54 protein-coding genes, 1 pseudogene and 1 riboswitch (1 of these 56 running past the window's edge) are annotated in these 57,671 nt (G+C 47.9%); of the genes and pseudogenes, 33 read left to right on the forward strand and 22 right to left on the reverse strand.

Translation table 11 applies throughout. The annotated features are described in order from the left end of the window. Positions 1-262: 262 nt before the first annotated feature. From WC647_14760 to WC647_14770, 3 genes are all read left to right on the forward strand, one after another. Positions 263-3,385: a sigma 54-interacting transcriptional regulator gene (locus tag WC647_14760; GenBank protein MFA6223568.1), complete on the forward strand. Its 3,123-nt coding sequence runs from the start codon at positions 263-265 to the stop codon at positions 3,383-3,385. An 886-nt stretch (positions 3,386-4,271) separates the two neighbouring features. Further along, a complete protein-coding gene (locus tag WC647_14765; GenBank protein MFA6223569.1) occupies positions 4,272-5,948 on the forward strand; it encodes an AarF/UbiB family protein in 1,677 nt (558 codons plus the stop codon). Between the two features lie 118 nt (positions 5,949-6,066). Next, the gene (locus WC647_14770) at positions 6,067-6,270 is read left to right on the forward strand and encodes a hypothetical protein (protein ID MFA6223570.1); all 204 of its coding nucleotides are present in this window, start codon (positions 6,067-6,069) and stop codon (positions 6,268-6,270) included. A gap of 166 nt (positions 6,271-6,436) precedes the next feature. Here the strand turns inward: WC647_14770 and WC647_14775 are convergent, their stop codons facing one another. Both WC647_14775 and WC647_14780 read right to left on the reverse strand, forming a co-directional pair. Continuing rightward, a complete protein-coding gene (locus WC647_14775; protein MFA6223571.1) occupies positions 6,437-7,177 on the reverse strand; it encodes an HAD family hydrolase in 741 nt (246 codons plus the stop codon). Then, positions 7,174-8,046 (reverse strand): aminoglycoside phosphotransferase family protein, encoded by an 873-nt coding sequence (locus WC647_14780; protein ID MFA6223572.1) that lies wholly within the window; start codon positions 8,044-8,046, stop codon positions 7,174-7,176. Before WC647_14780 ends, WC647_14775 begins: the two co-directional genes overlap by 4 nt. On the opposite strand from WC647_14780, the gene WC647_14785 reads away from it, so the two are divergent. Further along, positions 7,993-8,322, forward strand: coding sequence for a hypothetical protein (locus tag WC647_14785; GenBank protein ID MFA6223573.1), 330 nt, complete (start codon positions 7,993-7,995; stop codon positions 8,320-8,322). The genes WC647_14780 and WC647_14785 overlap by 54 nt on opposite strands. A 377-nt stretch (positions 8,323-8,699) precedes the next feature. Then, complete coding sequence (locus WC647_14790) at positions 8,700-8,930, forward strand: hypothetical protein (GenBank protein ID MFA6223574.1); 231 nt, start codon at positions 8,700-8,702, stop codon at positions 8,928-8,930. A gap of 57 nt (positions 8,931-8,987) precedes the next feature. On the opposite strand, the gene WC647_14795 is transcribed toward WC647_14790, so the two are convergent. After that, positions 8,988-9,245: a hypothetical protein gene (locus tag WC647_14795; protein ID MFA6223575.1), complete on the reverse strand. Its 258-nt coding sequence runs from the start codon at positions 9,243-9,245 to the stop codon at positions 8,988-8,990. Between the two features lie 322 nt (positions 9,246-9,567). Here WC647_14795 and WC647_14800 point away from each other — a divergent pair, with 322 nt between their 5' ends. From WC647_14800 to WC647_14820, 5 genes are all read left to right on the forward strand, one after another. Next, entirely contained in the window at positions 9,568-9,759 is a 192-nt protein-coding gene (locus tag WC647_14800; GenBank protein ID MFA6223576.1) for a helix-turn-helix domain-containing protein, read from the forward strand. Between the two features lie 191 nt (positions 9,760-9,950). Further along, positions 9,951-12,251 carry an FAD-containing oxidoreductase gene (locus tag WC647_14805; GenBank protein MFA6223577.1) on the forward strand — a complete coding sequence of 767 codons (2,301 nt, stop codon included), beginning with the start codon at positions 9,951-9,953 and terminating at the stop codon, positions 12,249-12,251. A 38-nt stretch (positions 12,252-12,289) separates the two neighbouring features. After that, positions 12,290-12,622 carry an arsenosugar biosynthesis-associated peroxidase-like protein gene (locus tag WC647_14810; protein MFA6223578.1) on the forward strand — a complete coding sequence of 111 codons (333 nt, stop codon included), beginning with the start codon at positions 12,290-12,292 and terminating at the stop codon, positions 12,620-12,622. Between the two features lie 15 nt (positions 12,623-12,637). After that, complete coding sequence (gene arsS / locus WC647_14815) at positions 12,638-13,633, forward strand: arsenosugar biosynthesis radical SAM (seleno)protein ArsS (protein MFA6223579.1); 996 nt, start codon at positions 12,638-12,640, stop codon at positions 13,631-13,633. 152 nt (positions 13,634-13,785) lie between these two features. Then, entirely contained in the window at positions 13,786-14,046 is a 261-nt protein-coding gene (locus WC647_14820; GenBank protein ID MFA6223580.1) for a hypothetical protein, read from the forward strand. Positions 14,047-14,068: 22 nt separating this feature from the next. Here the strand turns inward: WC647_14820 and WC647_14825 are convergent, their stop codons facing one another. After that, a complete protein-coding gene (locus tag WC647_14825) occupies positions 14,069-15,178 on the reverse strand; it encodes an ATP-binding cassette domain-containing protein (protein ID MFA6223581.1) in 1,110 nt (369 codons plus the stop codon). Between the two features lie 50 nt (positions 15,179-15,228). On the opposite strand from WC647_14825, the gene WC647_14830 reads away from it, so the two are divergent. Further along, positions 15,229-15,402 (forward strand): hypothetical protein, encoded by a 174-nt coding sequence (locus WC647_14830; GenBank protein ID MFA6223582.1) that lies wholly within the window; start codon positions 15,229-15,231, stop codon positions 15,400-15,402. On the opposite strand, the gene WC647_14835 is transcribed toward WC647_14830, so the two are convergent. Together WC647_14835 and modA are read right to left on the reverse strand one after the other, a co-directional pair. After that, on the reverse strand, positions 15,399-15,947 hold the full coding sequence (locus WC647_14835) for an ABC transporter permease subunit (protein ID MFA6223583.1): 549 nt from the start codon (positions 15,945-15,947) through the stop codon (positions 15,399-15,401). The two genes, WC647_14830 and WC647_14835, sit on opposite strands and share 4 nt — an antisense overlap. Further along, positions 15,944-16,813 (reverse strand): molybdate ABC transporter substrate-binding protein, encoded by an 870-nt coding sequence (modA, locus tag WC647_14840; protein MFA6223584.1) that lies wholly within the window; start codon positions 16,811-16,813, stop codon positions 15,944-15,946. Before modA ends, WC647_14835 begins: the two co-directional genes overlap by 4 nt. 422 nt (positions 16,814-17,235) lie before the next feature. After that, positions 17,236-17,297, forward strand: a riboswitch (Fluoride riboswitch). A 105-nt stretch (positions 17,298-17,402) separates the two neighbouring features. Between modA and WC647_14845 the strand changes: the two genes are divergently transcribed. From WC647_14845 to WC647_14865, 5 genes and pseudogenes are all read left to right on the forward strand, one after another. Further along, positions 17,403-18,596 carry a cation:proton antiporter gene (locus WC647_14845; GenBank protein MFA6223585.1) on the forward strand — a complete coding sequence of 398 codons (1,194 nt, stop codon included), beginning with the start codon at positions 17,403-17,405 and terminating at the stop codon, positions 18,594-18,596. A gap of 5 nt (positions 18,597-18,601) precedes the next feature. Further along, positions 18,602-19,021: a universal stress protein gene (locus tag WC647_14850; GenBank protein ID MFA6223586.1), complete on the forward strand. Its 420-nt coding sequence runs from the start codon at positions 18,602-18,604 to the stop codon at positions 19,019-19,021. Between the two features lie 89 nt (positions 19,022-19,110). Next, the gene (locus tag WC647_14855) at positions 19,111-20,322 is read left to right on the forward strand and encodes an MFS transporter (GenBank protein ID MFA6223587.1); all 1,212 of its coding nucleotides are present in this window, start codon (positions 19,111-19,113) and stop codon (positions 20,320-20,322) included. Positions 20,323-20,404: 82 nt separating this feature from the next. Continuing rightward, positions 20,405-20,566, forward strand: a pseudogene (locus tag WC647_14860) (carboxymuconolactone decarboxylase family protein). Between the two features lie 35 nt (positions 20,567-20,601). Then, positions 20,602-20,916, forward strand: a complete 315-nt coding sequence (locus WC647_14865; protein MFA6223588.1) for a hypothetical protein — start codon at positions 20,602-20,604, stop codon at positions 20,914-20,916. Positions 20,917-21,008: 92 nt separating this feature from the next. Here WC647_14865 and WC647_14870 read toward each other — a convergent pair whose 3' ends face one another. The 12 genes from WC647_14870 to WC647_14925 form a co-directional block, all read right to left on the reverse strand. Beyond that, entirely contained in the window at positions 21,009-22,751 is a 1,743-nt protein-coding gene (locus WC647_14870; GenBank protein ID MFA6223589.1) for an ABC transporter ATP-binding protein, read from the reverse strand. A 38-nt stretch (positions 22,752-22,789) separates the two neighbouring features. Further along, the gene (locus WC647_14875; protein ID MFA6223590.1) at positions 22,790-23,329 is read right to left on the reverse strand and encodes a DUF6790 family protein; all 540 of its coding nucleotides are present in this window, start codon (positions 23,327-23,329) and stop codon (positions 22,790-22,792) included. Positions 23,330-23,756: 427 nt separating this feature from the next. Beyond that, the gene (locus WC647_14880) at positions 23,757-25,160 is read right to left on the reverse strand and encodes a cytochrome B6 (protein MFA6223591.1); all 1,404 of its coding nucleotides are present in this window, start codon (positions 25,158-25,160) and stop codon (positions 23,757-23,759) included. Between the two features lie 461 nt (positions 25,161-25,621). Further along, the gene (locus WC647_14885; GenBank protein MFA6223592.1) at positions 25,622-26,086 is read right to left on the reverse strand and encodes a transcriptional repressor; all 465 of its coding nucleotides are present in this window, start codon (positions 26,084-26,086) and stop codon (positions 25,622-25,624) included. Positions 26,087-26,273: 187 nt separating this feature from the next. Beyond that, on the reverse strand, positions 26,274-27,635 hold the full coding sequence (gene dnaB / locus WC647_14890) for a replicative DNA helicase (GenBank protein MFA6223593.1): 1,362 nt from the start codon (positions 27,633-27,635) through the stop codon (positions 26,274-26,276). A 7-nt stretch (positions 27,636-27,642) separates the two neighbouring features. Next, positions 27,643-28,116: a 50S ribosomal protein L9 gene (gene rplI, locus WC647_14895; GenBank protein MFA6223594.1), complete on the reverse strand. Its 474-nt coding sequence runs from the start codon at positions 28,114-28,116 to the stop codon at positions 27,643-27,645. A 22-nt stretch (positions 28,117-28,138) separates the two neighbouring features. Further along, the gene (gene rpsR, locus WC647_14900) at positions 28,139-28,384 is read right to left on the reverse strand and encodes a 30S ribosomal protein S18 (GenBank protein MFA6223595.1); all 246 of its coding nucleotides are present in this window, start codon (positions 28,382-28,384) and stop codon (positions 28,139-28,141) included. After that, positions 28,381-28,911: a 30S ribosomal protein S6 gene (gene rpsF, locus WC647_14905; protein ID MFA6223596.1), complete on the reverse strand. Its 531-nt coding sequence runs from the start codon at positions 28,909-28,911 to the stop codon at positions 28,381-28,383. Before rpsF ends, rpsR begins: the two co-directional genes overlap by 4 nt. A gap of 183 nt (positions 28,912-29,094) precedes the next feature. Next, positions 29,095-29,382 (reverse strand): hypothetical protein, encoded by a 288-nt coding sequence (locus WC647_14910; GenBank protein MFA6223597.1) that lies wholly within the window; start codon positions 29,380-29,382, stop codon positions 29,095-29,097. Positions 29,383-29,528: 146 nt separating this feature from the next. Next, a complete protein-coding gene (gene atpE, locus WC647_14915) occupies positions 29,529-29,876 on the reverse strand; it encodes an ATP synthase F0 subunit C (protein MFA6223598.1) in 348 nt (115 codons plus the stop codon). A 30-nt stretch (positions 29,877-29,906) separates the two neighbouring features. After that, positions 29,907-30,629, reverse strand: a complete 723-nt coding sequence (gene atpB / locus WC647_14920) for a F0F1 ATP synthase subunit A (protein MFA6223599.1) — start codon at positions 30,627-30,629, stop codon at positions 29,907-29,909. 3 nt (positions 30,630-30,632) lie between these two features. Then, entirely contained in the window at positions 30,633-31,016 is a 384-nt protein-coding gene (locus tag WC647_14925) for an ATP synthase subunit I (protein MFA6223600.1), read from the reverse strand. Positions 31,017-31,537: 521 nt separating this feature from the next. On the opposite strand from WC647_14925, the gene WC647_14930 reads away from it, so the two are divergent. From WC647_14930 to WC647_14985, 12 genes are all read left to right on the forward strand, one after another. Next, positions 31,538-34,795, forward strand: a complete 3,258-nt coding sequence (locus tag WC647_14930) for an efflux RND transporter permease subunit (GenBank protein ID MFA6223601.1) — start codon at positions 31,538-31,540, stop codon at positions 34,793-34,795. A gap of 128 nt (positions 34,796-34,923) precedes the next feature. Continuing rightward, positions 34,924-35,445 carry a ferritin gene (locus WC647_14935; protein ID MFA6223602.1) on the forward strand — a complete coding sequence of 174 codons (522 nt, stop codon included), beginning with the start codon at positions 34,924-34,926 and terminating at the stop codon, positions 35,443-35,445. Between the two features lie 93 nt (positions 35,446-35,538). Next, the gene (locus WC647_14940; GenBank protein ID MFA6223603.1) at positions 35,539-36,069 is read left to right on the forward strand and encodes a ferritin family protein; all 531 of its coding nucleotides are present in this window, start codon (positions 35,539-35,541) and stop codon (positions 36,067-36,069) included. A gap of 96 nt (positions 36,070-36,165) precedes the next feature. After that, positions 36,166-36,735 (forward strand): class I SAM-dependent methyltransferase, encoded by a 570-nt coding sequence (locus tag WC647_14945; protein ID MFA6223604.1) that lies wholly within the window; start codon positions 36,166-36,168, stop codon positions 36,733-36,735. A gap of 12 nt (positions 36,736-36,747) precedes the next feature. Next, positions 36,748-37,254, forward strand: a complete 507-nt coding sequence (hoxE, locus tag WC647_14950) for a bidirectional hydrogenase complex protein HoxE (protein ID MFA6223605.1) — start codon at positions 36,748-36,750, stop codon at positions 37,252-37,254. Continuing rightward, complete coding sequence (nuoF, locus tag WC647_14955; protein ID MFA6223606.1) at positions 37,244-38,881, forward strand: NADH-quinone oxidoreductase subunit NuoF; 1,638 nt, start codon at positions 37,244-37,246, stop codon at positions 38,879-38,881. Before hoxE ends, nuoF begins: the two co-directional genes overlap by 11 nt. Beyond that, positions 38,878-39,642 (forward strand): bidirectional hydrogenase complex protein HoxU, encoded by a 765-nt coding sequence (hoxU, locus tag WC647_14960; protein ID MFA6223607.1) that lies wholly within the window; start codon positions 38,878-38,880, stop codon positions 39,640-39,642. Before nuoF ends, hoxU begins: the two co-directional genes overlap by 4 nt. Next, positions 39,639-40,172, forward strand: a complete 534-nt coding sequence (locus WC647_14965) for an NADP oxidoreductase (protein ID MFA6223608.1) — start codon at positions 39,639-39,641, stop codon at positions 40,170-40,172. The genes hoxU and WC647_14965 overlap by 4 nt, the downstream gene beginning before the upstream one ends. A gap of 19 nt (positions 40,173-40,191) precedes the next feature. After that, positions 40,192-41,613 (forward strand): Ni/Fe hydrogenase subunit alpha, encoded by a 1,422-nt coding sequence (locus WC647_14970; GenBank protein MFA6223609.1) that lies wholly within the window; start codon positions 40,192-40,194, stop codon positions 41,611-41,613. Positions 41,614-41,644: 31 nt separating this feature from the next. Continuing rightward, complete coding sequence (locus WC647_14975; protein ID MFA6223610.1) at positions 41,645-42,637, forward strand: SUMF1/EgtB/PvdO family nonheme iron enzyme; 993 nt, start codon at positions 41,645-41,647, stop codon at positions 42,635-42,637. Between the two features lie 51 nt (positions 42,638-42,688). After that, positions 42,689-43,051, forward strand: a complete 363-nt coding sequence (locus tag WC647_14980; GenBank protein ID MFA6223611.1) for a hypothetical protein — start codon at positions 42,689-42,691, stop codon at positions 43,049-43,051. After that, positions 43,048-45,216 carry a hypothetical protein gene (locus WC647_14985; GenBank protein ID MFA6223612.1) on the forward strand — a complete coding sequence of 723 codons (2,169 nt, stop codon included), beginning with the start codon at positions 43,048-43,050 and terminating at the stop codon, positions 45,214-45,216. Before WC647_14980 ends, WC647_14985 begins: the two co-directional genes overlap by 4 nt. 2 nt (positions 45,217-45,218) lie before the next feature. On the opposite strand, the gene eno is transcribed toward WC647_14985, so the two are convergent. Beyond that, on the reverse strand, positions 45,219-46,496 hold the full coding sequence (eno, locus tag WC647_14990) for a phosphopyruvate hydratase (GenBank protein MFA6223613.1): 1,278 nt from the start codon (positions 46,494-46,496) through the stop codon (positions 45,219-45,221). A 157-nt stretch (positions 46,497-46,653) separates the two neighbouring features. On the opposite strand from eno, the gene galE reads away from it, so the two are divergent. The 5 genes from galE to WC647_15015 all read left to right on the forward strand — a co-directional run bounded on the left by galE (position 46,654) and on the right by WC647_15015 (position 54,931). Further along, entirely contained in the window at positions 46,654-47,646 is a 993-nt protein-coding gene (gene galE, locus WC647_14995) for a UDP-glucose 4-epimerase GalE (GenBank protein ID MFA6223614.1), read from the forward strand. 36 nt (positions 47,647-47,682) lie between these two features. Next, positions 47,683-48,687 (forward strand): NAD-dependent epimerase/dehydratase family protein, encoded by a 1,005-nt coding sequence (locus WC647_15000; protein ID MFA6223615.1) that lies wholly within the window; start codon positions 47,683-47,685, stop codon positions 48,685-48,687. An 89-nt stretch (positions 48,688-48,776) separates the two neighbouring features. Further along, positions 48,777-50,879 (forward strand): acetate--CoA ligase family protein, encoded by a 2,103-nt coding sequence (locus WC647_15005; GenBank protein ID MFA6223616.1) that lies wholly within the window; start codon positions 48,777-48,779, stop codon positions 50,877-50,879. Between the two features lie 75 nt (positions 50,880-50,954). Then, positions 50,955-53,918, forward strand: coding sequence for a phosphoribosylformylglycinamidine synthase subunit PurS (locus tag WC647_15010; GenBank protein MFA6223617.1), 2,964 nt, complete (start codon positions 50,955-50,957; stop codon positions 53,916-53,918). 119 nt (positions 53,919-54,037) lie between these two features. Further along, positions 54,038-54,931, forward strand: coding sequence for a DMT family transporter (locus tag WC647_15015; protein ID MFA6223618.1), 894 nt, complete (start codon positions 54,038-54,040; stop codon positions 54,929-54,931). A 36-nt stretch (positions 54,932-54,967) separates the two neighbouring features. On the opposite strand, the gene WC647_15020 is transcribed toward WC647_15015, so the two are convergent. The 3 genes from WC647_15020 to pgl all read right to left on the reverse strand — a co-directional run. Next, entirely contained in the window at positions 54,968-55,309 is a 342-nt protein-coding gene (locus WC647_15020) for a DMT family protein (GenBank protein MFA6223619.1), read from the reverse strand. 44 nt (positions 55,310-55,353) lie between these two features. Continuing rightward, positions 55,354-56,949 (reverse strand): MFS transporter, encoded by a 1,596-nt coding sequence (locus WC647_15025; protein MFA6223620.1) that lies wholly within the window; start codon positions 56,947-56,949, stop codon positions 55,354-55,356. Between the two features lie 122 nt (positions 56,950-57,071). Further along, positions 57,072-57,671: the 3' portion of a 6-phosphogluconolactonase gene (gene pgl, locus WC647_15030; protein MFA6223621.1), read on the reverse strand. It continues 93 nt past the right edge of the window; 600 of the gene's 693 nt are visible here — the last part of the coding sequence; its start codon lies off the right edge, out of view; it ends in the stop codon at positions 57,072-57,074.

Below are 57,671 nucleotides of genomic sequence, written 5' to 3' on the forward strand. Positions count from 1 at the left end.
GCGCCAACCTCTAAAGAAAGCTGATAAACTTCCTTGAACTCAACGCCATATTTAAAACATCTTTGAAAAAATCGCGACAATAAAATCAAACTCAAGCTATTTTATCCCCCCGTAACTGAATGGTTACGTTTTGACATGGTTTATGGTTGACTAACATCTCCAACTCGTAGCATAATTTAGGAAATGCTAAGAAGCGCTAAAACCAACAATTCATAAAGTTGACCTCACAGCCAACCAGAGAACGTGGGGACGGGGAACAACAATGCCTATGGGGACTATTAATCTTTCAAACGAAGAATTAGCGATACTTTGCAGGTTTATGGGCTTTCCTGATTTTTTCTCTGTGGATTGGTTAACCGTATCTCATGATCTACTCCCTTCAAGATTAATTTCAGTAATCTCATTTCTTGAAAAGCGGCGATGGATTTCCGTGAACTCGGAGCGACTTTACGAGTGGACACCAAAATTCCCACGAGAAGAAATCTTAAATGAAATTCCGGCGCTGGAAATGTCTAGATATTACCGTGAAGCATTAAACACACTCATAGAACATTTGCCCAAATGTGGAGAAAGCTCGTTGAGGCTTGCCAAACAATGCCTATTAGCAGGAATTCAGAAAACCGATGTCGATATAATTTTTGAAGCGGCCATATTTCATGAAAGAAGTCACAACATCCGCTCAGCCATTGAACTGTATGATCACCTGTTATGCTTCGCTAGAGACCTCATTTTCGATAAGAAGGACGAGAACTCCTCTGACCTGTGTCAGATATTTATCAAGTCAGTCGAACGGCGTGCGTCCCTTTCTCTGTTTCACCCCAATCTTAAAAAGGTCTATCATTTTCTCGGTCTAGCTTTAGATCTCGCCGTAAGCATCGGGGATGTCCGATCAGAGGCAGCGTTACAACTATTGATTGGTCAAAACTGCTGGATGTCGTTTCAATATGATAATGCCTTGAACCATTTTCATCTCGGTTGGATGATTATCAATAAAATAGACGACGACGAATTGCGTAAGAGAGGCCTTAAGTTACAGGGATTATCGTATTGGATTCGTGGTGAGTTGTCAAAAGCGATACAAGCTTATGAAGCTTCGTTGGGAGAACTGGAATTAGTGGCAGTCGAAGATTTTTCCCTTCTTACCGCTCTCAGCTTAACCCTCTGTTACAGCCAATTAGGCATGCCTCAGCGAGGACTGGGTCTTTCCGAAACCATTTACAATCAAGCCATGAAAAACGAAAACTGGCCAATTGCAGCCTACGCCTTGATTACCACAGGAACAATTCTTCTTCAAATCGAACAGAGAAAAAACAGCTACAACTACTTTTCGATGGCCCTGGAATTATCAGCCAGGGAAGGGATCCCTATGGTAGAGGTTATTGCCGGCCTTGGTCTATCAGATCTTGAATGTTTGGAAGGTAATTTCGACAAGGCAGCGGAATATTTCAAAGTCCTTTGGAAAATTCCCAAATCGAGTTGGTATCACGCACTCAACATTTCACACACTTATGAAGCGGGCTTCCTGTTATACAGGAAGGGGATCTCACCGGTTGAGCTAAACCCCGTAATACATTATCTCAGTGAGATTACTAAGGAGCAAACAAGCCCACTTGCCTATGGAATAGTCCGTAGGATGCAGATCAAACATTTGGAGGAAGACAAATCACCAAAAGAGAAATTGATGGCTCTTTTAGAACTTGAGAATTACGTCGAACAAATGGGACCAACTTTAGATCTGGCCAAAATAAGGATAGACATTGCCAGGATCTATCTCCAGATTAATAACTGGCAGCAGGCTGAAAATTATGGCAAAAAGGCGTGGGAATTTCTTAAACCTATCGGAAGAGGGGCCTTTCCGTCAGACCTGGAACATCTGATTCCGCACGAGAATGAACCCAGTGAGGATTTATTTTTCGACTTTCTCACAGAAATGAGTGTGGCGTTGGCGAACCAAGAGAATTTAGAACAGCTCTTGGCAAATATTATAACTTCCATATCAAGGCTGACGGGAGCCGAGCGGACCGCCATTTTCATAAAAAACAGGATTTCTCATACAATTGATTTAGCAGCTTCAAGAAATCTCATTAAAGAAAATATCATCGATGAGAGTTTCAGGGAAGCCATGGAAATTATTGAATCTACTATAGATACCGCTGATAGCCAAACGACCTGGTATGAAATAAACAAATGTGAAGCCCACACTCCTCGCCGTGCAATCGTTATCCCTCTTATGATAGGCCACAAGGCCATTGGAGTCCTTTACCAAGACAGCCGTTTCTTCTCGTTTGACACAAACTCTTGCAGAATAAAAATGTTGTCACCTTTAGCTTCTCTGGTTGCAATATGCATGGATCGCTTCCACGCCTATGAGAAGATTGACAATCTCAACAAAAGACTCGCTTTGGGAAATAGGCATTCCAAAAGCGAAAAAGAAGAGGTTCAGCCCTTAGAAGAAATCTTAGGGGACAGCGATTCTATTATTAAACTCCACGGTCTTATACGTAAAGTTGCGCCTACTCAATCAACTGTTCTCATTTATGGGGAGACGGGTGTAGGTAAAGAGCTTGTAGCCAGAGCGATACACCGCGAGAGTTTAGTGAGAAAAGGCCCGTTTATAAGAGTCAATTGCGCTGCCCTTCCAGATACTTTGATAGATAGCGAACTTTTCGGCCATGAAAAAGGTTCCTTTACTGGAGCGATCAGGACTAAGCCGGGACGGTTCGAACTGGCAAACAAGGGTACTATTTTCCTGGATGAAGTCTCTGAGTTACCGCTCTCAACCCAGCGCAGATTACTTCGAATATTGCAAGAGAAGGAATTTCAAAGAGTCGGGGGAACAGCTACGCTTCATTCTGACTTTCGCCTTGTAGCCGCAACGAATAAGAACCTCAAAGAGGAGATTGATCAGAAAAGATTTAGGGCAGACCTTTTTTTTCGCATCAATGTTTTCCCAATAAACGTAATACCATTGAGGGAAAGGAAAAAGGACGTACCCCTACTTGCGGAACATTTTCTGAAACATTTTTGCGCTAAGTACAACAAGAGTTACCCGGGGATTAGTGACTCTGAAATGGAAAAATTAGAGGCTTATTCATGGCCGGGAAACATAAGAGAACTCTCAAATGTAATAGAACAATCGGTCATTTTAGGTGAGTCTCAAATAGGTTTCCCAGATCAGGGAATTTATGAAGACCTAAAGACTCAGGATAATTTACTGATGGATATGAAAGAGATGGAAAGGGCCCATATAACCAAAGCACTAAAAAGGGCCAACGGAAAGATCGGTGGGCGGAACGGCGCATCGACCATTTTGGGCCTCAAAAGGACGACCCTAATCCATAGAATGAAAAAACTCGGGATCGCGGTACAAAAGAACCCATCGTAGTCCGCAGAACACCATATGGAGCCGCTTTCCCAAGTTCGGAAATCATGACATCATGAACGAACGCCTCTTCTGTTCAGGCTTTCCCTTGGACCGAAGTTTTCGTCCAGAGTTCTTGAATCTCCCGACCAATTCCTTTTTCTTTGTGTCTGCTGATATGACGGGTTGCTTCTCGTCCAGATACGCCTTGGCTTTCAAGTTGATGCGCTCAAATTGAGCATTACGGTCCGGATGTGATGTCCCTTCTATGGTCTTCTTGTTTGCCTAAAGACTGTACCCCATTTCGTGGAGAAAAGCTCGGCAACCATACTGCGATTTGTCCTGTGGCCCATATTTTGGAGTTCATCCGTTAATTTTCTGACACTCTTCCACGTCCATTTTAATGGCGACTCTGGATCGCCACAGGTGGATGGTTTTATGAGTAAGTTCCAAACCCCCTTTAAGCGTGGGGGTCTTTTTCTACTGTCTTCTTTCGGCCCGCACCCTTTCTGTGAAATCGCCCTGTGAGAAGAATTTCAGGTTGCTTCAGTTCTTTAATGCCCTCAGCGATTGCTCGAAGCGAAACGCCTGCCTCGCGATTGACTTCCGATTATACCGACATATCCGAAACATTCGGCTTCTGCGGCCACCGACAGGCGTCTTACCGGTTCATCTACAATTGCAACTAGAAGATCGAATCCTTTCTTGATATAAGAGCACTCATACGCACGGTCTATAGTAAAAATACCATAAGTTGTAACACTTACTTGATGACATTCACTAAGTGGGATTTAACCCTCGGTTTTGGCTACAATTCAGCGCCTGTTGATTTTTGTCATAACTCGCATTTTAATGAATTATTTACGAATCTTGGCTTTCTAACCAAAATTATGACTTAACGAGGTTTGCGATGGTTCTTCCCATAAAGACAGCTCATCTCAAGCGATATAGAGACATTGCCTTGCTACTGGTGAGATACGGCTTCTACGATATCGCGAGGAAAACCGGTCTCGACAAGATGCTTGAAAAAAGCCAACGCGAGGCATCCAGAGTAACATTGGAAGGGGAAGAACTGGCCAGGGACCTTGAGACCTTGGGGCCGACTTTCGTGAAGCTGGGACAATTTCTTTCTACCAGACCCGATATACTTCCTCGAGAATACGTTGACGCTTTAGGGCGTCTTCAAAGCGAGGTCAAAGGTTTCCCTTTCGAGCAGGCTCAGGAGACTGTAAAGGCCGAGTTGGGAACAGAAGTTTCAGTGGCGTTCAAGGAATTTGACCCAGAACCCATTGCAGCCGCTTCCATCGGTCAGGTCCATCGCGCTCTGACTCTCGACGGCCGGACCGTGGTCGTCAAGGTGCAAAGGCCAAACATCCGGGAAACTGTTATGACTGACCTGGAAGTAATTGGCGCTATCGCCGGGTTTGTCCAAAAAAATACCGAGATCGGTGAGTTGTATGGTGTCGATGACATGTTTCAGGAATTCAATAGCAGCATGTTGCGCGAACTCGACTACTTGCAGGAAATGAGAAATTTGATCACCCTTAGGAAAAACCTTCAGGAATTTAATAACATCGTGGTCCCCATTCCAATTGAAGCGCTTACTACCCAACGAATTCTGACAATGGGTTTCATAGAGGGTACAAAGATAACGCTATTGTCCGATTCCATCCAACCCAGCCTTGACCGGACTCTGTTACTGGAAGACACCTTTCGGGCATATTTGAAACAAATCCTGGTTGACGGCTTCTTTCACGCGGATCCCCATCCTGGCAATCTTGTGCTTACGAAGGATGGCCGAATCGGGATACTGGATCTGGGAATGGTGGCTCGGATTACGCCCGGGATGAGGGAAAAGCTGATACGATTTCTGGTTGCCATGAGCAACGGTGAACCTGAAGATGCGGCTCGCATCGCCGCTTCAATTGGCGAGAAGATGGACAACTTCGACGCATCCAAGTACTATCGTCGTACGGTTGAACTCATTTTCCGATACGGTAATACAACTCTGGGACAAATTCAGATGGGGAAGTTGATTCTTGAGTTCACGAGTGTGGCCAGGGAATGCGGAATAAGGGTCCCAAAGGATCTTGCTATGCTCGGCAAGACAATTCTGCAACTGGACCAGGTCGCCGCGGCCCTGGACCCTGACTTCGACCCCAATTCCAGCTTACGTAAATATGCTGGACAGATTATGCTTCAGTATCTAACCGGCCGTGTCACTGTTGGCAATGTTATTTCGGGAATTTGGGAATTTAAGGATTCGATTAGCAACCTGCCCAAGTCTTTAAGCTCCGTGCTGGAGCAAATGGCCATTAACAGGTTCCAGGTAAAAGTTGACCTGCTTGATGAAAACAGATTTGTAGGTGGAATGCAAAAAATTGCCAACAGAATCACTTTAGGATTATTGTTGGCGTCCCTAATCATCGGAGCCGGATTAATGGCGCGGCTACCTACCACTTTTCAGATTCTGGGCTATCCTGCCATAGCAATCATATTTTTTCTTATAGCTTCGGCGGGAGCCGTCATCCTGATACTACACATTTTAATTTACGACGAAAAACCCAAAAAACTGAAAAAGAAATGAACAGTTTGACAATAGAACCGATAGCTAAAAAATATCCACCCGATTTTGACAACCATTCTGACAAAACTCATAGTGATTTCTAGAACCATGATCGAATGGTTCCTGTTGGATAGAATCCATGCATGAGAAATCAGAAAACGATCCTTTCTGGAGTTGGCACGCCGATGTGTTTCATGTGGAAAGGCGCAAGCTCGTATTGATAACAAACGACACGACTTTGTTAGCAATGTTCGTCCCTGCCCTCAGAAAAAAAGATTTTGAATCATTTCATAGCGTGATTGGGGAACATCTGTTCAAGAATTTACTGTATGAATATTTATGAATTAAGCCATGATTTGAATAGAGTCACATTCAGCGCACCAAACCGGAGGCGCCCAATTGATGTGTTCAAAGAAAAATTAAATGATCCGGCTAAGTGACGGCCTATAAGCGCAGCCGATTGTCTCATTCCTGTCGCCACATCAAGTTAAAGGAGGATTTCATAGCTTCTATCGCCCTTCGAAGAAGGCTATGGCCCTCTGAAGTTCCGAGAACTCGTAGATAATGTAATCCGGCTCAACCCCTTCCGCAGTTTTCCGTCCCTGATTGGAGGAAAAGAATACCGTTTTGATTCCCAATTGTTTAGCCCCGTAAATATCGCGGTACATGTCGTTTCCTACAAAGATGACGTTCTCAGGTCGCAGGTCGAGCACGCTCAAGGCTGCCTTGAATATCCGTTTGTCCGGCTTTCTGAAACCCAAGTCGCCGGAGACGATGATGGGATGGAAGTAGGCGTCAATGCGAACCGCCCTCATTTCCCACAGCGCCCAAGCGCTTTGGGCGTCGGAAAGGGCCGCCAGTTTGAAACGTTGGAACAGTTCATCCAGAACGTTCTGCACTTCAGGATAAAGCTGCAATCGGAAACGAGATAACCCCCGGAACATTTCCGCTAAAAAAAGAGGCGTCCAACGCAGTTTATCAGGAGGCAAGACACTGGACGCTTCCGGCCTACGCCGGAGGAATTCCCTCCACACCTCCACGGCGTCGAACTCAGGGAAGGCTTCGGCGCTTGCCCTTTTCTGTTCGTTCATTATACGGAAATATTCGTCTCGCGCCTCCCACCGGTGGACATATATCCCCTGGTACGTAAGGAAATGGCTAATGCCTCGATAGATTTCCTCGGCGCCTTCATCAGTATGGATATCGATAAGTGTGCCGTTGACGTCGAAAAGGATTCCCTTAATCTTCATGGCAGTGCCCTCAGAATCTGTTTGGCCTCATTTACGAGGCGCCGGCGGTAGTCCTGGTTAATCCAGGTATTTCGAGCGATCCTTAGCAGGGTGATCCCCATATAAAACGGTGTACGCCGGGTGATGGCCCTGAAGGCGCTCATTCTATCGGGAAAGTGGCAACAATATTCCCAGAGAAAATGCCCGATGAAGGGTTCCGCCGCGTGATGGTCCCCCGTGCCCTGTAAGAAGAAATGCTTTAGTTCGCCGCAAAGCCTACCAAGATCGAACGAGCGGTCGGCCCATTGCATACGCTCCAGGTCAATGGCCATGATGTTGTCGCCCCTGCCTATCAGGAAGTTGGACGGGGTGACGTCGCCGTGGACCAGAACCGCCCGGTCTTCCCACATGCATCCCCGGTAGCGCCATGCCTCGCGCAGGTGGTACAGTTCGCCGGAATGTTCGTGTCCCATGCCCCACTTGACGATGAGCGAATTGAGCAACCGCCCCATATAGGCATAGCTGTGGTCGAAGTTGACAGGCCAATCGCCCGCCGTAAGGTTGTGCATAGACGCCAGGAAATGCGCCAGGGCGGAGAGTTTGCGATACAGTCGGTCACGCCTGGCCAAGTGAATGGCGTCGTTTATAACTTCGCCCAGAAGACCCCCATCCAGGTATTCCACAATCAGAGCGGCGCCTATGGCCGGGATAAACCCCAGGGGTTTGACCACACAATGCGGGGGCGTATCAAAGCCCAGGGAGCGGAGGAATAGGAGGTTGTTGTATTCCGTTTCCCCCGTTTGGGAAGGGTACGAACTTGGATTACGTTTAACGGGATGAAATTTCCCTATCACTCGGGCGCCGCTGTGTTCCTCCTCGTAAAGGTACACGTGACGGGAGTTGGGCGGTTGGAATACACGGAAGACGGCATGATGTGGGGAAACGCCCAATTGAGGAATGATCTTATCCCGCATATAAGCGTAAAGGGGATCGTCTTGGGCGAGATGTCCGAGATACCTGCCGATCATCGTGAAGCTCCGGACTTGCAAAAAATCTTAGCCAACCATACCGCCTATGATGAAGGCGCTGCGGCGCGGGAATGTCCAATCACAACACTATGGCACAGAAGCCCAAACGAACAAAGAGAAAGCATCCCAATTACATAGCTGTTACTCAAGATCCAGGAATCTGTGAAGGAACTCACAAAAAGCTCAATTTTTGCGCCTAACCGCCTGGAAGTTGGATTTGCCCCTTATGAGTCAGCAAACCTACACTTTTTCCCCTTTATCGGGGAGCCTTTCAAGAGGCGGCTGTAACGGTCTATCGTGTGGCGGTTCGGGAGACCGGGCATTCTAAGATAGCTTAACCGACTTAACCTGTTACCATATTATGATATAAATTTAGATACATAGGATAATAATATGTATCTATTTATATTATTTATGAATATGTTTCATTTATAAATCAGCGGAACATCTTTAGTGTTTCGTTGTCACTACTCAACAATGAGAAAAAATCCTGACGGAGAAAGAAGGTATTGCAGATGAAACGCATCAAACAGCTTATTATCGCAGCCCACACCCTTCTGAAAACGAATGTTGATGTCGAAGCCTTCAGGAGTTGGAAAAAGAGTTCTATAGCGGCGCTTGTTGCTTTGTTGGGTCCTTCACATTACTACACCGAGAATTTTTTGAGATTCACAAAGGAAAAGAACCGTCGGGGCCTGCTGGCTGGAGCGGGGATACTGACAGCGGTCGAGGAACAATTCGCTTAGAACCTGAATTGACACAATAGACAAATGTTGGGGCGGCGTCACTGATTCTGACTGGAATTATTCAAATTTCTCGTCACTCACACCCTCGAGTTCCATGAGCCTCCGCTCTTGCTCCTTGAGCGATTCTTCCAGTTGTCTGAGTCGGTTCCTGAAATATACTAAAGCCGACCCGACAAGTCCCACAAACAGTAGGCAAACAACAAAGATGTTGTCAATCTTGTCCGCGAAGAGCGCCGATAAGAGCGGAGCCATCACCAGATACGTAAAAATTACCCCTTTCAGTTCGTCAAGCTGTTGGCTCGGAAGGTCTTTCATGACCATAACCTCAAAGGGTTTCCAATTTGAGTTTACTGATCCGCCATCTTGGTGATTCGGACCTTGCTCAGCTTTTCCAGACTCTTCCGCCTCCATTTCATTGAGAATCTTTTCCGCATCCTGTCTGAAGTCCGGATTAGGCCCCGGAGTGAACCAGCGAACCGTTGTCGGGCTGCTGAAAAAGCATGTATTTGCAGATCTCTGAGCCTATCTCACGGCGCCATACCCGGTCAAGCACAATATTCCGCAAGGCGCCTAGCCATTGACTCTTACTAACTGAAGATTTATTTCGTACCATATGGTCGGTACTATAGAAGGAAAAATGGGAGCTACGTCAAAAGGTGAAAAGACTCGTGCCGGAGTGCTTGAAGCCGCTAGGCGCCTGATTAATCAAAAGGGGTTTCGCAGCACGAGTATCAACGACATCATTCAGACCACCGGCGTCAAGAAGGGCAATCCGTACTTCCATTTCGGCAGCAGGGAAGAATTCGGCATGGCGAGGCTGCGCTGGTAACCTCAGGGCGTATGAAACTATACAGACAAGCGCACACGATGTAATCGGTCATGAGGGGTTTGTATTCGCGAAAAGCGCATATAAATCCAATTACGGAAGTCAGATTGCCGGCAGTGTGGACGGACCATTAAAGCCAGCGCAGTGAGTCGCGATCAATGTAAATGGCTCGGGCTGTTACGAAAGGGAACAGGATGGATCCCATAGCCGAACAATCGGGAGAGCGCTCAAGGGGAAACCTGATGAGCGGCTTCGCCCGAATAGTCGTCATCCTAATCATAGCAGTTGTTTTATTGTCGTCTCTGCTGCTCCTGCCAGTCAAGCAGTATCTGATCTCCGTCCTGGAGTGGACACAGGGTTTTGGTATTTGGGCCCCCCTATTTGTGGCTGGATTCTACATCCTGGCAGCCGTCTTGTTCTTGCCTGGTTCGGTAATCACACTCGGCGCAGGTTTCCTGTTCGGGGTCCCAATTGGTTTTATCACGGTTTTGATTGGGGCAAACCTTGGAGCGTGGGCTGCGTTTCTCGTGGGTCGAAGCATTGCCAGAAATTGGGTAGAACAAAAAGTAAAGGGAAATCCAAAATTTGCCGCCATAGACCAAGCATTGGGTCGAGAAGGGTTCAAAATTGTTCTGCTGCTGCGATTGAGTCCGGTGTTTCCTTTCGATCTCCTCAACTATGCGCTCGGAATTACGAAAGTCTCTTTCAGAGATTATGCGCTGGCATCACTGATAGGAATGCTTCCCGGTACTCTAATGTACGTTTATTTCGGCTCAGCGGCAAGGTCTCTCACAGAAGTGGCTGCCGGCAAAGTCGAGGGAGGCATCGCAGGCCAAGTGTTCTTTTGGTTTGGATTGGCCGTTACAATCGCAGTAGCATTGTTTGTCACGAGGCTTGCCCGCAGGAGCCTGAAAGAAGCAGAGGCATCGGTCGTGGATGACCCAAGAAAATCCCAAGCTCTAACTCCACCTTTTTTCGAGGAGAAAGTCGAAGTTCTCCCTGATGACGCACACAACCGAGAACTCATATCTAACGTACATCCGGCAAGTTGGCTTAATCCCCAACCCGCAGATCGCTATAACCTGGTAGTCATTGGAGCGGGCACGGCAGGGCTCGTTACCGCAGCAGGCGCTGCCGGACTCGGCGCAAGAGTAGCCCTTGTGGAGCGCAACCTTTTGGGAGGCGATTGTCTCAATTACGGTTGTGTGCCTTCTAAGGCCTTGATTCGATCATCCAGAGCGTACGCGGAAATCCGGGACTCTCATAATTTAGGAATTGCAGTTCCAGGAGAAGCGGCAGTTGATTTTTCCCTGGTGATGGAGCGCCTGAGAAAACTCAGGGCTAAGATCAGTCATCATGATTCTGCACAGCGGTTCAAAGATCTGGGCGTGGATGTTTTCCTCGGACACGCAAGATTTACCGGCCCGAAGACAATAGAGGTTGATCGCAAGACCTTGCGGTTCAACAAAGCGGTCATAGCTACCGGCGCTCGGGCTGTCCGCCCAGGAATCAAGGGTCTGGCCGAGGCCGGGTTTCTTACGAATGAGACGGTGTTTTCCCTCACCATAAGACCTGCGCAACTTGCCGTGATAGGGGCCGGCCCCATAGGATGCGAAATGGCGCAGGCATTCCAGAGGTTGGGCAGTCAGGTGATCCTTTTCCACAAGAATGACCACATACTCGACCGTGAGGACAGAGACGCTGCGGAAATTATCCAAAGCAGATTCATAAGAGAAGGGGTACGGTTGCTTCTAAAAAGTGATCTGAAAGAGGTCCAGGTTGTAAATGGAGAGAAGATAATACATTTTGAGGTGGGCGGAGTGCGGAACTTCATTGTGGTGGACGAAATTCTCGTAGGCGCCGGCCGGGCGCCGAATGTTGAGTATCTCAATTTGGAATCCGCAGGAGTTCAATATGATACTCGCAGGGGAGTTTTCGTCGATGACTACTTACGGACCACAAACCCTGCAATATTTGCCGCCGGTGACATCTCAATGAACTACAAGTTTACCCACACGGCGGATGCCGCTGCTCGCATCGTCATCCAGAACGCCCTTTTCAAGGGATCAAAGAAGCTTAGCGCTCTCACCGTACCGTGGTGCACGTACACCGATCCCGAAATCGCACATGTCGGGATGTATGAGAAAGACGCGGCGAAACAGGGCATAGAGGTCGACACGTTCGTAAGGCCTCTGGCTGAAGTTGACAGGGCTATCCTTGACGGGGAGGACCAAGGGTTCGTCAAGGTTCACGTGAAGAGGGGAACGGACAAGATCCTCGGAGCGACAATTGTAGCGTCTCATGCAGGCGAAATGATAAGCGAACTCACGCTTGCCATGGTGGGCAAGGTGGGGCTCGGAACAATTTCCGGCGTCATCCATCCATACCCGACGCAAGCCGAAGCGATCAAGCAGGTTGCGGACGCGTACAATCGCACCCGTTTGACACCGTTTATCAAGAAGCTCTTCAAGAAATGGCTTTCTTGGACTCGTTAAGTCGTGATTCCACGTTCGATATTTTCCGGAGGAGACACATGGATACCTACTATGATCCCAAAGACCTGCCGAAATTCGCTGACATCGGCGAAGAAGCCCCCGAGCTAGCAAAGAAGTTCTTCGATTACTACGGAGCGGTGTTTGCTGAAGGGGAGCTTACTGAGAGAGAGAAGGCTCTAATCGCATTGGCCGTGGCCCATGCCGTCCAGTGTCCATACTGTATTGACGCTTATACTCAGACCTGTTTGGAAAGGGGGGCCAGTCTCGGTGAAATGACTGAGGCTGTTCACGTAACGACGGCGATCAGAGGAGGAGCCTCCCTCGTTCACGCAACCCAGATGAGAAAGATCGCCAAGAAGCTTTCCATGTGAGCCAGGGAGGGCGTTATGGTTCCGGAACTGACGTCAGCGGATACATTGTCAGACGCTGAAAGATCCTCAGCCCATGGGTTAGAGCCATTTTCAGGATGTTTGGCCAGACACGGGCTTGAATTGAATAGAGGCCAAACTAATACGCTACAAATCAACGTGGGATTGATTTGCAATCAAGTATGCAGACACTGTCATCTGGAAGCGGGCCCCAATCGCTCGGAAATCATGAGCAAGAAAACCATTGAGGAGGTTGTGGCTTACGCCAAAAGAGCAAGCTTCCCCGTGGTAGACATTACCGGCGGCGCTCCTGAAATGAACCCCCACCTGGGCTATCTCATTGAAAACATAGCTCCTGTTGCCCCGAGGCTGATGATGCGGGCAAATCTCACGGCTTTGGCCAAGGAGAACACGGACTACTTGCTCCGTCTGTGCATGGCGAATCGGGTGGTCATTGCGGCGTCGTTTCCAGCCGTGAGCGCTTCGCAGACTGATTCTCAAAGAGGGAAAGGCGTGCTGGAAAAAAGTATCACCATGTTAAAGAAGCTCAATGATCTGGGTTACGGGAGAGACGGAACCGGGTTGGAACTCAATCTGGTTTCAAATCCCACAGGAGCGTTCCTTCCGGCATCGCAGGATCAGGCTGAAAAAAGGTTCAGAAGGTACCTGGAAACAAAATGGGGGCTCTCCTTCAACAACCTGTTCACGTTTGCGAATGTGCCATTGGGAAGGTTCCGCACCTGGCTTGCGGACTCAGGAAACCTGGATTCATATATGAAAAAACTATCGGCGAGCTTCAATCCTTGTGCGGTTGAAGGTCTGATGTGTCGAACATTATTGTCCGTGAATTGGGAAGGCTATTTGTTCGATTGCGATTTCAACCTTGCCATGGGGGTCTATCTAGCTGGTCGTAAGCGACATATCTCCGAGATGGATGATTTGCCGGAGCCTGGGACACAGATACCAACAGGCAATCATTGTTACGCCTGCACAGCCGGGTCGGGATTTACCTGAGGTGGGTCGATAGCGACCCAGGTGGGTTCTTGAGAAACGAGGCGAACATGTCGGTCATGACCTTGGCTGTGCCTCAATAGCGAAGCCATCACCGCTTCATGACCGAATAAACGAAAGGACTGTTACAGTGCCCAGAGACCTTCCGGTAGGAAATGGAAGACTTCTCATATGCTTCCGTGAATATCGAATCAGGGACCTGTATTCCCCTCACGTGGGACAAGAGAATCATGTCAATTGCAATTATTGTCGCTTTGGAGTGTGGGTTGACGGTCGATTCTCTTGGATCGAAGACGGTTGAAAATTGGATCTCCGACCAATTTGCCTATATCGACATAGTTTCGGAGAAAACGGGCCACACGGGCTCTGAAATCAACGTATTCGAGGGCAGCGGTTGTTCCAGTATAATCCGATGAACTGTAACTTCAAGAGACGTATTCATCGCACGTTCACAACAAATATTCTGTCTTCAGGCAGGTAAAAATGGAACTCTTGCTTAGCACAAAGATTGAGTTTCTTGTAGAGACCATTTGGAACTGTTATCTCAACACGCTTCTCAGAATTCATTGGTAGGACCATGATCGTGAGAGTAGCCCCGTTTTCAAAAACCTCCTGGACAATCCCTTTGATCAAATTGCACGAATCCTGCTCAACATGTTCCAGTGGAAGAATTTCTATGTCTTCGGCCCTGACACCAAGAATGAATTCAGCCTCTGTTGCAATCTTCGTGTTTTTGTCGCGAATAAATAATCCTTCTCTTGAAACAGTCAAGGTTGTATCAAGTTCACAACAATAAAGCGACACTGATTCTCCTGTGATCTTTTTGATTTTGCTGGAGAATTGGTTTCTTATTCCCAAAAAATTTGCAACCTCCACACTCTGGGGGTATTGGTAGACTTCTCTCTTGCTGCCCTGCTGACAGAGGTTGCCGTCTATAATAACGCTTATGGCGTCACCAAGAAAAAAAGCTTCTTCGAGATCATGAGTAACCATCAATATGGCAAGGTCGTATCTTTTTTGTAAATCTTTAAGAAGATACCACAATTCTGTTTTGAGGCTTTCATGAAGGGCTGACAGAGGCTCATCCAGCACCAGGTATTTGCCTCCCGAAACTATGGCTCTAGCAAGTGCGGTTCTTTGGCGCTCACCCCCGCTCAAATTTGCTATCCGTCTGTCCAATAGATGCCTGATGTTAAAGGAGTCAATTAGTTCCCGAACAATACCTGTTTCTGAGTTCTGTTGCTTGCCTCTAATTTTTATCGGATAGAGGATGTTTTCGCGCACGGTCATGTGTGGGAATAGCGCCAAGTCCTGCGGCACGTAAGAAAGTTCACGCTTTTCTATTGGGAAGTCGGTGATGTCCTTGCCCTCCAGCGTTACCTTTCCTTCTGTTGGGTTTCGCAACCCGATGACGGATTCCAGGAGGAGCGTCTTGCCACCACCGGTAGGCCCAAGTATCACGTGACACGAGGACGGAAGAACTTTTAGGGAAACATTGCTCAGGAGAAAACTTCCCGCCTGGACTGAGAGGTTGGCTACCTCAAGCATAGGAGGCGTCTCTGGAGAGCAGGCGGACGACATAGAGGATGCTGAGCCCGATGGATACCAAGATCAGGATTAAGATTACGGATCCTTCTATCTCTGCGCTCGAAAGTCTCATAAATATTGCAATTGGAAGAGTCTCGGTTTTCATAGCCATAGACCCGGCGATGGTAATTGTCGCCCCGAACTCACCCAGCGCCTTTGCCCACGAGAGAATCAAGGAGGCCTAAATGCCTCTTTTGCTCAATGGGAGAGTAATAGTGACGAAAGCCTTGGCCGGGGATGCGCCTAGTGTCCTTGCGACCGCTTCATACCTGCATGGTATCTCGTCCATCGCTGCCTTAATCAATCTTGTGGTAACACCGCACACGGTAAGGAATTGAGCCAGGACAATTCCGTAGAAAGTGAAGACGAACTGAGGCCCGTGGTCCTGTATCCACAAACCGATAGGATTATTAAAGAAAATCAACAACATTGCGCCTAGAGCCGCCGGTGAAACTATCATGGGTAGCTCAAGAATCGTGTCGACAGCCCTCTTGCCCGGGAAGTCATATCTGGACAAGGCAAATGCTGATGGAATAGCAATCAGTACGGACAGGAGAGTGCTGATAGTAGCGGCGATAATACTCAAGCGTATGGAAAAGAGCGTTCTATCGGAGCGTAGGGTATCCCACAATGTCTCGCCCCGAAAGAAATAGAACAGGGACAAAATAAGAAGCGCATAAATACCGAACGTGGCGATTGAAAATGCGATTGAAATGTTCTTGAAGGTCATCTTTTGATCCAGTCCTGTGGGACCAAGTACTCACCACCTACCGGTTTTTTCTCCCCGACCCACGCAGTGGCCTCCTCGGCGCTCATGAAGTAATGGTATTTCTGAAAGATTTTCTTGCCATCCTCTGACAACAGAAAATCGATAAATTTCTGAGCAAGTGGCCGGTTCGAGGTGAACTTCGATATTGCAATAGGAATATATCCAATCCGAATTACTTGGGTCTTGTCGAGCGGGATTGTCTCGATCCGCCCTGGATCCCAATAGTGAAAAACTCTCCAACCAATGACGGCGTCGGCTGCTTTCAACGAGATTGCTGTAGCGGTCTTCTCACAGCTCTCTGTGTAGTTAATGAGATTTTTTCTGAAAGCCTCTTTCTCTTGGGACGTGAAGAGCGCTTCGACGAGTTCAACGGCATAGGCTCCTACGCACACCCCTTCAGGGTTGGCTATGGCCACCTTGAGATCGGGTCGTGTGAGGTCTTTGAGAGTTTTGACGTTCTTGGGGTTTCCTTTCTGGACATTAATTGCCGGAACGAGATACACAACATTCTTCTCTGTTTCAGGAAAAACCATGTCCTTCTTCTTGGCCACCTCCATGTAATCCGAGGAGCCGGGAAAATAGAGGTCCCCTTTCTTGCCCAGCATCATTTGGGAAAGAACAAAACCCGATCCGCCGAAGATCACATCAACCTTAACGCCGGTTTTGGCCTCAAATGCTTTTGCCGCGTCTTCCGTAGGCGGCTTGCTTGCGGCACCAGCGAATACCATCAATCTGTCTTCCGCTAGACATTTCTCAAGACATCCAGCAATCCAGATGCCCAAGAGAAGGTTTACTAACGTAAAAATAAAGACTAGTCTTCTGTTCATACCATATTCTCCTTTTCTATACGAGGATTTGGGGGCTCAAGCAAATGTGACTCATAAGGTTTTCGCGTTCCAGTTTAACCAAACGACCGTAACGTTGACTTTTGCGTAGCCTCCAAATCGATCTGATTCTCTCGCCAGCTTTGTGGCGGCACGTATCATATCCCTAGATCGGGCCGCCCAATAGTGCGTCCGGACTAGGATATTCAGCCGGGTTGCGAAGTCCGTTCCCATCTCAAATTAGATTGGTATTGATTAGTCAATACATGACTAGTATCACAAGATCATTAAAATCACAATTGGATACAACAAAGGCGACAAATCAAAAAGGGCAGCGCAAACCACTCCTTTGTGTTGACCAAGCCACTTTTCTCGCGTAAATGAGATTGACTTTTGCGCTTGCGCTTAGTAATTTTTCTTCAGTTAAAGTAACTGGGGATGGAGTTCCCCCTACAAATGCCAAAAGGCTGATAACTCCTACCGTGTAAACTGCACGGTGGGAGATCGACTAATATATAACCCACCGTCCGGTGGGTTTTTTATTTCCCCCCGCAATACAGGTTGTTTGCTGCAACAGTTATTGGAGGCTTTTATGGAAAACGCTTGGTATGTGGCTACAATTTGGATAGGTTTAGCGCTCGTAGCCAGTATTATTTCAATTCGGACCGCAATCTCTGTGGCGCTTGTAGAAATTTGTGTCGGGGTTGTGGGGGGTAACTTTCTTGGATTGGACCCACATTCGGAATGGATAAGTTTTCTAGCCGGGTTTGGGGCGATACTGTTGAGGTTTCTGGCAGGCGCGGAGATTGAACCGGATGTTCTCCGAAAATATGGAAAGGAAGCCCTCAGCATCGGGCTGATAGCTTTTTTCCTTCCCTTCCTGGGGACCATGGCATACGCCTATTATGTGGCCCATTGGGCCTTGCAGGCTTCCATGATTTGCGGGATTGCGCTGTCTACTACGTCAGTAGCAGTTGTCTACGCAGTCATGGTAGAGACGGGATTCAACGAAACTGAATTGGGCAAGCTGATTCTTGCCGCTTGCTTCGTAAATGATTTGGGTACGGTGGTGGCTCTTGGGGCGATATTCGCTAATTACAACTATTGGTTGATCGTTTTCGCCGTTGTAACGGCCGTGGTTATGTTTGTTACTCCGTGGTTCATCCGCTGGTTCCTGAAAATTTTCAATAACCATGTCAGTGAGCCTGGAATAAAGCTTATATTTGTATTGCTGTTTGGCCTTGGTTGGTTAGCTACACGAGCAAATAGCGAGGCGGTACTCCCCGCGTATTTGTTGGGACTGGTGGTCGCAAATATTTTTAAAGAAAATCGTGAAATGGTAAGGCACCTTCGAACCGCTACTTTTGCCCTTTTAACGCCGTTCTATTTTCTCAAGGCGGGGACCATAGTTTCTCTTCCCGCAATATATATGGGCTTTGGTCTGATAGTGGTTTTGCTTCTTGTGAAAATGGTGACGAAATTTATTGGTGTCTATCCTCTAACCAGGGTTTTCAACTTGACCGGTAGGACAGGAATGTATACCACGCTGCTCATGAGCACCGGATTGACTTTCGGCAGTATTTCGGCGCTGTTTGGTTACACGCGGGGCATTATTACGCAGGACCAATATACGATCCTTGTCACTGTAGTTATCGGTAGCGCCGTCGTCCCTACTTTGATTGCGCAGTGGTTTTTTCAGCCCAAAGAACGGGACATGAACTTAACCGCTTCAGTAAAAACAGTCTGTAAGCCTGCAATAGAAATTTCCATGAGTGAGAAAGGATGACAACCATGCTGAAAAAAATACTGGTCGGGCTCGATGGGTCCAAAGGATCGTTCAAAGCGTTGGGCGAGGCGATGTTATTGGCGATACTTGCTGGAACTGAAGTCCACACTATATCCGTGGAGGAGGTTCCACGCTACCCAGGGACAATAGATGAGGTTATAGCCGGAAAAGAGGCTGCGGATACCGTCTACGCTTCAGTGATAGAGAAGGCCCAATCGATGGCAAAAGACCAGGGGGTAACCCTAAAACCTTTTGTAATGATGGGACACGAGGTAAAAACCATCGTAGAATTCGTTTCTCAAAATCAGTACGACCTGCTTGTGATAGGTTTCATGGGACATTCCGCTCTCTATGATAGAGTGATGGGCGGTACCTGCCAGGCATTAGTGCGCCTTACTCCATGTCCTGTGCTGGTTGTAAAATGAGATCATCTGATAAAATTTAAGTTCATAGCCAGGTACAGGAACTGAACCTGAAGAGGGTTCAAGGTTTATTATACAATAGGAATTTCTCCGTGAAAAATCACTTCAACAATATTAGAGAAGCCTGTGATCTTTCAAAGTTAACAGCGACCAAATTTGTGGTCTTGGTCGGCATCGTGAGTTTGTTTTCAGACATGACATACGAGGGGGCCCGAAGCGTCACCGGTCCGTTTTTAGCGGTATTGGGAGCAAGTGGGACAGTAGTAGGCATTGTCGCCGGTCTTGGTGAATTTGTCGGATACGCTTTACGCCTTGCTTCAGGATATTGGGCCGACAAGTCACAAAGGTATTGGACCATTGTGTTCCTGGGCTATGCAATGAATTTACTCGCAGTTCCTCTCCTGGCCCTTGCCGGTCATTGGGAAATCGCCGCTATTCTCATGGTAGTCGAAAGAATGGGTAAAGCAATAAGGACACCAGCCCGCGACGTTATGCTTGCCTGCGCTTCAGATCAGATCGGGCGTGGATGGGGATTCGGGTTACATGAGGCGTTAGATCAGATTGGCGCTATTCTGGGGCCACTGGTAGTTGCTGCAGTCTTTAGTTTTAAAGGAACGTATCAGACGGGATTTGCTTTTCTTCTGATTCCGGCCCTGATCGCTCTTACTGTTTTATTTACAGCGTCGCGGCTTTATCCAAGGCCTCAGGACTTGGCTTCAGCTACCGTCCAGATTGAAACTAAGGGATTTCCAAAAGCATTTTGGATATACATCGTGGCAATTGGTTGTATTGCGGCAGGATTTGCGGATTTTCCTCTCGTGGCTTATCACTTTAAAAAGGTCGCGTCGGTCCCTGAAGAATGGATTCCCCTTTTCTACGCCATAGCAATGGGGGTTGACGCATTAGCCGCACTAGTTTTCGGTCGTCTTTTCGATAGGCTTGGTTTTTCGGTCCTAGTGTTTTCCGTAATCCTTTCGGCGCTGTTCGCTCCCCTGGTTTTCCTCGGGGGGTTCTACTGGGCTCTAGCTGGAATGGCTCTATGGGGCGTGGGCATGGGAGCGCAGGAATCGATTATTCGAGCGGCTATCGCCGACCTTGTCCCTACAAATAGATTGGGATTTGCATATGGGTTGTTTAATACCTGCTACGGTTTATTCTGGTTCGCCGGCAGCGCTTTGATGGGTGTGCTCTACGACACGTCTTTGAATGCGCTCATCATTTTCTCAGTCGCGATACAGATAATATCCATCCCATTGATCGTTATGGCTAGTAAGAGCTTAACAAGACATGGAATCCAAGCATGATTACAATGTGGTAACTGTTGCAAAGTGACCAAACATTTGATGTTGTTATCTCCAGCGGGGTCTTCAACCTCATACCTGAGAAAACGAAGGCTCTCTTGATCAAGAAACGAAGCATTTGATCGCCTTGGGAGCATCTCTGGCTTCAGGCTGTGAACCTTGAACCCGCTATTGCCTTGCCGTTGCGAGGCAAAATGGCGCAACTAAGATTCAAATTCTTCATCAAAATTGCTTGGCATCCAACACAGTTGGCTCAGTCCAACACCTAAAAAGGAAAATGCAATGGCAGACGTCAAAATCAATCGGCAACAATGGGATGCTCTTTCTGAGGAAGATCAGAAGACCATCACCAAAGGACTGCGGGCAAGCGGGGCGCTGAGAATCGGTGATCACATAGTTGGCGACCCAAGTCTTCCTCCCTTTGATGAAAAAACTCATTTTCAACCAACGGATATTCTCAAGGATTTTTGCAACCTAGCCTGCGACGTAGCCGCTAAAAACGCAGAAGCATGGTGTTACGCTAATGCGGGGGATGCGTTGCCAGTTTGTTTGGCTGCCGCTGAAGCTGCTCGTCAACTGTGCCGGGACAGGTGTTAGAGTTTGACAGTATCAGTGCTCAAGGTGGCGTGCTTTTCACAGCTCGCCCCTTGAACAATCACGGGGGCGCAAATTATCTGACAAGCTTTGCTCTAGTAGTATTCCGGTTGCTCCAGGCCGCGGCCTCCTTCGATTACCACGACCCTATCCGAGCATTCTACTACCGACTTCCGGTGTGAGATGAATACCACTGTCATCTTTCCCCGTAAGTCTTGCATGGCCTGGATGATCCGTTGCTCATTTTTTGCGTCCAGATTGCTAGTCGCTTCGTCCAGCAGAAGCAAAGTGGGCTTGCGCAATAGCGCTCTTGCCAGAGAGATTCTCTGCCGCTGCCCTCCGGAGAGCCTCACCCCGCGATCCCCCACGATTGTCATAAGCCCCTCGGGGAATGCTTTGACAAAGTCTGCTGCCGAGGCCATTGTCAGAGCGTTCCAGATATCTTCTTCTGAACTCTCGGGCGAGGCCCATCGCATGTTCTCCTTCAACGTCTCATGGAACAACAGGCTCTCCTGAGGAACATAGCCTACCGATTTGCGCCAGGAATGCAAAACGCTGCCCTCAAGTGGCTTGCCGTCGATAAGGACCTGACCAATATCGGGAGTCAACAAGCCGATCAGCAGGTCCGCAAACGTGCTCTTGCCACCACCAGACGGCCCAAGAATGACCGTCGTCTCTCGGGCTTGAATAAACAGATCAATATGGTCAAGAACAAAGTTTCCGTCTTCCTTGTCATATTTAAAAGATACGTCTCGAAACTCTACGGCGTTTTCGAGTTCTATCGGGTTCACAGGACCGTATATCTGCGGTTCCTCGGCTGCATGAAACGTGTTGGCCATGTCCAGCGCCGCTTTGTACGCTGGCAACATATTCAGCGTCCCTTGCCATGTCCGCTGCATCCACGAGAACATGGGCACAAGGCTGGCAAAGAGGAAAAGCATGATCAGGAGTCTGGACACCGGGATTTGAAGTATTTGAACTCCCACAAGAAAAAATACGCTCACTACAACGACTCCACCAATTTCGTAATACATCCCAGTAGAAGAGAGAATCCCTGCAAACCGATTGGCCTGTTGCTCAAGCTTTCCGCTCAATGCGCAGAAACTCCGAATGTGCCTATCTTCCGCTCCAAAACTCTTGGCAACCTTCATTCCAGACAGATGGTCCATTAAAACGCCAAATAAGGAGGCCATGGTCTGACGCCATTCCTCACCAAGCTCATAAGACCTGCGGTTGAGCGGCCTGAGAACCAGAATCAATAATCCAGAACTGACAATCGCCACGCAAGTGAGAGGAAAAGACAACATCATGGCTAGGCCAATATGCACAAAAACAACGAATACCGAGCTGATCAGCGCAAAAAGCCCGTACGTTCCGTTATCTATGGTCGCGAGATTTGATGTCATAACATGATTGATGTCCGATCCTCTTATTTGAATGAAACGGAGCCATTGAACCCGCGCCATGGATCTAAACAGATCATCACGGAGCTTGCGAGTGAATGCATGAGCCAGCTTTGAATTGAGTATGGTGGACCATCTTTGTATCACGGCGTATAAGGAGACGATGATGACATACATGGCCAACACCATAGTCAAGCTGAGTGGAAGACCTGTGAAGCGCCATATCTTGCCGATTATAGCGACAATACCTTCAGGAGCGGAATCGCCGATTCCGATCAATTGCAGGAATGGGATCAGCATCAGCAGTCCGATCCCCTGTGTGAGCCCCATACCGATCAAAACCGCGATGGCAAAGTAGGCTCTTTTCCCCGCTTGGTGGAACAACTCTCTCAGGTATTCAAGGAATAACTTGTTTTTTGGGGATAGATCAAACATCATTTTTCTAACGGAGAACAGAATGCTTGTCCATAACCTTATGAAGCTCCTCCAGCGCTGGGAGCCACTCTGCGTCGAGGATCACTCTCAGGATCGTCTCTCTCCCCAAACCTGTAACGCAGGAACAGCAGGACCAGTATTGCAATGGGAACAGCCAGATCGCCTATCCAAAGAACTGGCCCAGCATTGTATACTGCCAGGTTCCCGTGTGTACTAATGTCCCATAGATGCCCGAAAGCGCATCCTAGCAGAAAGACTGCGCTGCCTATGCCTGTCGCCGTCCAAAACCCCTGTCTTAACCAAATACAGAGCACACCGCAAACTCCCCAGCTCAGGTCGGCAAGAGCTACCTCAAACTGAAAGGGGCTTCCAGGCTGCCAACCGATCTTGCGGGCTATCTCATCGGCCATAAATGTGTGTCCGTACCACGCCAATAGAAGGCCAACGCCGATGTTTATAACGAGCAGATACAGAAGGAGGAGTTCAACGGTTCTGGCTCTTGTACGGGGTTCCCTTCCCAGGAATAGGTGAACGGCAAAACCAATGAGTGACGCTAACAAGAAAATGACCGCCAGCATCATTACCTCCTGTGGGTCTATAGAACAATCAGATCTCTTCAGTTAACATTCATATCATATCCCCTCATACTCACTGACATAAATTTAAGGGATGTTTTCCAAGGCACAAGGATCAGCTTCAGATAGTGGGGGTATAATGTTTCCGGCCCAATTGTCCCCGTTTCCTGCAAACAAATCACTTTTTTCAAGAGTCTCGTCATCAATCCTTTACTTTCCAATCTTTCCACACCTTACCTACTGAATCAGGACTGGGCTTGGGGGTCGGTTCACTCATTCACGAAACTCCTCTCTGATGCCTTTCTATAGGCGTCTGAAAAAAATTTATCCCCGTTCATAAATGCATCACCCCCTTATTAGTCTTCCTTCCAGCCCGTCAAATTACAAAGTGATTGGGTTCATATACCCCAAAGTCTTTCCATTACGATAATCAGAGGGCACGCATGAACTCTACCAAGTCTGCCTTCTCCTGGGACGTCAGATTAAGTTGCTGAATCATGTTGAAAAATTCTACTGTGTCCTCCAAAGTGAGTAAGCGCCCGTCGTGTAGATACGGTGGTGATTCCTTGATACCCCTGAGAGGAAATGTCTTTATGGGACCATCGGCAGAAGCCATTCTCCCGTTGATCATTCGCGGTTTGTAAAAGCGCTCGGTTTTTAAATTATGCATTAGATTGTCGGTATAATAAGGCGCTGGGTGACAAACAGCGCATTTGGCTTTTCCGAAAAATAGCTCCTGTCCACGCAGTTCTGATTCAGTTGACTTTTTCGGATCAAGTTTTCCATAGATATCAAGTTTTGGAGCCGGTGGAAAATCCATTATTTCTTGAACTTCCGCCATGAAGTGAACCTGGCTGCCTCGTTCCAGAATATTTACGCCCTTTTTCGTCGCTATCACTGGATCTCCATCAAAATAGGCGGCACGCTGCTCAAATTCCGTAAAGTCTTCAATGCTCTTCAACGCCCTTTGAGATCCGAACAACCGCTGAATATTGACGCCCCGGAGGCTAGGAGTATCAAGTCGGTGGCGATACTCTTGCGGTCGCATGTCTCCAACAAGATGCGTAGCGCCGTTTGTATGACCGTTGATATGGCAGTCAAAACACGTCACCCCACGACTGGGACGCTCTGAACGGCGGTCGTCCGTCTGGTTGAACTGCTGCTGGGGAAAAGGGGTTACTAGAAGGCGAAGACCTTCAAGCTGTTTCGGGTTGAGAATGCCGTTGAACAGTTCAAAGTAGTTTTCTATCGTTACTACTTTACCTTGGGATACATCCCCTAGATCTGGGCGTGTAGTCAAGTAGATGGCAGGAGGTAATTCCGGCATGAATTGCTCTGGAATGTCGAAATCCAGGTCAAAGCGGGTTAAGTCCCTGCCTTCCTGTTTCTTGATCTCCTCGATAAGAATCTTGGGAAATAACATTCCGCCTTCGGGTTGGTTTGGATGAGGAAGTGGGAAAAAGCCGGCAGGAAAGATGTCTTTATCACGGATTTCTTCAGGAGTCATGTTGGCAAGCTTTTCCCAGGTCACGCCTTGAGGCAGTTTAACCCTAACGCCCTCTTGAATCGGCTTTCCACGGGACATCGAAATAGACTTTGAGGGGCTGTTTTTAAGATCATAGCGGGTGTTGAGGAGGTCCAACTGTCGTTTCATGATCTCAGGTTTGGCGGCTGTCATTCGAGTCATGATCGTGTTGAACGGTTCAGTAATTACCACCGGTAAATAGCTTTGCGGCTTCATGGTCGACTCGGCGTAGGCCAGAACTGAAGCCATAAAGAGTGAGCAGACAATCATCCAGGTTACAAAGGAAATTTTCGTGGACCATGTTTTCATCGATTTGTTCCTCCTTTTCAATAGCGAACATATGGTAGCCTAAACATGGGGGAATTAACTATTCTGGATCATCCCCGGCTGTTATCCCGCGGTAGTTTTGCAATAACCCCCCGGGACATTGCCGCTAGGGGTTCCACCGGAAAATCAGGTTTGGCGGAGAAGGGATGGATTCAGGACCGCCAAAAGCTGTAGTAAGGGTCGTTTTTTTTGTTCCGGCTAAATCTCCTCCTTTCTTGTTGAGTATTCTTGTCTTCCCCCCAGATCGTAGATTATCCTATGTAGTAATCATTATCATGGCTACAAGTTATCTCATGGGAAATTGAGCGTCAAGCCCAATCATCGAGATCTTATTCCAAAAAAATCAAAACGTGCAGAGATCAGCCTAAGTAAAGGGTTATAGTAAGTTATGGTCGATCTGAATATCGGACGACCGGGGTTTGGGCGCCGGACGTTGAAACAACCTATCTCTTGTTCTTTTCTCTGGAACAATGCGAGCATATTCCCCGTATCTGGACGTGTCTCGTTTCGGGACATCCCCATTTTGAAATTTCAGGGGGAAGACCGGCATTATCAAAACCAGGCCAATAAAAATCTGTGAGGCTTTTACAAACGGTGCAGAACAAGTGGTGATGAGGTTTGAGATTTGGATCGAACCGTGTTTTATCTTCGCAGAATGATACTCTCGAAATTATTCTACCGCTTTCAAAAGTAGCGAGAGTCCTATAAACGGTATCCAGGGAAATGACAGGCAGGCGATCCTTGACACGGTTGTAAACATCGTCGGCGGAAGGATGATCATGAGCGCCAATTACTACGCGAAAAATCTCCATTCGCTGGGGAGTAACTTTGATACGTCGCTCCCTGCAGACGGTTCTAAAGAGTCCAAATTGCTCTTCAGTCAATTGCTGTGATTGGTCTTGCGTCACGTCCAATCCTTGCTTTTTTAGGAAAGCTTCTTGATAGGAGAGAATCACAACTGTCCTTCCGAGTCAATCACACAATCTTATTGTTGGTGTCCAGGCGGGTATTTCACGAACAAGCCCTTATTAAGAGGGTTAGATGGTGAACCACAACCTGGAAGGCCCATTTATTCGGAAAGCGATTTGGGATTTTTTAGAGGTTCGAGAGTATTGCCGAGTCGTCGGCCACAAAATCTTCCCGCTGGGAATAAGGCCGGAAGGTCGAATACTTGGCGTCGAAAAATGCCGTCACCATGCCGATTGGACCGTTACGCTGCTTTCCGATAATGATCTCGGCTTCACCCTTTTTGGGGTTATCTTCACTCTTGTTGTACACCTCATCCCGATAAATGAAGATAATAACGTCAGCGTCCTGTTCGATTGCGCCGGATTCCCGTAAATCAGCAAGCTGAGGTCTTTTGTTAGGTCTTTCCTCGACTTTCCTGTTTAACTGGGATAAGGCGATGATCGGAATGTTAAGCTCCTTGGCCAACGCCTTCAAAGACCTGGATATGTCGGAGATTTCTTTTTCTCTGGAATCAGCTCTTGCCGGTCCTTTCATTAGTTGCAGATAATCTACGATAATCAGCCCCAGATCTTTCTCTTTTTTAAGACGACGAGCTTTTGCCCGGATCTCTAACGTGCTGATGGCTGGGGTGTCATCAACATACAGGGGAGAATCCGAGATACTGCCCACAGCCAGAGTGAGTCTCGCCCAGTCTTCCGGGGTAAGGAACCCGGTTCGTAAGCTCTTCAGATTCACTTTGGCCTTGGAGCAAAGTATCCTTAGGGCTATTTGCTCCTTACTCATTTCCAGGGAAAAAATTGCGGTTGGCTTAGCGGCGTCTGTCGCGGCGTTCATTGCGATGTTCAGCGCCAACGAAGTCTTTCCCATTGAGGGCCGACCTGCGACAATAATAAGATCAGAGTTTTGAAAACCTGCTGTCATCGAGTCCAGATCACGAAAACCGGAAGAGACACCGGTAATATTTTCTTTCCTCTCATACAGACTTTCAATCGTTTGGAAACTCGTCTTCATGAGGTCCTGGATGTGGTAGAAGCCAGTCCCTATCCTGGATTCCCCGACTCTGAACAGAATCTGTTCAGCTTCATCGAGAAATTCATCCACATCCTGCTGTTCATCGTAGCATCTGGTCGATATTTCGGTAGACGCTGATATGAGTTGCCGGAGGATGGACTTTTCTTTGACGACTTTGGCGTAATGAATAATGTTTGCAGCGCTTGGTACTGCATCGATCAGCTCCATTAAAAATAAGGCGCCACCGACATTCTCGAAAACACCCTTTTCTTTTAGTCCGGATGTGAGTGTTATGAGATCAACCGGTTCGTTTTTGTTGAACAGGTCAACAATTGCGTAGAAGATGTTGCGGTGAGCTTCTCTGTAGAAATCTTCAGGAGAGAGTGTAGCTAGAACCTTGGGGACGGCGTCATTATCGATAAGTAATCCCCCCAGTATGGCGCGTTCGCCTTCGAGAAACTGGGGGGGAGTCTTCATATGCGCGTTACTGTCCTGCGCCATCCTTCGATGAGCCCTCTGGGGTAACCACTACCTTAAGTGTGGCTATGACTTCCGGATGTAATCTAACAGAAGCGGAGTACTCACCTATACGCTTTATAGGTTCGGACAACGAGATTTTCCTTCTGTCGAACTCATAGCCTTGCTGGGCAAGAGCTTCTGCGACGTCCGCGTTAGTTACTGAACCAAACAAACGAGCGTCCTGGTCTCTGGATTTTCGGACAAAAGTCAGGACAACAGAGGAAATGCCCTCCGCCTGAGTTTCTGCAGCGCCTCTGGCTTTAGCGAGCTTTTTCTGTTTTGCCTCGATTAGTCCCTTGTAGAAGTTGAGATTCTTGTCTGTGGCCAAACAAGCCAGTTTTTTCGGCAAAAGATAATTCCGGGCGTAGCCGTCCTTCACTTTTACAGTCTGGCCGACCAAACCCAAGTCTTCAATATGATCAAGTAATATTACATTCATGGCTCATACTCCGTTACAGAAACTAGCGTCTGGGCACGGTGAAGGGCAGAAGCGCTATGTTTCTTGCTCTCTTGATAGCGGTAGTCAACTGTCTCTGATGTTTAGCGCAATTCCCGGAAATTCTTCTTGGGACTATCTTCCCGCGCTCGGTAACAAAAATCCTCAGAAGGCTTGGATCCTTGTAGTCCATTCGCAATCCGGAATCAGCGCAGAACCTGCAAACCTTACTCCTTGGGAAGGGGCGACGTTTCTGTGGTCTGTTATTCATAGTCCCTCCTCCTTGGTCGGGCTTTCGCTAGACGCGATATTCTCAGTAGATGCGGGCTCTTCAGCTACCAATTCCTCTGACGGCTGCGGCAATACCTCGGTTACTTCTGTTTCTTGAACCATCACATCTGTCAGGGCTTCGGCCGTCTCGGATTTCGCTTCTTCTGTCGGCGCTTCCGGGCTCGCCTCAGTGACTACGGCTTCTTTCTCGGCTTTGGCCTTAAAAGCCTCGAGATCAACTTCATCATCCAGTTTAACAGTCAGGTATTTCATGACGTCTTCAGTGATCTTGAACTGCCGTTCCAACTCGTTGATGAGTTGAGGCCCACTGACGAAATCGAAAAGGATGTATCGTCCTTTATCTTTTTTTCGGACCAGATAAGCTAGCTTCCTGGTCCCCCAGTCCTCGATCTTGATGATTTCCCCGGCGTGATCCTTTATTATAACGCTCAAACGCTCATTTAGCGCTTTCACGTCATCATCCGGCATGTCGGGATCGAGGACTATTAATGCCTCGTACCGTCTCATAGTAGCTCCTTTCGGCTATCAAGCCCTGTAAAGGGCAAGGAGGGTTAATGTGAAATTGGTAGATTACCTAAAAATGGATAATTGCGCAACTGTTTTTTGGGAGAGTGTTTGGAGGAATCGAAGTTTGGAACTCTAATATTCAGGGCGCCGAATGAATAATCCGACACATCCGAGATGCGTTTGCTAACGCTTCAGCATCTCCTTGCAGTCCACACAACGCCATACATTCTCGCGTATGAAGAAAAAAACTATCCCAACGGCGATGAAAATTGAACCGATGTAATAAAGCGCAGGTAAAGCGAACCTCATAAACCACGGAGCCTGATAAAAGTTGGTAAAGAAACCGTAACCGGCCATCAGACACAGGCCAAGCAAAATAATAACTACGCCTGCGGGAGCGGAAAGTATTCTCCGAGACGATTTTCTCATCACACCGCCGCAAACTCCGCATAATTTAACCTTGCTTGTCATACCGCTTTCCCCGATGGATACCGCAAACACAAATACCCCAAACTATGAGATATAGAAACATGTGAAATTATAAAACAGAATATCTTGGGTCCTGGAAGATTCAGGGTAGGATAAAGGGGGCCCTCAAAGTGGCCCCCAAGATGAACTTAAACGCCAAGGAATTTGACGTAAGGATTACCGAAAAGAAGAATCAGCGCAACGACAAGCGCGTAAATGGTCAGAGATTCGATCATGGCCAAGCCGATGATCATGGTGGTCAGAATACGGCCACCGGCTTCAGGGTTCCTGGAGGTGCCTTCGCAGGCTCCACCGATGGCGGTGCCCATACCGATTCCACTACCAATAGCGCCAAGACCGATCGCCAAACCGGCGCCAAGAACTGTCCACTGAATTATGCCTGCGGCCGCTGCGGTGATTTCACCGGCGGCGAAGGCCAAACCGGCGCAGAGACTAAGGGCGATTGTCATCAAACCAGCGATAAATACTTTTCTCATCAAATAAAAACCTCCCATGTTGTTGGAATATCAGTGAGCTTCTTCCAGAGATCCGGTTATGTACATCATGGTCAGCATGATGAACACGAGAGTCTGAATGAAAGAAGTGAACACTTGCAAAAACATCATTGGCAAAGGAACCAGATAAGGCACAAGCATCGTTAGAATTATAATGGCTAGATCCTCGCCCATTATGTTTCCAAAAAGTCGGAAGCTCAGTGAGAGGATCCGGCTGAAATGCCCAATCAGTTCGATTGGAAGCATCAATGGAATCAACCACGGTACGGGTCCAAGAAAATGTTTGATGTAATGGGTTCCGTGCGCCTTGATCCCAACATAATGAGTCGTAAAAAACGCAACAAGCGCCAATGCCAGCGTCGTGTTGAGATTATTGGTAGAAGATTGGAACCATGGAATTATTCCGATCAGGTTACACGTTAAAATGAACAGAGCTAAAGACGCTATTAAAGGAAAATAGTGTCTTCCATGTTCGCCCATGGTCTGAACGACTATGTCTTCGAGGGTCGATACGATAACCTCCCAGAAATTCTGGCCGCCTCTCGGAATCATCTCAAGTTTGTTCTTCACAAGGACAGCGGCTACCACGAGGATAATCATAACAAGCCAGGTGTTCAGAACGTTGTTGATATCGGCGTGAGTAACTCCCTGACTCTCAAAAAAATGCCCCATCGAATGCAATAAAGGATTTGCGACGGCGTCAGTAAACACAGGCGGGTGAATGCTAGCTGACATTTATTAGACCTCCTTCGGCCTCCTATTCGATATATAGATTAGCGTCAACATTATAAAAAGTCCGGCCGGGACTACAGACAGCCCGGTGATAAGTCCGACCGGATCTACTTTTTCAAATTTTATCAGACAAAAAAGGCAGACCGCCAGTAAAACAAGTCTTAAATAGAAGCCGCCCATCATTGTAACCATAGCGCGACCCTTGTTAAGAAAATCCGACTTCTTGATCCGGCGAGCTGAAAGCCATGCGTTCAGTAAAACCAGACTGCCGCCTGCGGCATATCCCAGAGTGAATCTCATAGGCGCGAACGCAAAACAGGCGATAAAACCTGCAAAAAAAACAATCCCTGACAGGAGAAACCAGATCTTAGGGATTTTTTGAAAGTCCATTCGTCCGCCCCGAATGTTGGGTTCGAAGTTGTTTTCGAACCTCAATCCAGACATTTCGGCTCGCAGCCGCTATTCCAAGAAGAAAAAATATAATACTTAAATATGGAAATGTGCCGAACTTTCCATCCAACCAGTATCCCAGAGCAGCCCCGATCAGGATAGCAAAAACAATCGACGCGCCTAATTGAAGGCCATCTCCGACTAGCGTCCAGGTTGTTTGTATGTTCTTCACTAGAGTTACTTTGGTTACCAGATGAGGACTGCTTTTGTCAACAACGTTATGCCCGGGAGGCTTCAAAAAAAGCGTCCGTGACAATTCCAGCAGGCTCACTTCATTTAACAACAATTCCCTGAAGCTATCCAGAAAATTCTCCCCTCAGCGTTGAAATTGTTAGTTTTGTTGACGGTATTTGGCTCCGGTGATAAGCTGAAACCATTATTTGCGCTTCATTCATGACTTTGGCGCTTCTTTTTCATAACTCCCTAACATTTCTTTTTTTCTGCGTTCTATAAGAGACGCGATGAGCCTGTCACAAAAATATAACCTGGGAATTACGGCTCGGGTAGTTGAAGAGTTTCTCACTTCAAAGCTGCCGATAATTTTCATAATTGGGTCACTCCTGGCTGGCGCGGCAGCGCTTATAGTGACTCCCCGCGAAGAAGACCCGCAAATCGTGGTGCCGGTTATTGATGTCATGATCAATTTCCCGGGCGCGTCCGCTCATGAAATTGAAAACCTTGTAACAATAAACCTTGAACGCAAACTGTGGGAAATTGATGGGGTTGAATACATTTATTCCTCATCCAGACCAGGGGGGGCAGTTGTCACTGCCCGTTTCTATGTCGGTCAGGAGAGAGAAAAAAGCATTCTAAAGGTTTACAGCAAGATAATGGCGTATACCCCGGACGTGCCTCCCGGGGTTACAGGATGGGTCATCCGGCCGGTTGAGATAGATGACGTCCCTATAGTCACTTTTGCCTTATACAGTTCGGCCTATTCCGATTATGAACTGAGAAGAGTCGCTGACGAGATAATACATCGACTGCAAAGCATTCCGGACACCGGAAAGACCTACGTGGTCGGGGGACGGGAAAGACAGATAAGAGTCCTGCTCCAACCGGAGAGGATGTCTGCAAGGCACGTCGCTCCATTAGACTTGGTTCGTTCCCTCAAAGGCGCAAACGTAAATTTGCTTGCCGGATCCATGGACATACTGGACAGGGAAATTATTGTCGAAGCCGGTCCATTTATCAAATCCGCGGATGAAGTCAGTAGCCTTGTCATTGGAATAGACCAGGGCAAACCTGTTTATTTCAGGGATGTCGCTGAAATAATTGATGGGCCGGCGGAAGTCACTTCGTATACGAGCCTTACTTTCGGGGCTGGGGCGCATGCGGACCCTGAAACTCGTAACTTGCCTGGGGCCATTCCAGGGAAAACTTACAATCAGGTCACGATTGCGGTAGCCAAACGCAAGGGTACTAACGCCGTTCAGGTTGCCGATGGACTCATAAGGAAGTTCGAGGATCTAAAGAAAGATGTAATCCCGTCTGATATGCGCTTTCTAGTCACGCGCAATTATGGGAAAACAGCCAATGACAAGGTAAATGAACTGGTCAAACATTTACTGATAGCGATTGTAAGCATTATAGCGCTCCTGACAATAATGTTGGGCTGGCGAGAGGCCATGATCGTGGCTCTTGCCGTTCCGATGACACTCTCTGTTACACTTCTCGCTAATTATCTGTTCGGTTATACGATTAACAGGGTAACCCTCTTCGCTCTGATCCTGTCACTCGGGTTGCTCGTGGATGATCCCATTGTAGACGTTGAAAACATTCATCGCCATTTTAAGCTGAAGACCCATCCACCGTTAGATTCAACTATCCTTGCCGTGGATGAGGTCCGTCCTCCAACAATCCTGGCCACTCTGGCTGTTATAGCGTCGTTTCTTCCCCTGTTCTTTATCACCGGAATGATGGGCCCATATATGAGGCCAATGGCCATAAACGTTCCGATAGCCATGATGATGTCCCTGGCCGTAGCCTTTACTGTAACACCGTGGGCCACCTACCACGCTTTACGAAAAGAATACGACCGTAAATCCGAACCTTATGATTTCAAGAGTGGAACAATTTACAAAACTTACCGGGCGATAGTGATCCCTTTCCTGGAAAGCCGCAGGAAGAGCCATTATCTCTTGGGCCTGATCGGGTTGGCGTTCATAGGATCCGTCGCCCTGGTCGGACTTAACCTGGTTCCAATGAAGATGCTGCCCTTTGACAACAAAAACGAATTTCTTATCCTCGTAGATATGCCGGAAGGAACCACGCTGGAATCAACAGATAAGGTAGCTCGGGATGTTAAGCTATACCTGGCTTCCGTCAATGAGGTTAGGGACATTGAAACCTTTGTTGGGGTCGCGTCGCCTATGGATTTCAACGGAATGGTTCGCCAGTATTATCTGCGAGATGGCCCCTATCTGGCGGACATAAGGGTAAATCTGATCGACAAGGAGGATCGGCAATTCCAGAGTCACGCAATAGCGTTGAGAATTAGACCGGCAATAGAGGAAATTGCTCGCAAGTGGAACGCAAACATAAAACTGGTGGAAGTTCCACCGGGTCCTCCGGTGTTTTCAACGCTGGTAGCGGAGGTTTACGGGCCGCCCGAAGCGTCCTACGATGAAATTGCGGCTCTGGCCAAACGTGTAAGAAAGCTCATGGAAGAAACGACTGATGTCGTTGATGTAGATGACTCAATTACAGCCCCTCAAACGCAATACAATTTTTTGGTTGATCGGACAAAGGCCGGTCAGCACAGTCTAACTGAAGATCAGATCGCTCAGTCCGCAAAAATCCTTTTGGGTGGGGAATCTCCGTCAATAGCCCATTCCAACAAGGAGAGAAATCCCCTGGAGATAAATCTTCGCCTCCCCCAAGCGCTTAGGTCCCGGATACAGGACATGGGCTCGATCAAACTTAAAGGCTCCGATGGCTCAATGACGCCTTTTGCGGAACTTGGATCGATTGAGAAAACAACCCTGGATAAAACCATATTTAGAAAAAACTTGCACCAAGTAGTCTATGTAGTTGGAGACACAGCGGGTCTAAGTCCGGTCAACGCTATCCTCGAACTGACTTCATCCACAAAACAACTCAACATTCCCAAAGGTTACGAAATAAATTGGGCGGGTGAGGGAGAGTGGAAAATAACTCTTGATGTATTCCGGGATCTGGGAATAGCGTTTTTCGTCGCATTGGTATTGATCTATGTTCTACTCGTGCAGCAGACAGAGTCTTTCTCCGTGCCTCTCGTTATAATGATCGCCATCCCACTTACGCTTATTGGCATTTTGCCGGGATTCGCCATACTTAACATCCTGTTCGCTTCTCATATAGGAAAATACACGGACTCTATTTTCTTTACCGCCACCGCAATGATAGGAATGATAGCTCTCGCGGGGATTGTTGTCCGAAATTCCATAATTTTGATTGATTTCATCCATGTCAGGGTACGGCAGGGAGTTGATCTCAAAGAAGCTATAATCGACTCAGGAGCAGTTAGGTTTACCCCCATTCTTCTAACTGCCGGCGCCGCGATCTTCGGCGCTTGGGTCATCACTCTTGACCCCGTCTTTTCGGGGCTCGCATGGTCGTTCATCTTTGGAGCGTTTGCGTCAACCATATTTTCTCTGGTTATCGTTCCCGTAGTCTATTATCTGATCTATTCCGGCAAGGTCGGTTCGCACGGCCCAGACGCGTCAAAAACCGATTAGCTTTCCTGAGGACTGGAACCCTTGGGTTACATGTTTTGATCCTTCTGAATTTCTACAAATCCCGTCGCATCTGTTTGATAGAGACCGATAGAGGTCTGTAGAAATAAAACAGGGGAAAGGCGCCATACATGATCAAAGAAAAAATTCAGGACGAATTCAATAAACAGATTAATGCTGAGACCTATTCTTCTTATCTTTACCTTTCAATGGCGGCATATTTCAGTTCAATCAATTTGCCCGGTTTCGCCAACTGGATGAGGTGTCAGGCTCAGGAAGAGCTTATACATGCAATCAAGTTTTTTGATTTTGTCAATGAGCGCGGCGGAGATGTGACCCTTACAGCAATTGATGGGCCGCCGACCAAATGGGGCTCACCGTTGCACGTATTTGAAGAAGCTTACAAGCATGAGCAGAAAGTGACATCTCTGATTAACAATCTTGTTGACCTTGCCATGGCTGAAAAAGACCACGCCTCTGTCACGTTTTTGCAATGGTTTGTCAACGAACAGGTGGAAGAAGAGTCTTCAGCCTATGATGTGGTTCAGAGGCTTAAACTGGCGGGAGATCAAGGTGGTGGTATGTTCATGATAGATCGGGAACTTGCTACAAGAACTTTCGTATATCCCACAACAGCTACTACGGGGGCGTGAAAAACCACTTGCCCTGTAAAAGTGTCAATTCCGGCGCCTCAATTTCTGTCAGGCGCCGATTTTGGTCGTCTACAGATTTAACAGGAGGAAAGAATGACTGAAGTCAAAAACCCAGCTCTTGGAATGCTATCAGCCGCTCTCGAGAAGGAAAAGAAAGGTCGGGAATTTTATAAAAAAGCTTCTGAAAACTGTGTCAATCCGCTTGGAAAAGACATATTCAGGAATCTCATGATTGACGAAGGCGCTCATATAATAAGAGTAAAGGAAATTTTTGACACCCTTTCAAAGGGCCAGGGATGGAATACAGACTGGAAAAGGCACAAAGTTGAAAATGAAGATCTCCGGAAATTGTTCAGAAAAAGAATAGAATCATTAGGCTCCCGCGTCGATGGTGACAATTCGGATATTGAGGCCCTTTCAATAGGTATAGAGATGGAACAGGGCGCAATAAGTTTTTATGAGGAGCAGCTTGCTAAAGCGACGGACCCTATAGAAACGGAATTCGTTAAAGTGATGATCAGTGAAGAAAGAGGACATTTCGGCGCGTTGGAGGATCTGAAACTGTATTTTGAAAACCCTGAATCCTGGTTTACGGAGAAAGAGCGGGGTCTCCTGGAGGGCTAAGAACTATATTACTTTTGTCGATGTAATTACTCGTAAATGTTTTTGATTCACAAATAAATTGGTCAAATTAAAACGCTTCTCAAGTAGGGGCTTTAAATGAAATCAGATCGGCAGAGGTGGAATTCTCGTTACTCTGGCGCCATGGAAAAAATTCCTCCTCCCGATCAATTGTTACTTGAATCCCAGCATCTGCTAAAATCAGGCAGAGCCCTTGATTTGGCTTGCGGGCTGGGCTCTAATGCTGTGTTCCTGGCCGAACGTGGTTACTGGGTTGACGCGTTGGATACCAGCATTCAGGCCCTGGGACGACTCCAAAAAGAGATCAGGGAGCGAAAACTGACAATAGGGCCGGTTTTGACTGACCTCGATTATTATCCGGTGCGTTCAGGTTTCTATGACCTGGTCGTAATATTTTACTTCTTTTCAAAAGGCCTTATGGGGAGGATCAAATCAAGTTTGAAGCCCGGCGGATTGTTGATCTATGCAACTTTCAATTATCGGCATTTGAACTTGAGTCCCGGGTTCTGTACCGATTATCTGGTTCCTGAAGAAGGCCTTGCGCAATTTTTCCCCCACCTCGAAACGATAATGTCTGTTGAAAATTCTGGGGACAAAGGAAACGTCAGTCAGTTCATCGGCAGAAACATTTCCCGTATCAATCCTTAAAGAGGGCCTGAAATGGATCATCAAGAAACGGAACACGCCAAACTGAATGAAGACCGGCGATGGCGACTGGTGAATAGAACCATGAGGTTGCATGGACATCAACCAGACGCTTTGATCGAAACACTCCACGCCGTCCAGGAGTCATTCGGTTTTCTTGACCCTGACTCTCTGAAGTATGTGGCGGAGTCTCTACATCTGCCGCTAAGCCTGGTCTATGGGGTTGCGACATTCTACCACTTTTTCACGCTCAAGCCCCCTGGGGAGCATACGTGCGTCGTTTGTCTCGGAACAGCCTGCTACATAGCGGGATCGTCAAACATGATAAAAACAGTAGAGAAGAAAATTGGGATAAAGCCGGGTGAAACGACCCCCGATGGGAAACTTTCTCTCTTGACCGCCCGTTGCATGGGATCATGCGGGCTTGCGCCGGCTGTGGTGTTTGACGGCGATGTCCACGGCAGGATGTCTTCAGACTCTTTGCTCGAAGGCATCAGGAGGCTCATTAATCATGACGATTGAAGAATTACAAGACATTGCGAAAATAGAAAAGGACAAACGGCAGGGATTCAAACATCGTATCCACGTGTGTGTCGCCGCGGGTTGCCTTTCCTGCCAGAGTGGACTCGTCAAGGAAGCCTTAGAAAAAGAAGTTGCCCGTCGTGGACTTGAAAGCTGGGTTTTAGTCAAGGGGGTGGGATGCCTGGGCCTATGCACCGCAGGTCCCATGGTGGTCATCGAACCCGATGGCGCAACATACCAGGAAGTTGCAGTCTCCGACGTATCAGACATCCTTGAGGCCTTGGGGGGAGAACCGGTAAGCCGCTTGGATTGTTCAGCCCACCTGCCTTTTTTTGCCAGACAAAAAAAGATCGTACTTGAGAATTGCGGTCGAATAGATCCCGAGAGCATTGAGGACTACATAGCTGAAGGTGGCTATGAAGCGCTATACAACTCTTTGAGGATGATGACTCCCGCAGCGGTTATTGAACAAATTTCCAAGAGTGGCCTTCGGGGTCGAGGAGGAGCCGGTTTCCCAACCGGACTTAAATGGACTGCTGTTTCCAAGACCAAGAACAATGTCAAATTCGTCGTATGCAACGCTGATGAAGGTGATCCTGGCGCCTTCATGGACCGTAGCGTTCTCGAAAGTGACCCTCACAGGGTTCTAGAAGGTATGGCCATAGCTGGTTTAGCCGTCGGAGCCCATTATGGGTTTGTTTACGTCCGGGCTGAGTATCCACTGGCGGTAAAAAGAATCAGGACGGCCATAGCCAGAGCCGAAAGACTCGGGCTGCTGGGTCGCAACATATTCAATACGACTTTCAGTTTTGAAGTGAATGTCCGGCTGGGCGCCGGAGCCTTTGTTTGCGGTGAGGAAACGGCTCTTATGGCAAGCATAGAAGGCCGCAGAGGAAGCCCCAGGCCAAAACCACCCTTCCCTGCCGAACTTGGACTCTGGGGTTACCCTACTTTAATCAACAATGTTGAAACATTCGCCAATGTCCCTCCGATTATTCAAAAAGGCGGCTCGTGGTTCGCTTCCATCGGGGTTGACAAAAGCAAGGGCACCAAGGTTTTCGCTCTTGCCGGCAGAGTAAAAAATACCGGATTGATTGAGGCCCCGATGGGCACGACTTTACGGGAGATTATTTTTGATATCGGTGGAGGCATCACTGGTGGCAGAAAATTCAAAGCCATACTGACGGGTGGGCCCTCTGGGGGGTGCATCCCATCACAATTCCTGGACATGAGCATGGATTATGAATCCCTTGCTCAGGTAGGGGCAATCATGGGGTCCGGCGGACTGATAGTGATGGATGAAACGTCATGCATGGTAGATGTGGCCAAATTTTTTATTGAGTTTTGCATGAGCGAATCCTGCGGTAAGTGTGTCCCCTGTCGTGTCGGCACAGTGCAGATATACAATCTTTTGAGAAGAATTACACAAGGCGACGGTAAACCTGAAGATATAGCTTTGCTTGAAGAACTTTGCGACCTCGTCAAAAGCACAAGCCTTTGCGGCCTAGGTCAGACGGCGCCCAATCCGGTTCTGAGTTCCATGCGTTATTTCATGGATGAATACAAAGCGCACATTGAGGATAAAGTGTGCCCTGCCGGAGTCTGTCACATGGAGAAATCACAATGAGATACCCGGCTTTTTTGCAAAGAGTCGCTGATCTTGCGGATGTCCAGCCCGCAAGAGTATTGACCTTCAGCATCAACGGCCAGATGGTGAGCGCCCGGGAGGACGAAACCATCCTTACCGTGGCCCGCGAAAATGGGATCGCCATTCCAACATTGTGTCACCTTGACGGCTTATCCGAACGTGGGGCTTGCAGAATCTGCATAGTAGAGATAACGGGTTCTCCAAAACTGAGCCCCGCCTGTGTAACCCTTGCGCGCCAGGATATGGAAGTGATCACAAACTCGGAACGGGTCATGGATTATAGAAGGAAAATCCTGGAACTTCTCTTCGCTGAACGAAATCACGTGTGTTCTGTTTGCGTTTCCAACGGTCACTGCGATCTTCAGGCCCTAACTATCGAATTGGGCATGACCCATGTCCATTATGAGTATTTGCACTCTAAACACGTCGTGGACGCCTCCCACGACAGATTTTCCGTGGATCATAATCGCTGTGTCCTGTGCCAGAGGTGCGTGCGGGTTTGCGACGAAATAGAAGGGGCGCACACATGGGATGTCATGAGTCGGGGTTACCTTTCGACAGTTATTACAGACCTGAACCAGCCATGGGGAGAATCGAGCACATGCACAGGATGCGGGAAATGTGTGCAAGTATGCCCAACTGGGGCTCTATCGGAAAAAGGAAAATCCATCTCTGAAATGACTAAAAAGAGACAGTTTCTGCCTTATCTGAAGATGATGCGCGGAGAAGAAAAAACATGAATCGACTCAGACTCGCAACCGCATGGTTGGACGGTTGTTCGGGGTGCCACATGTCCTTATTGGACATTGATGAGAAACTTGTTGAACTCTCGGAAAAAATTGAGCTTGTGTACAGCCCTTTGGTAGATTTTAAGGTGATTCCGGAAAATATTGATGTCGCTCTTATCGAGGGCGCTGTAAGTTCCGAGGCTGACAGAGAAGAGATTTTCATTTTACGGGCCAGAAGCGCAATTCTTGTTTCCTTTGGTGACTGCGCCGTCACGGCTAATGTTCCCGGAATGCGCAACAAGTTCAGTTTGGAAGATACCTTGTCCCGCTCCTATGTAGAAAACGCCACCTTGGGGAAATGTATTCCCTTAGATAACGTACCGAAATTACTGGAATACGCGAAACCTGTCCACGAATACGTCAAGGTGGATTATTTCCTGCCTGGCTGCCCACCCCCGGCCGGCGTGATATTATCGACATTAACTGATCTCCTCAATGGGCGTTTACCGGCTATTGAGGGAAAAACACGTTTCGGAGCCTGATAACCGTGGAGAGCGTGACATGACCCAAACACTGCAGATTAAACCGATTACCAGAGTAGAAGGGCATGGTAAAATAACCATAACTCTTGATGATTCAGGAAGCGTTTCTGACGCCAAGTTTCATGTTACCCAGTTCCGAGGCTTCGAGAAATTCGTAGAAGGTCGGCCGTTCTACGAAATGCCTTCTTTGGTGGAAAGAATATGTGGTATTTGTCCGGTGAGCCACTCAATAGCTTCCGCCAAAGCCTGCGACTCAATCCTTGCGGTTCGGATCCCTGAACCAGCCAAGAAGTTGCGGCGTATTGTAAATTGCGGTCAGTTTATACAGTCCCATGCGTTGAGTTTCTTCCATCTTTCAGGACCGGACCTGGTTCTAGGATTCGATTCAGATCCCGAAAACAGAAATGTTCTGGGACTGGCCCAAAAACATCCCTCGCTAGTAATGGATGGAATCCATTTACGAAAAATTGGTCAGACAATCATCGAGTTATGCGCCGGGAAACGCATCCACCCGTCCTGGGTAGTGCCTGGTGGTGTAAACAGTCCCTTGAATGAACAAATTCGCGACGCAATCATGGGGCTGCTTCCTCAAGGCTTCGAGATCATTCATCGGACCTTGGACTGGTTCAAGGGAAACCTTGAAAAGTATAGGGAAGAAATTCGAACATTTGCGAATTTCCCTACACTTTTCGTGGCTCTTGTAAATGACCGGAACAATCTTGAACATGTTGAGGGGAAATTGAGATTTATTGATTCTAAAGGATTCAGGATTCAGGATGACGTGGCTCCTGATGATTATATGGACTATCTTGGTGAAAATTCAGAATCCTGGTCGTATCTTAAATCACCTTATTACAAACCATTAGGTTATCCTGAAGGCATTTACAAATCGGGTCCGGCAGCAAGGATGAATGTTTGCGATGGTTGCGGAACCCATCAAGCCGATCAGGAATGGGCCGAATTCAGAGGATTGGAGCGGGGCCCGGCATTGAGTTCATTCTATAATCATTACGCTCGGTTGATCGAGATTCTTTTTTGCCTCGAAACAACGGAACACCTTCTTGGCGATCCTCAAATACTGAGTCCTCACGTAAGATCCTTCGCTAAAAACAACGAGTTTGAGGGTATCGGCGTAGTTGAAGCTCCAAGGGGGATCCTTGTACATCATTATCGCGTCAATGAGCAGGGGTTGATTACATGGGCAAACATGATAGTAGCTACCGGTAATAATAACCTCGCCATGAATAGAGGAATCCTGCAAGTTGCAAGGCGCTTCCTTAAGGGCGACAATATAACAGAGGACGCTCTCAATCGAATTGAAGGATTAATCAGGGCTTTTGATCCATGCCTGAGTTGCTCTACACATTTGATAGGAGGGCTCAATCTTCAGATAGATCTTGCTGGATCCGATGGGGTTGTTCTTGACACAAAATATGTATAGAATCGGAGAAAACGTAATCATCGAATAATCAATGAAAATCATTTTGAATATAATCGTAGCGCTTCTTGTCCTTTCGAGTTCGCTCTTCACAATGGCAGATTTGAGAAGTGGTGAGCAAGATCAATCGCCGGCTAACCACACTGATTTTGGGGCCCAGAATTCTTTGATGATGGCTCCAACATACCAGGAAGGGGAATTTTCTTTCCCTTTGCTCCCTTCCTGTCCATTCGGTCCCGCTGTCCCTATTCCGCCATTGCCTGATCAGAGAGTGTCTCCCCAAAGACGCGATCTATCTATTGAGACCGCCAATGTGGCGGAAGGGATCGGCAAATACACCGGCATGATATTAATTCCGGCTGGACCTTTCGAAATGGGGAGCCCTGAAGAAACCGGAAGGCCCGATGAACGGCCTTTACATACTGTGTATCTGGGTGAATTTTACGTATCGAAATATGAAGTCACCAATGCTGAGTTCTGTAAATTTCTTAATAGAAAAGGAGAAATTTCCAGTAATGGCTTACCGAGTCTCAGAATTGGCGATCCATCATCTCCTGTCACAAAGGTGAATGGATTTTTTCAGCCAAAGCCGGGATTTGCTGATAGACCGGTAACTCATGTTTCATGGTATGGAGCTTCAGACTATGCCCTGTGGGCTGGGGGGCGCCTGCCTACCTCAGCGGAATGGGAAAAGGCGGCCTTGTATACATCAAAGAAAACTCCGGCCGATGATATTTCTCTCCCTACCCAGGAACAATCCACCCCAGTGTACCTGGCCACGCCGGGAGCTTTTGGCATCACGGGAATAGAAGGAAATGTTTGGGAGTGGTGCGCTGATTGGTACAGCCGTGATTACTATGCCTTGAGCCCGTCACAAAATCCTCTGGGCCCATCATTAGGCCAGGAAAAGATAATAAGAGGCGGATCATGGGCTGCTCCTCTCTCATCGAGAAGGATTAAAAACGTCCATAAGGCTGTTCCAAGAGGCTATTATCGGACGGTGGGTTTCCGCATAGTCAAGGACTAAAGCCCCTCGTTTTACCGTTTCAATGCTCTCGTTTAGACCAAAAGTCGCGGCATGACAAAAATCATTAGAGTAAAAACCTTCCCCAATCTGGCGCTAAAGGAATTCATCGCTCTGGTTTGCGCATGCGCCCTGATTTGTCTCATTTCAGCTCTTGTTGACGCTCCCATGGAAGGGGCTGCGGATCCTGGCGGTGTCCCCGTGGAAAATGTTAAAGCCCCCTGGATTTTTGTCGGAATCCAACAGATGTTGAGAAGTCTTTCCCCAGAGTTGGCCGGCATTGTGATACCCATCGTTTGTTTATTGCTCGTGGCTCTTGACCCTATTTTGTTAGGCCATGGGAAAACGTCCTCCGTCGTCTTTTTCGGGGTTCTTGGAATTGCGTCGATTCTGACTTTATGGGGATTTTTGTATTGAAGAATCAGGGGAATTTTTTTTTCGGCGTCTTGATAATTTGCTCGGCGCTCTTCTTCGTAGCCTTTTTTGTGGTGTCTTACCGAGAGCATAACCCGGAGTGGAAAAAATATCAGTTGCAGGGCGTTTCTCTGGCGGTTTCCCTCCTTAATGAGCAGCTTCAAAATGAGCCGTTGGACGAAAAACAGAAAATTATCAGAGCCAAACTCCAGGAATTAGGAAAGTTTACTCCCAGAGTGATGGAAATACATCCGTTCGGCGGAAAAACGCCATCAGAATTTTGTCTAACATGTCACTTTGGAATAGAGGATACCTCAACTTCGCACCCAAACTCCACATTCGGCTGTGTGATATGTCATGGAGGCAGCGGGTCTGATCTCACAGTGAAAGGCGCTCATCGTGGTTTGATCGGAGGAGCCAACCCTACCCGCCTGGATCTTGCGTCCCAAAGCTGTGGAGGATCTTCCCTTACCATGGGCATTTGCCATACTGACAAGGCGTCTCCCATACTGGACAGAGTTCGAAACACCCCACGTTCAATAATGGCGACCAACGCGGGAATCATAGGAATTTTACGTTTTCAGTGGGGTGTGGCGAAAATGGGAGAGGAGCGTTATGGAATCAGGCCTGTTTCGGACGGTAAAACCAGGCTGGATGAAATTGGACCAGAGCTGACCAAAAATCAGACAATCCATCTGGCCGAAAGCCACTTCCGAAAATTCTGCTCGACCTGCCACTTGTGGGGGAAACAGCCTGAAGAAAAGATGGGACGTCTTGCAGGTTGCGCAGCGTGCCATGCGACCTACGATCAGACAGGTCGATACCAGGGAGGTGACCCTACAATTAACAGGTATGAAGCGGGGCATGCCGCTTACCATTCCATAAACACAAAGATAGAAGATGATCGCTGTCGAGCGTGTCACAATAGGAGCGCCAGAACGGGCCTAAACTATCATGGTGAGATGGAAAGTGAACAGTACGGGACCCCTTTTATGGGCGGATTCTATGACAACCAGACGTTGAGTGACGAAAGATTCGTATTGAATCTGGTTCCTGACATACACTTCGAAAAGAAGATGGGTTGCATAGATTGCCACACTTCCCAGGATACTATGGGAGACGGCAAAATTTACGGCCGGATGAAGGATCAGATTGAAATTAGATGTGAAGACTGCCACGGAGAGTATGATCATCCACCCAAAGTAACAGTGGCGGATTTCAACGATCCCCTTACCGTGGCGCTAAACCGTAGTTCCAAGTTCATAAAAATTTCAGACACGGATCAAATTCTTCGAACATCCAGGGACCGTCCCTTGCCCCATATCCGAAAGACTGAAAAAGGTCTTGTCCTGACAAGTAAACTGTCTGGCAAAGAGAGTCCGGTCAAAGTCATTACCAATGACAACCGGGGCCACAACATCAAAGGTCATGAACGTCTTGAATGCGACACATGCCATAGCGCCTGGAGCCCTCAATGTTACGGATGTCATCAGATACTGAATCTTGGCCTGGAAGGAAAAGATCACATCTCCGGAAAAACGACCCGTGGGGCTTGGGCTGAAGGACGTTCATATTTCAGATTTGAGAAAAACATGTTTGGCATAAATTCCAGGGGTCGCGTCGGTATCCTCGTGCCGGGCTGCCAGGTATGGAACACGGTCGTAAATGAAAAAGGCGAAGTGATTAACCCCTACAATTCCAAGATAATGCCTTTGAAAAACGGTTTGAATTCAGTCGCGATCGGCCCCACTCATCCTCATACCACAAGAAAAGAAGTCCCCAGGTGCATAGATTGTCATCTTGATTCAAAAGCTTTGGGACTAGGAGAAGGAAATATTTCCTGGGATGCCATGAAAAACACTGTTTCCATCTCACCAATCTATGATTCATCCGGCAGCGGTTTACAGATTGATTTTCCGCTGGATGGAATAATTGATGTTCACGGAAACCAGAAGCAGGGATCCTCTCATGAGCTGAGCCGAGGGTTCAATAAAGAAGAACTCAACAGAATACTTGGAATTGTACCCTGCCTACCCTGCCACGACAGGTATGATGACCCGGTGTGGACAAAACCGGGGCCTTACAAAAAAACTCCTTTATGCGGGAAGCCGTCCCGAGGCGATGACGCCCTGGGACAACCTCCGAATACATTATTACAGGCTCCCTGATATCACCATCGAAAAGTACGGGAACCGAAAAGTGCGCTATTCCCAAGGTCCTCTTCTATTCTGAGCAGTTGGTTGTACTTGGCTATTCTATCAGTCCTGGAGGCCGACCCGGTCTTAATTTGACCGGTACCTAAGGCCACCACTAAATCAGCTATTGTCGTGTCCTCGGTTTCTCCGCTCCGATGCGAAACTACGGCCGTATAACCATTTGCTAAAGCCAGATTGACAGCGTCAATTGTTTCAGTCAGAGTGCCTATCTGATTGAGTTTTATTAAAATTGAATTCGCGATGCCGTTTTCGATTCCCTTAGAAAGCAAGTCCACGTTGGTAACAAATATATCATCACCTACAAGCTGAACCTTTTGACCCAGCCTGTCAGTGAGCATTGCCCATCCATCCCAGTCATTCTCATCCAGACCGTCTTCCAAAGAGACGATCGGGTAACGTTCTATGAGATCTTCATAAAAATCTATCATTTCTTCAGCGGACTTTTTCTTTCCTTCCCCTTTGAGATCATAGACATCATTCTTGTAAAAAGAACTTGCCGCAGGATCCAGCGCTATCCAGACATTTCCTCCAGGAACATAACCAGCTTCTTCTATTGCCCTGACAATGACTGCCAGAGCCTCTTCATTCGATTTCAGATTTGGAGCGAAACCCCCTTCATCGCCTACAGATGTGTTCAATCCCATACTTTTTAGAACCTTTTTAAGTGTGTGAAAGATTTCTGCGCCAGTTCTCAGGGCGTCGGCGAAGCAGCACGCTCCTGCAGGCATGACCATGAATTCCTGGATATCGACATTGTTGTCAGCGTGAGCGCCACCGTTAAGAATGTTCATCATTGGAATAGGCAAACGTCTGGCGTCTACCCCTCCAAGGTATCTATACAACGGCATGCCCAACTCAGCAGCGCAGGCTTTGGATGCGGCGAGACTGACGCCGAGAATCGCGTTTGCTCCCAGATGGCTCTTATTAACAGTGCCATCCAGATCGATCAGCATTCTGTCCAACGAGGCCTGATCCAGCGCGTTCATTCCAAGCACTGCCGGCCTAATCTCATTCATCACGTTTTCTACGGCTTTTAGCACGCCTTTTCCCTGGAAACGATCAGGATCACCGTCGCGAAGCTCCACAGCCTCGTTCTCTCCTGTTGACGCTCCCGAGGGCACAGCAGCGCTGCCGAAAGCGCCGTCCTCGAGAATTACATCCACTTCGATGGTTGGATTTCCTCTGGAATCAAGAATCTCACGAGCCTTAACTTCACCAATATCAAATCTCATTTCATCGCCTCCTTGGTCGCACACTTAAACTTCTCGGGGAATGAATTGCCTGACGGGGCCACTAGTGTTACTATTGTAGCATAATATCCCCATAAACGCCTCCTACTGTGTAGGATTAATGTCTGTGGATAGTGATAATTAAAAGGGGGACTTGGCTTTGAAAATTTCCCGAATCCTTGTAATTGGTGGAGCGGGCTACGTAGGTTCACATTTTTCCCTGTATGCCACGAATTGTGGATTGAACGTAACTGTAATGGACAACCTGTCCAAAGGACACCGGTCCGCGTTGCGGGATTCTGAATTTATCGAAGATGATTTGCTCAATTATGACAATTTGTTGAGACATTTCTCGGAAAATCGATATGACGCAATCTTTCATTTTGCGGCCAGTTGTCTTGTCGGAGAATCAGTTTCGGACCCAGCTCAGTACTACAGAAACAATGTTCTGGCCGCGTTCAACATGCTGGAGGCCATGCGCCATACCGGGCACAACAGGGTAGTTTTCTCTTCAACCTGCGCCGTGTATGGTTACCCACAGAAACTCCCCCTCACGGAAGATCACCCCAAGAATCCAATTTCTCCATATGGAAGAACCAAACTTACAATTGAGTGGATGATGGAGGATTACAATGTCGCGTACGGAATCAGGTCCGCTCAGTTGAGATATTTCAACGCAGCCGGATGTGAACCGGATTTCGGCTTGGGAGAAGACCACAAGCCTGAAACTCACCTGATACCAAATGTAGTCCGATTTGCGCTGGACCTGTCGGAAGATCTCACAATTTTTGGAAATGATTATGAGACTAGAGACGGGACGTGCGTTCGCGATTACATCCATGTTACGGACCTCGCGGAAGCCCATCTCAAGGCTTGCGCCAAGCTGGACGAGACGCCCATCATAAGAGTTAACCTGGGAACCGGAATGGGATATAGCAACCTTGAAATAGTGGACTCTGTCCGAAAAGTATCGGGAGTTAAAATTACCCCGAATTTTGGTCCCAGAAGACCGGGCGATCCTGCGGAACTGGTCGCTGACGCCTCTCTAGCTCGCGAGCTTCTTGATTGGGAGCCAAAACGATCCAATCTGGACTCAATTGTCACAGAAGTTATAAAATGGTTTTCTCTATGCCCTCATGGTTACACTAATTAGTTGAGGCAAAGTCTAAACGTCTCCTAGAGGAAAAAGATGGCACGGATTCTGGTCACCGGCACAGCCGGATTCATCGGTTTTTATGTAGCAAAGGCGTTGCTAAATGAAGACTCAACTGTAATTGGTGTTGATAATTTTAATTCTTATTATGCGCCTGATCTGAAGTTCGCCAGAGATGAAATTCTTAGGAAAAACAAGAACTTTATTTCAATCAACTCCGATATCTCGGATCTATCATCTGTTAAGAGCATTTTCAAGGACCACAAGCCTTCCATGGTATGTCATCTCGCCGCACAGGCGGGAGTTAGATATTCTCTAAAAAATCCTTACTCTTATCAGAAAGCTAACGTCGAAGGGTTCGTCAACCTGATCGAGCAGTCAAGGCTGAACTCAATCCAAAGGTTCGTTTACGCTTCCAGTTCGAGTGTTTATGGTGGAAATACAAAACTTCCTTATAGCGAAGATGATCCGGTGGAAACCCCAGTGAGTCTCTATGCTGCGACCAAGAGGTCCAATGAACTGATAGCTTACGCATATACCCATTTGTGGGGCCTCCAAACAGTTGGTCTAAGATTTTTCACCGTATATGGCCCGTGGGGAAGACCAGACATGGCGTACTGGAGTTTCCTTGAAGCAATGCGCCATGGAGATCCCATAAAGGTATTCAATCATGGCAACAACAAGAGGGATTTTACATACATAGATGATGTGACAACCGGCGTTTTGGCTTCGCTGATGACAACGAAACTCAATCAATATGAGATAATCAACCTGGGAAACAATGAGCCTGTGGGACTAACGGATTTTATTTCTACGCTGGAAGAACTTAGCGGCCTGGTAGCTATCAAGGAAATGGTTCCTGCTCAGCCTGGGGACGTGGTAGCCACATTTGCCAGCATTGATAGGGCTTCCGAGAAACTGGGGTTCAAGCCGTCAACATCGTTACGAGAGGGACTTGAACCTTTTGTAAAATGGTATCAGGACAATCCAACTTTGGTTGACAAAGTCAGGGAGTTCAGATTCTTAAACATTGAACGGTAAGGGTAACTTCTTGAAGACATCAACAAGCCAAAGAAATTAACATACCATAATAACACCACTTTCTGTTTGCCATTGAAAGGTTGTCAAAATTGAACAAAATATTTAATCCATCTTCGGTTGTTGTCATCGGCGTTTCAAGCGATCCTAGAAACCTTGGGAAAGAAATAGCCCGGAACCTGTTTGAGTTCCGATACACTGGCGTAATTCACTTCGTGGGATTGGATGAAGGTGTGCTTTTTGGCCGAAGGATACACAAATCCTTGGACGAAATAGACGAACCGATTGATCTGGCCATAATCCTTACTCCCGCGCGAACGGTCCCGGACCTGTTAGAAAAGTGCGGAAAGAAAGGGATAACGAGGGCAATCGTAGAAAGTGGCGGTTTTGGTGAATTTGGAGGCCAGGGCGCTGAATTGAGTGGAACCCTGAAAGAAATCGCAGCCAGGTACGGCATAAGATTTATAGGTCCCAATTGCATAGGGATCATGAACGCCTCCAATGGCCTGACAACCCCTTTCGCCAGGCTCCATAATACATTCAGAGCCGGTGAGGTCGGAATTATAGCCCAAAGCGGGGGAGTGGCGTTATCCTTCCTTAACATGTTCGACAGCGAGCAGCTCGGTTTCAGCAAGTTCGCTTCAATAGGAAACAAGCTCAACATAGATGAGAATGATCTCCTGGAGTATTATATTGAAGATCCTGAAACATCTGTAATCTGTATGTATCTCGAATCAATTCCCGATGGTAGAAGATTTATGGAACTGGCAAGGAAATCCTCCAAGCCGATAGCCGTCCACAAAGCCAACATAGGCGGATTCAGCCAAACTATTGCGCAGTCTCATACAGATGCCCTGGCCAATGATGACAAAGTCGTTGACACGGCCTTGACCCAATCGGGCATGATACGGTTTCGCGACATGCGCGACTGTGTAGATTTTGTGAAGATATTAAAAGTACCCCCAATGAAGGGCCGCAACCTGGCAATAATTTCCAGGTCGGGCGGTCATGCTGTTATCGCAGCGGACGCTGCCTTCACATATGGGTTCAATTTGCCGCCTTTTAATGAAGATTTTCTGGACCAGATTAGACAGAAAGTCAGGGCAAATGTGATCAAACTGGCTAATCCCCTGGACCTCGGTGATTTGTTTGATTTTGAGGTTTATGTTCAGATCGTCGAACATACACTGCAACAACCAAATGTTGATGGAATCCTGTTGTTGCAAACGTATTTCGCCATGGTTGAGGGAGAAGCCTCACGGAAATTGCTGCGTTCTGCCGCATCCTTGTCCACAGAGTATCAAAAACCGGTGGCACTGTGTGTCTCTACTGAACAGGTGGAAATATCCCGTCTGCTCAAAGACTTTGATTTCCCGATATTTATATCTCCCGAAAGAGCTGTCAGCGCTCTAGACACCTCAATCAGATTTGAGAATCGCCGCGAATTGATAAAACAGGAAAGCTCCGAGCCGACCAAGCCTGTGGAAATGGATAGATCAGCCATCGCGAGAATTATTGACAAATCAATTTCTGAAGGTCGTTCGCCTCTGTTGCATGAAGCCCTTGACATACTCAGGTTTACTAACCTTAACATTCCCGATTACACGGTAATCAAACCAACCCAGGACATTTTAGCCAGACCTCCTGATTTTCCAGGCCCATACGCCGTCAAAGTCATCGCTCGGGAGATATCACACAAGTCGGATAGAAACGGGGTAACACTGGGGTTAAAAGACCTGAATCAAGTCAGATCAGCCTTGGACAACATGTGGGGACGGTTCATTCCGGAAACGGACCTTGGCCTTTACGGATGTCTCATTCAACAAATGGCTCGGCGCGAAGCAGGAACATACGAACTGATTGTTGGAGGAAAACGCGATCCTCAATTTGGACCTCTTGTGCTAGTGGGTTACGGTGGTGTACTAGTGGAAGTTTTCGCAAAAGCCTCCCTTCGAATAGCGCCCCCATCTTCGCGGGAAATAGATGAGATGATTGATGAACTTCCTGGATCGGAGATTTTCAAGGGTGTCCGAGGTAGGGCTCCTATCGATAGGGATAGCCTACGCAAGACAATTTCAGCCGTGTCGACTTTGATGGTCGAGTTCCCAGCCATAGACCAGATAGATGTTAACCCTGTGTGGGTTTCACCTTCAGGAGCGACAGCGATTGACGCGAGGATATTCCTGAAAGTCTAGACAGGGCGAGTCAATAATAATTGACTCGAAACGACGCAAATATCTCAATGTGCAAATAGAATCTAGGATTTTGATATGCCACACCGAATAGATGTATGTTTAAAACAATCATTACCTGATCCGGCCGGCCGACGAACAGCCGCACGGATAAAGTCGGATCTCGGATTCCAAGTTGATAGTGTTCGGGTCGCTGAAGGTTTCATAATTGATATGGACCTTGAACGACGGGAACTTGAATCTCTTGTCGAGGATGTTTTCGTAGACCCGGTTATCCAGGAAGCCACAATTGATGAACCGATTAGTTTGCCTTTCGACTGGCTTGTTGAGGTAGGATACCGACCTGGCGTAACGGACAACGTTGGTCGCACCGCCAGAGAGTCCGTTGAAAGGACTCTCGGCGTCAAATTGACATCAGGCGGGGGCGTATTTAGCAGAAAATTATACTTCTTCACAGGACAACTGACTCGCGATGAAATTGGTGGAATAGCCAAAGATTTGCTCGCTAACGATCTGATCCAGACTTCTCAGGTTTTTGCGCCATCTGACGATCGTTCGATGATAAACGTCCCAATCGTGAGATCCAAGGCGGAAATTATCGTCAAGGAAATCGACCTCAACATGTCGGATTCAGAGTTATTGCGCATAAGCCAGGAAGGCGTTTTGGCCCTTAATCTGGAAGAGATGAAGACGATCCAGAGTTTTTTCAATAACCCGGAATTTGTCAGCCAGAGGAAAAAACTGGGATTGAACGAGAAAATTACCGACTGTGAGTTGGAGGTTCTAGCCCAAACATGGTCCGAGCATTGTAAGCACAAGATTTTCAATGCGGCCATTGACTATGAAGAAAACGGACAAATATCCAAAATCAACAGCCTGTTCAAATCTTATGTTCAGAAGGCGACCGAAGATATTCGCGCCAAACTCGGAGACAACGACTTCTGCCTGTCAGTATTCAAGGATAATGCAGGCGTAATTAGACTGGATGACGAATGGAATTTGGTCGTCAAAGTCGAGACACATAATTCACCCTCAGCTTTAGACCCATACGGTGGCGCTTTGACGGGCATAGTTGGGGTAAATCGCGATCCATTCGGCACCGGCCTAGGCTGCCGTTTAATTTTCAACACGGATGTCTTTTGCTTTGCGCCGCCTGACTTTAATGGGGTTATCCCACCTCGTCTACTCCACCCCAGACGGGTTTTTGAAGGAGTTCGCGAAGGAGTCGAACACGGTGGAAACAAAAGCGGAATTCCTACCGTGAACGGCGCTGTTGTCTTCGATGAACGCTATCTTGGAAAACCACTGGTTTATTGTGGGACAGGTGGGTTGATGCCTGCAACCATTAACGGCAGGCCAGCGCACATCAAAAAGGCCAACACCGGTGACCGGATTATCATGACGGGCGGAAGGATAGGCAAAGACGGTATCCACGGAGCCACTTTTTCTTCGGAGGAGCTGCATGAAGGCTCGCCCGCAACGGCCGTTCAGATTGGAGACCCGATAACCCAGAAACGCATGACTGATTTCTTACTAATGGCTAGAGATCGGGGGCTTTATAGCTCTATAACCGATAACGGAGCGGGCGGTCTCTCCTCTTCCGTAGGTGAGATGGCGAACGAATCGGGTGGGGCCCACATCATGCTGGACAGAGCGCCTTTAAAATATCCCGGTTTGCAGCCGTGGGAAATCCTGTTGTCAGAAGCTCAGGAGAGAATGACCGTAGCCGTCCCGCCCGACAAGCTGTCGGAATTTATGGCTCTTGCGGAAAAATTGGACGTGGAGGCGACGGATCTCGGAGAATTCACCGATGATCAGTCCTTCATCGTTTACTGGCATGATGCGCCGATAGCCTATTTTCCCCTGGACTTTCTGCATGACGGAGTTCCGCAGATGCGTCTGAAGGCGACATGGGAACCTCCCAAACACCCGGAACCGAATTTTGAATGTCCTCTGGACCTGAATCAGGAATTACTTGAATTAATGAGCCGCTGGAACATTTGCTCCAAAGAGAAGCTGATTCGTCAATACGATCATGAGGTTCAAGCAGGCTCCGTGGTCAAGTCCCTAATCGGCTTGAACAATGATGGTCCTGGGGACGCAGCGGTTCAAAGACCTATGCTGGACAGGTATCTCGGTGTCGCCGTGGGCTGCGGAATCGCCCCAAGATACTCTGATATAGATACATACTGGATGATGACAGCCGTAATAGATGAAGCCGTAAGAAACATAGTCGCTGTTGGCGCTAACCCGGACCACATGGCCGGCCTAGACAATTTCTGTTGGTGTGATCCGGTAAAATCCGAAAAAACCCCTGACGGAGAATATAAACTCGCACAGTTGGTGAGAGCGAACAAAGCGCTTTACGAGCTGTGCGTCGAGTATCATATCCCGTGTATCTCGGGAAAAGACAGCATGAAAAATGACTATCTCATCGGCGGTTCAAAAATATCCATTCCCCCGACCGTTCTTTTTACGGCTGTGGGAGTTGTGCCGGACGTTCGAAAATCCGTTACCGCCGATTTCAAAACATCAGGAGACCTGATATACGTCCTTGGAACAACGCGAGACGAGGTTGGAGCGTCCGAATATTTGGCTTCAAGGGGATTCATAGGATCAAAGATCCCCAAGGTATTGAACCCGAAGTCCTCGATTGAATCCTATAGGGCCCTGTTCAGGGCTGTGACCCAGGGATTGGTCGCTTCGATTCACGACATTTCAGATGGCGGTCTCGGTGTAGCTCTGGCGGAAAGTTCATTTTCTGGAGGAATCGGAGCAAAGGTGAGCCTTGCCAAACTGGGATATGGGGGCGTTGCCCGTGATGACTTCGCATTATTCTCAGAAACCCCTTGCCGTTTCCTCATCAGCGTCTCAACGTCTAAGAGCAAAGAGTTTGAAGAAACCTTAGAGGGTTTTCCCTTGTCACTTATCGGAGATACTTCGTCCGACCTCAACCTGACTGTCGAGGGTTTGAACGGCGAGACAGTTCTTGACATAAACATCTGGGAATTAAAGAAGGCTTGGCAAGCGCCTGGTCTCTAAGGCGCCTGTCGAGGATTATGGTTTGCCCAATTTTACAATAAGGCTCAGGAGGTTGTGGCTAATATCTTCGCATGCCAGGATCTGCTTCCGGCTCTTAAGCCTTGGAGACTACGGGAGCGTTGTTTAAACAACATTACAGATTCATCAAGGGATATTCGCTGGTTCTGGCGGCCACGGCAATTTGGTCCGGGAATTTCATTGTAGCCAGGATACTTTCGAATTCAGTTCCGCCGGTTACCATTTTTATTTTCCGTTCGTTGATAGCGATTACTATTCTTGCGCCTTTTGTGGCAGGCCATTTACGCCAAGAGTTTCCAGCAATTCGCAAGCATCTCGGCTATCTTGCCCTTACAGCTTTTCTTGGGTTGACGATCTGCAACACCGTTGTATACATAGCCGCGGCTACCACCAAAGCCTTGAATCTGACTCTGATAGCAATCAGTTCCCCCGTCTTTACAATCATTTTTGCTCGAATCTTCCTGCACGACACTCTGACTCTTCGTAGGGTAATAGGTCTAGTAGCGGCTACCGCCGGAGTTGTGTTGCTCATCACCAGTGGTCAGATCTCACATTTGGCGAATTTGACGTTTTCTGAGGGTGATTTGTGGATGCTTGGACAGGCTTCGTCTTTTGCCCTTTACACCATTTTGGTCAGGATGAAACCTGGTGAACTCAGTCCGCTCACATTTCTATTTTCTCTATTCATTATAGGCATGCTTTTTTTATTGCCATTGTTCCTGTGGAAACTACCTGAAACAGAGGCGGTCCACTTTACCCCGGCCATCTTGGGGGCGATTCTCTATTTGGGTGTCGGTCCATCATTGTTAGCCTACCTGTGCTGGAATGAATCGGTCGCAATCATTGGTCCCGCCCGCGCGTCATTTGTCTATTACTGTCTGCCGCTCTTTAGCGGTGTTGAGGGTCTGTTATTGCTGGGTGAACAGGTAACGGCCATTCATGTGTTCAGTGGTGTGATGATTTTAGCCGGCGTCATATTTGCAACATCAGAATAAAAGTCTCCAAATTATCAGCGTCGCTGTGTTCCACACTTACGAACGGAATATAAAATAAACGGCGCCAAGCAAACAGAAGGCCGCCCACAGATAGTCCAGCTTAAGCGGTTGGCCCATATAAAATATAGCAAACGGAGCAAATACCCCCAATGTAACGACCTCTTGCATTATTTTCAGTTGCGGGAGACTTAACTCAGTATAGCCTATACGGTTTGCAGGGACTTGCAGGAGATACTCGAACAATGCGATGCCCCAACTCGCCAAAGCGGCTATGTACCACTTTTTGTCATTCAGATTTCTAAGGTGGGCATACCAAGCAAAGGTCATGAAAATATTTGACAACATTAGCAGTGTCAATGTCCTCAAAATTACCGGCATATTATACTAATACCTTCTTAATATGGTTTATATGTATTTGGGATTTATCTTCCTTTGACATGAATCAAATGTGAGACCACCGGAGGATTGGACCCAACATGAAAAGAACGGACCCGGTCTTCGACCGCTCGGTCTCCAATAGTGAAACGCGCGTGCTGACGAACATGCTCAGCCCAGGAATCTACAATGAATGTCTCCACGTATTTCCCCGGATCAGTAATGTCGTGGAACAAGCCCCATCGTCTAGCGCCGTCACGATGGCGAATACGTTTAAGTTCGTATGCTGAGTCAACAAATTCGCCCAATTTTTCCACGTCAATGTGGTATTCAACCATTACCAGCACTGGCCCATCCTCCGGATCCGGATCAAAAGCCACAAGCGGCTCGGACCAGTGCAACGATGGCCTGAGATCCAATTCTCTGATCCCCTTTAGGGGCCACAGGAAAGCCCCCGCTACTCCTGTCGCCAGACCAAATCCGGCTAAAAGAAGAGCCAACGAGTTTCCCCAGAATTCCGCTATTGTCCCCCACATAACACTGGACACACCCATTAGTCCCTGAAAAGCCAGTGTGTAAAATCCTAGCGCCCGTGACTGAACCCATGAGGCGGCGGACGTTTGGGCCGCCACGTTAAAACTTGCCATTACAGTTACCCAGGCTATCCCTCCGGCAATCATGAAGCCGTAAAGCAGGAAATCAATTCGTAGGTATCCGAGCGTGACTGTCACTATCCCAAAAATTATAGTCGCCAAAATCAACAGGTTGTCGAGCGTCATCCTCTTTCTGGCGCTCGGTAGAATCGCGGCGCCGGCTAGAGCCCCTAATCCGAAAAAACCTACAAGAGCCCCATAGCCGCGTGATGTCATGCCAAGTTCATGTCGGGCTACCAATGGCATCAACGCCCATAGGGCGCTCCCGCAAGTGACGAATATGCAACAGCGGATTAACGCGGAACGCAATTCTGGGGCATGAAGAATATATCGAGTTCCCGCGCGAATTGCCCCCATCACATGTTCCGCTGGTAACGGATTTTCCCTCTGAGACGAATCCCAACGATAAATTATAACAATCACACCTAGAAAAGATAACGCATTCAAAAAAAATACCGGACCTGGTCCCCAAAACGCCACAATAGCCCCTCCCAAGGCCGGACCGATCGCTCTGGCGATGTTGAAAGCCACACTGTTTAACGCCACGGCCTGCGGTAGTTCTTTTCTGGGAACCAGGCGTGGAACCACCGTTTGCCAGATCGGCATGTTCATGGCCGCCCCCATCCCAAGGGCAAAAGTAAAAGAGAGCAGTATCCATGGGGTTGTGGCGTTCATAAACGTTACAATACTCAAGCCTGCGGCGGCGACTGTCATCCAGCCCTGAGTAAAAAGCAGGAGTCGTCTTCGATCAACTATGTCGGCGATCGCTCCAGCGGGCAGCACCACCAAAAAAACTGGAAGACTGCTCGCAGTTTGCATCAGGGAGACCATGACCGGCGAACTCGATAGGGACGTCATCATCCACACACCGGCCACGTTCTGCATCCACGTCCCAACATTTGACACCGTGGCCGCTATCCATAGCGCTCGAAAAACTGAATAGGCTAGTGGGCTCCATGGAGAATAATTTTGGATTTTGTCTTCAGACATGCCGACCTTCGGGTAAACTAATTCACTGAGTTAATGTATCCCCGAAATTCATCATTGGAAAGGAGCGTGACCTTGTATCAACTTGACAGGGGTAATCGAGAAACTCCATTAGGACCCTGCCGTCACCCCAATTGTCCAGCCGCTGCAGTGTCGGCCAGGATCAGAGAATTGTCCCTCCGGATTCGGCCACATGGAATTGATTGATCGCCATTCCAAAGTCGCTCAACTACTTCAGTCTTCTCTCCCCCTGTCACCAACCACAGAATCATCCGGGAACGATTAATGATCGGATACGTCAATGTCATTCGACGTGTACCCTGATAAAGGCCGGTCAAAGCGACATCCTCTCCGGTGATTTCAAGAACGGGGTCTTCGGGCAGCAACGAAGCGGTATGTCCGTCCGGTCCTAGTCCAAGGTGGACCAGGTCAAGCACGGGCGGCGCCCCGGCTATCTCTCGCAGAATTGTCGCGTAACGGCTAGCGGCGGAAGATAGGTCTTCTTCCTCCACCGGCATCGCATAGACCTGCTTTGGGTCGATTCTATGGTTTTGCAGGAGGATTTCACTGATGTGAGTAAGATTTCGGAGCGGGTCGCCTACGGGAGCCACCCGTTCGTCCACTTGAGCCAGCAGCACGCGTTCCCATGGGACATCAAGAGCTATCAGAGACCGTAGCATTGCCCACGGAGTGCGACCACCACTGAGCGCCATAACGAATCTTCC

The sequence above is a fragment of the Desulfomonilaceae bacterium genome (genome assembly GCA_041662605.1).
Classification (GTDB): domain Bacteria; phylum Desulfobacterota; class Desulfomonilia; order Desulfomonilales; family Desulfomonilaceae; genus CAJBEZ01.

What these genes read in the sequence shown, in the direction of transcription:
- WC647_14760 (MFA6223568.1), top strand. Translation starts at nt 263, where the DNA reads ATGCCTATGGGGACTATTAATCTTTCAAACGAAGAATTAGCGATACTT.
- WC647_14765 (MFA6223569.1), top strand. Translation starts at nt 4,272, where the DNA reads ATGGTTCTTCCCATAAAGACAGCTCATCTCAAGCGATATAGAGACATT.
- WC647_14770 (MFA6223570.1), top strand. Translation starts at nt 6,067, where the DNA reads ATGCATGAGAAATCAGAAAACGATCCTTTCTGGAGTTGGCACGCCGAT.
- WC647_14775 (MFA6223571.1), bottom strand. Translation starts at nt 7,177, where the DNA reads ATGAAGATTAAGGGAATCCTTTTCGACGTCAACGGCACACTTATCGAT.
- WC647_14785 (MFA6223573.1), top strand. Translation starts at nt 7,993, where the DNA reads ATGAAATTTCCCTATCACTCGGGCGCCGCTGTGTTCCTCCTCGTAAAG.
- WC647_14790 (MFA6223574.1), top strand. Translation starts at nt 8,700, where the DNA reads ATGAAACGCATCAAACAGCTTATTATCGCAGCCCACACCCTTCTGAAA.
- WC647_14795 (MFA6223575.1), bottom strand. Translation starts at nt 9,245, where the DNA reads ATGAAAGACCTTCCGAGCCAACAGCTTGACGAACTGAAAGGGGTAATT.
- WC647_14800 (MFA6223576.1), top strand. Translation starts at nt 9,568, where the DNA reads ATGGGAGCTACGTCAAAAGGTGAAAAGACTCGTGCCGGAGTGCTTGAA.
- WC647_14805 (MFA6223577.1), top strand. Translation starts at nt 9,951, where the DNA reads ATGGATCCCATAGCCGAACAATCGGGAGAGCGCTCAAGGGGAAACCTG.
- WC647_14810 (MFA6223578.1), top strand. Translation starts at nt 12,290, where the DNA reads ATGGATACCTACTATGATCCCAAAGACCTGCCGAAATTCGCTGACATC.
- arsS (MFA6223579.1), top strand. Translation starts at nt 12,638, where the DNA reads ATGGTTCCGGAACTGACGTCAGCGGATACATTGTCAGACGCTGAAAGA.
- WC647_14820 (MFA6223580.1), top strand. Translation starts at nt 13,786, where the DNA reads ATGGAAGACTTCTCATATGCTTCCGTGAATATCGAATCAGGGACCTGT.
- WC647_14825 (MFA6223581.1), bottom strand. Translation starts at nt 15,178, where the DNA reads ATGCTTGAGGTAGCCAACCTCTCAGTCCAGGCGGGAAGTTTTCTCCTG.
- WC647_14830 (MFA6223582.1), top strand. Translation starts at nt 15,229, where the DNA reads ATGGATACCAAGATCAGGATTAAGATTACGGATCCTTCTATCTCTGCG.
- WC647_14835 (MFA6223583.1), bottom strand. Translation starts at nt 15,947, where the DNA reads ATGACCTTCAAGAACATTTCAATCGCATTTTCAATCGCCACGTTCGGT.
- modA (MFA6223584.1), bottom strand. Translation starts at nt 16,813, where the DNA reads ATGAACAGAAGACTAGTCTTTATTTTTACGTTAGTAAACCTTCTCTTG.
- WC647_14845 (MFA6223585.1), top strand. Translation starts at nt 17,403, where the DNA reads ATGGAAAACGCTTGGTATGTGGCTACAATTTGGATAGGTTTAGCGCTC.
- WC647_14850 (MFA6223586.1), top strand. Translation starts at nt 18,602, where the DNA reads ATGCTGAAAAAAATACTGGTCGGGCTCGATGGGTCCAAAGGATCGTTC.
- WC647_14865 (MFA6223588.1), top strand. Translation starts at nt 20,602, where the DNA reads ATGGCAGACGTCAAAATCAATCGGCAACAATGGGATGCTCTTTCTGAG.
- WC647_14870 (MFA6223589.1), bottom strand. Translation starts at nt 22,751, where the DNA reads ATGTTTGATCTATCCCCAAAAAACAAGTTATTCCTTGAATACCTGAGA.
- WC647_14875 (MFA6223590.1), bottom strand. Translation starts at nt 23,329, where the DNA reads ATGCTGGCGGTCATTTTCTTGTTAGCGTCACTCATTGGTTTTGCCGTT.
- WC647_14880 (MFA6223591.1), bottom strand. Translation starts at nt 25,160, where the DNA reads ATGAAAACATGGTCCACGAAAATTTCCTTTGTAACCTGGATGATTGTC.
- dnaB (MFA6223593.1), bottom strand. Translation starts at nt 27,635, where the DNA reads ATGAAGACTCCCCCCCAGTTTCTCGAAGGCGAACGCGCCATACTGGGG.
- rplI (MFA6223594.1), bottom strand. Translation starts at nt 28,116, where the DNA reads ATGAATGTAATATTACTTGATCATATTGAAGACTTGGGTTTGGTCGGC.
- rpsR (MFA6223595.1), bottom strand. Translation starts at nt 28,384, where the DNA reads ATGAATAACAGACCACAGAAACGTCGCCCCTTCCCAAGGAGTAAGGTT.
- rpsF (MFA6223596.1), bottom strand. Translation starts at nt 28,911, where the DNA reads ATGAGACGGTACGAGGCATTAATAGTCCTCGATCCCGACATGCCGGAT.
- WC647_14910 (MFA6223597.1), bottom strand. Translation starts at nt 29,382, where the DNA reads ATGACAAGCAAGGTTAAATTATGCGGAGTTTGCGGCGGTGTGATGAGA.
- atpE (MFA6223598.1), bottom strand. Translation starts at nt 29,876, where the DNA reads ATGAGAAAAGTATTTATCGCTGGTTTGATGACAATCGCCCTTAGTCTC.
- atpB (MFA6223599.1), bottom strand. Translation starts at nt 30,629, where the DNA reads ATGTCAGCTAGCATTCACCCGCCTGTGTTTACTGACGCCGTCGCAAAT.
- WC647_14925 (MFA6223600.1), bottom strand. Translation starts at nt 31,016, where the DNA reads ATGGACTTTCAAAAAATCCCTAAGATCTGGTTTCTCCTGTCAGGGATT.
- WC647_14930 (MFA6223601.1), top strand. Translation starts at nt 31,538, where the DNA reads ATGAGCCTGTCACAAAAATATAACCTGGGAATTACGGCTCGGGTAGTT.
- WC647_14935 (MFA6223602.1), top strand. Translation starts at nt 34,924, where the DNA reads ATGATCAAAGAAAAAATTCAGGACGAATTCAATAAACAGATTAATGCT.
- WC647_14940 (MFA6223603.1), top strand. Translation starts at nt 35,539, where the DNA reads ATGACTGAAGTCAAAAACCCAGCTCTTGGAATGCTATCAGCCGCTCTC.
- WC647_14945 (MFA6223604.1), top strand. Translation starts at nt 36,166, where the DNA reads ATGAAATCAGATCGGCAGAGGTGGAATTCTCGTTACTCTGGCGCCATG.
- hoxE (MFA6223605.1), top strand. Translation starts at nt 36,748, where the DNA reads ATGGATCATCAAGAAACGGAACACGCCAAACTGAATGAAGACCGGCGA.
- nuoF (MFA6223606.1), top strand. Translation starts at nt 37,244, where the DNA reads ATGACGATTGAAGAATTACAAGACATTGCGAAAATAGAAAAGGACAAA.
- hoxU (MFA6223607.1), top strand. Translation starts at nt 38,878, where the DNA reads ATGAGATACCCGGCTTTTTTGCAAAGAGTCGCTGATCTTGCGGATGTC.
- WC647_14965 (MFA6223608.1), top strand. Translation starts at nt 39,639, where the DNA reads ATGAATCGACTCAGACTCGCAACCGCATGGTTGGACGGTTGTTCGGGG.
- WC647_14970 (MFA6223609.1), top strand. Translation starts at nt 40,192, where the DNA reads ATGACCCAAACACTGCAGATTAAACCGATTACCAGAGTAGAAGGGCAT.
- WC647_14975 (MFA6223610.1), top strand. Translation starts at nt 41,645, where the DNA reads ATGAAAATCATTTTGAATATAATCGTAGCGCTTCTTGTCCTTTCGAGT.
- WC647_14980 (MFA6223611.1), top strand. Translation starts at nt 42,689, where the DNA reads ATGACAAAAATCATTAGAGTAAAAACCTTCCCCAATCTGGCGCTAAAG.
- eno (MFA6223613.1), bottom strand. Translation starts at nt 46,496, where the DNA reads ATGAGATTTGATATTGGTGAAGTTAAGGCTCGTGAGATTCTTGATTCC.
- WC647_15000 (MFA6223615.1), top strand. Translation starts at nt 47,683, where the DNA reads ATGGCACGGATTCTGGTCACCGGCACAGCCGGATTCATCGGTTTTTAT.
- WC647_15010 (MFA6223617.1), top strand. Translation starts at nt 50,955, where the DNA reads ATGCCACACCGAATAGATGTATGTTTAAAACAATCATTACCTGATCCG.
- WC647_15020 (MFA6223619.1), bottom strand. Translation starts at nt 55,309, where the DNA reads ATGCCGGTAATTTTGAGGACATTGACACTGCTAATGTTGTCAAATATT.
- WC647_15025 (MFA6223620.1), bottom strand. Translation starts at nt 56,949, where the DNA reads ATGTCTGAAGACAAAATCCAAAATTATTCTCCATGGAGCCCACTAGCC.